Annotated in this window: 69 protein-coding genes and 2 pseudogenes (1 of these 71 only partly in view); 33 read left to right on the forward strand and 38 right to left on the reverse strand. The window is 58.4% G+C overall.

All coding sequences use genetic code 11. The annotated features are described in order from the left end of the window. The first annotated feature begins 412 nt into the window (after positions 1 to 412). The 3 genes from CIB54_RS17095 (at position 413) to CIB54_RS17105 (ending at position 2213) form a co-directional block, all read left to right on the forward strand. Entirely contained in the window at positions 413 to 931 is a 519-nt protein-coding gene (locus CIB54_RS17095) for a sigma-70 family RNA polymerase sigma factor (RefSeq protein ID WP_065950880.1), read from the forward strand. After that, the gene (locus CIB54_RS17100; RefSeq protein ID WP_101220387.1) at positions 928 to 1836 is read left to right on the forward strand and encodes a FecR domain-containing protein; all 909 of its coding nucleotides are present in this window, start codon (positions 928 to 930) and stop codon (positions 1834 to 1836) included. Before CIB54_RS17095 ends, CIB54_RS17100 begins: the two co-directional genes overlap by 4 nt. Positions 1837 to 1997: 161 nt before the next feature. Then, positions 1998 to 2213 carry a TOBE domain-containing protein gene (locus CIB54_RS17105; protein ID WP_057725249.1) on the forward strand — a complete coding sequence of 72 codons (216 nt, stop codon included), beginning with the start codon at positions 1998 to 2000 and terminating at the stop codon, positions 2211 to 2213. A gap of 20 nt (positions 2214 to 2233) precedes the next feature. On the opposite strand, the gene CIB54_RS17110 is transcribed toward CIB54_RS17105, so the two are convergent. Together CIB54_RS17110 and CIB54_RS17115 are read right to left on the reverse strand one after the other, a co-directional pair. Beyond that, positions 2234 to 2881 carry a hypothetical protein gene (locus CIB54_RS17110; protein WP_101220388.1) on the reverse strand — a complete coding sequence of 216 codons (648 nt, stop codon included), beginning with the start codon at positions 2879 to 2881 and terminating at the stop codon, positions 2234 to 2236. Positions 2882 to 3004: 123 nt separating this feature from the next. Next, positions 3005 to 4150: a MalY/PatB family protein gene (locus CIB54_RS17115; RefSeq protein WP_101220389.1), complete on the reverse strand. Its 1146-nt coding sequence runs from the start codon at positions 4148 to 4150 to the stop codon at positions 3005 to 3007. Between the two features lie 190 nt (positions 4151 to 4340). Here CIB54_RS17115 and ggt point away from each other — a divergent pair, with 190 nt between their 5' ends. Continuing rightward, on the forward strand, positions 4341 to 6065 hold the full coding sequence (ggt, locus tag CIB54_RS17120) for a gamma-glutamyltransferase (protein WP_101220390.1): 1725 nt from the start codon (positions 4341 to 4343) through the stop codon (positions 6063 to 6065). A 75-nt stretch (positions 6066 to 6140) separates the two neighbouring features. Continuing rightward, positions 6141 to 6935 carry an exodeoxyribonuclease III gene (gene xth, locus CIB54_RS17125; protein WP_065950875.1) on the forward strand — a complete coding sequence of 265 codons (795 nt, stop codon included), beginning with the start codon at positions 6141 to 6143 and terminating at the stop codon, positions 6933 to 6935. Here the strand turns inward: xth and CIB54_RS17130 are convergent. From CIB54_RS17130 to CIB54_RS17140, 3 genes are all read right to left on the reverse strand, one after another. Then, positions 6932 to 7468 carry an AAA family ATPase gene (locus CIB54_RS17130; RefSeq protein WP_101220391.1) on the reverse strand — a complete coding sequence of 179 codons (537 nt, stop codon included), beginning with the start codon at positions 7466 to 7468 and terminating at the stop codon, positions 6932 to 6934. The genes xth and CIB54_RS17130 overlap by 4 nt on opposite strands. Continuing rightward, positions 7465 to 8028, reverse strand: coding sequence for a nicotinamide riboside transporter PnuC (pnuC, locus tag CIB54_RS17135; protein WP_101220392.1), 564 nt, complete (start codon positions 8026 to 8028; stop codon positions 7465 to 7467). Before pnuC ends, CIB54_RS17130 begins: the two co-directional genes overlap by 4 nt. A gap of 241 nt (positions 8029 to 8269) precedes the next feature. Further along, entirely contained in the window at positions 8270 to 9904 is a 1635-nt protein-coding gene (locus tag CIB54_RS17140; RefSeq protein ID WP_101220393.1) for a methyl-accepting chemotaxis protein, read from the reverse strand. Between the two features lie 228 nt (positions 9905 to 10132). Here CIB54_RS17140 and CIB54_RS17145 point away from each other — a divergent pair, with 228 nt between their 5' ends. After that, on the forward strand, positions 10133 to 10963 hold the full coding sequence (locus CIB54_RS17145) for an undecaprenyl-diphosphate phosphatase (RefSeq protein WP_101220394.1): 831 nt from the start codon (positions 10133 to 10135) through the stop codon (positions 10961 to 10963). After that, entirely contained in the window at positions 10960 to 11343 is a 384-nt protein-coding gene (locus CIB54_RS17150) for a DUF1294 domain-containing protein (protein WP_101220395.1), read from the forward strand. Before CIB54_RS17145 ends, CIB54_RS17150 begins: the two co-directional genes overlap by 4 nt. Here CIB54_RS17150 and CIB54_RS17155 read toward each other — a convergent pair. Both CIB54_RS17155 and CIB54_RS17160 read right to left on the reverse strand, forming a co-directional pair. Next, positions 11326 to 11688, reverse strand: coding sequence for an MmcQ/YjbR family DNA-binding protein (locus CIB54_RS17155; RefSeq protein ID WP_065950869.1), 363 nt, complete (start codon positions 11686 to 11688; stop codon positions 11326 to 11328). The two genes, CIB54_RS17150 and CIB54_RS17155, sit on opposite strands and share 18 nt — an antisense overlap. Next, positions 11685 to 12593 (reverse strand): LysR substrate-binding domain-containing protein, encoded by a 909-nt coding sequence (locus CIB54_RS17160; RefSeq protein WP_065950868.1) that lies wholly within the window; start codon positions 12591 to 12593, stop codon positions 11685 to 11687. The genes CIB54_RS17155 and CIB54_RS17160 overlap by 4 nt, the downstream gene beginning before the upstream one ends. A 125-nt stretch (positions 12594 to 12718) precedes the next feature. On the opposite strand from CIB54_RS17160, the gene CIB54_RS17165 reads away from it, so the two are divergent. Both CIB54_RS17165 and CIB54_RS17170 read left to right on the forward strand, forming a co-directional pair. Next, entirely contained in the window at positions 12719 to 13330 is a 612-nt protein-coding gene (locus CIB54_RS17165) for an FMN-dependent NADH-azoreductase (RefSeq protein WP_101220396.1), read from the forward strand. A 190-nt stretch (positions 13331 to 13520) separates the two neighbouring features. After that, positions 13521 to 14561 carry an alpha/beta hydrolase family protein gene (locus tag CIB54_RS17170; protein WP_101220397.1) on the forward strand — a complete coding sequence of 347 codons (1041 nt, stop codon included), beginning with the start codon at positions 13521 to 13523 and terminating at the stop codon, positions 14559 to 14561. On the opposite strand, the gene CIB54_RS17175 is transcribed toward CIB54_RS17170, so the two are convergent. From CIB54_RS17175 to CIB54_RS17220, 13 genes are all read right to left on the reverse strand, one after another. After that, positions 14555 to 15727, reverse strand: a complete 1173-nt coding sequence (locus tag CIB54_RS17175) for an MFS transporter (RefSeq protein WP_101220398.1) — start codon at positions 15725 to 15727, stop codon at positions 14555 to 14557. The genes CIB54_RS17170 and CIB54_RS17175 overlap by 7 nt on opposite strands. A gap of 225 nt (positions 15728 to 15952) precedes the next feature. Beyond that, a complete protein-coding gene (locus CIB54_RS17180) occupies positions 15953 to 17539 on the reverse strand; it encodes an ABC-F family ATPase (RefSeq protein WP_082632055.1) in 1587 nt (528 codons plus the stop codon). A gap of 20 nt (positions 17540 to 17559) precedes the next feature. Further along, positions 17560 to 18684, reverse strand: coding sequence for a tyrosine-type recombinase/integrase (locus tag CIB54_RS17185; protein WP_232790569.1), 1125 nt, complete (start codon positions 18682 to 18684; stop codon positions 17560 to 17562). Continuing rightward, the gene (locus tag CIB54_RS27670) at positions 18594 to 18938 is read right to left on the reverse strand and encodes a hypothetical protein (RefSeq protein ID WP_232790566.1); all 345 of its coding nucleotides are present in this window, start codon (positions 18936 to 18938) and stop codon (positions 18594 to 18596) included. The genes CIB54_RS17185 and CIB54_RS27670 overlap by 91 nt, the downstream gene beginning before the upstream one ends. 2 nt (positions 18939 to 18940) lie before the next feature. Further along, entirely contained in the window at positions 18941 to 19162 is a 222-nt protein-coding gene (locus CIB54_RS17190) for a hypothetical protein (protein ID WP_101220400.1), read from the reverse strand. Positions 19163 to 19204: 42 nt separating this feature from the next. Further along, the gene (locus CIB54_RS17195; protein ID WP_101220401.1) at positions 19205 to 20059 is read right to left on the reverse strand and encodes a DNA adenine methylase; all 855 of its coding nucleotides are present in this window, start codon (positions 20057 to 20059) and stop codon (positions 19205 to 19207) included. A 57-nt stretch (positions 20060 to 20116) separates the two neighbouring features. After that, complete coding sequence (locus tag CIB54_RS17200; RefSeq protein WP_083377798.1) at positions 20117 to 20296, reverse strand: hypothetical protein; 180 nt, start codon at positions 20294 to 20296, stop codon at positions 20117 to 20119. Beyond that, on the reverse strand, positions 20293 to 20463 hold the full coding sequence (locus CIB54_RS27335; RefSeq protein WP_198557197.1) for a hypothetical protein: 171 nt from the start codon (positions 20461 to 20463) through the stop codon (positions 20293 to 20295). The genes CIB54_RS17200 and CIB54_RS27335 overlap by 4 nt, the downstream gene beginning before the upstream one ends. Before the next feature lie 23 nt (positions 20464 to 20486). Next, positions 20487 to 20804 (reverse strand): phiTE_015 family protein, encoded by a 318-nt coding sequence (locus CIB54_RS17205; protein WP_157829735.1) that lies wholly within the window; start codon positions 20802 to 20804, stop codon positions 20487 to 20489. Positions 20805 to 20853: 49 nt separating this feature from the next. Continuing rightward, positions 20854 to 21102, reverse strand: a complete 249-nt coding sequence (locus tag CIB54_RS17210) for a hypothetical protein (protein ID WP_101220403.1) — start codon at positions 21100 to 21102, stop codon at positions 20854 to 20856. 217 nt (positions 21103 to 21319) lie between these two features. After that, on the reverse strand, positions 21320 to 21997 hold the full coding sequence (locus CIB54_RS17215) for an ASCH domain-containing protein (RefSeq protein ID WP_101220404.1): 678 nt from the start codon (positions 21995 to 21997) through the stop codon (positions 21320 to 21322). Positions 21998 to 22176: 179 nt separating this feature from the next. After that, positions 22177 to 22974, reverse strand: coding sequence for a hypothetical protein (locus CIB54_RS27340; protein ID WP_157829736.1), 798 nt, complete (start codon positions 22972 to 22974; stop codon positions 22177 to 22179). Between the two features lie 156 nt (positions 22975 to 23130). Next, the gene (locus CIB54_RS17220; RefSeq protein ID WP_101220405.1) at positions 23131 to 25176 is read right to left on the reverse strand and encodes a DNA cytosine methyltransferase; all 2046 of its coding nucleotides are present in this window, start codon (positions 25174 to 25176) and stop codon (positions 23131 to 23133) included. 55 nt (positions 25177 to 25231) lie between these two features. On the opposite strand from CIB54_RS17220, the gene CIB54_RS17225 reads away from it, so the two are divergent. Together CIB54_RS17225 and CIB54_RS17230 are read left to right on the forward strand one after the other, a co-directional pair. Continuing rightward, entirely contained in the window at positions 25232 to 25843 is a 612-nt protein-coding gene (locus CIB54_RS17225; RefSeq protein WP_101220406.1) for a hypothetical protein, read from the forward strand. Positions 25844 to 26136: 293 nt separating this feature from the next. Beyond that, positions 26137 to 26352, forward strand: coding sequence for a hypothetical protein (locus CIB54_RS17230; RefSeq protein ID WP_101220407.1), 216 nt, complete (start codon positions 26137 to 26139; stop codon positions 26350 to 26352). A gap of 18 nt (positions 26353 to 26370) precedes the next feature. Here CIB54_RS17230 and yejK read toward each other — a convergent pair whose 3' ends face one another. After that, positions 26371 to 27378: a nucleoid-associated protein YejK gene (yejK, locus tag CIB54_RS17235; protein ID WP_101220408.1), complete on the reverse strand. Its 1008-nt coding sequence runs from the start codon at positions 27376 to 27378 to the stop codon at positions 26371 to 26373. A gap of 106 nt (positions 27379 to 27484) precedes the next feature. Between yejK and CIB54_RS17240 the strand changes: the two genes are divergently transcribed. Beyond that, complete coding sequence (locus CIB54_RS17240) at positions 27485 to 27727, forward strand: hypothetical protein (RefSeq protein WP_101220409.1); 243 nt, start codon at positions 27485 to 27487, stop codon at positions 27725 to 27727. Here CIB54_RS17240 and CIB54_RS17245 read toward each other — a convergent pair whose 3' ends face one another. The 9 genes from CIB54_RS17245 to CIB54_RS17285 all read right to left on the reverse strand — a co-directional run bounded on the left by CIB54_RS17245 (position 27728) and on the right by CIB54_RS17285 (position 32204). Beyond that, positions 27728 to 28051, reverse strand: a complete 324-nt coding sequence (locus tag CIB54_RS17245) for a hypothetical protein (RefSeq protein WP_101220410.1) — start codon at positions 28049 to 28051, stop codon at positions 27728 to 27730. Positions 28052 to 28120: 69 nt separating this feature from the next. Next, complete coding sequence (locus tag CIB54_RS17250; RefSeq protein ID WP_101220411.1) at positions 28121 to 28591, reverse strand: hypothetical protein; 471 nt, start codon at positions 28589 to 28591, stop codon at positions 28121 to 28123. Then, a complete protein-coding gene (locus CIB54_RS17255; RefSeq protein WP_101220412.1) occupies positions 28588 to 28830 on the reverse strand; it encodes a hypothetical protein in 243 nt (80 codons plus the stop codon). Before CIB54_RS17255 ends, CIB54_RS17250 begins: the two co-directional genes overlap by 4 nt. A gap of 7 nt (positions 28831 to 28837) precedes the next feature. Further along, positions 28838 to 29401 (reverse strand): siphovirus Gp157 family protein, encoded by a 564-nt coding sequence (locus CIB54_RS17260; RefSeq protein WP_101220413.1) that lies wholly within the window; start codon positions 29399 to 29401, stop codon positions 28838 to 28840. After that, complete coding sequence (locus CIB54_RS17265) at positions 29398 to 30135, reverse strand: hypothetical protein (protein WP_101220414.1); 738 nt, start codon at positions 30133 to 30135, stop codon at positions 29398 to 29400. The genes CIB54_RS17260 and CIB54_RS17265 overlap by 4 nt, the downstream gene beginning before the upstream one ends. Then, positions 30135 to 31229: a hypothetical protein gene (locus CIB54_RS17270; protein WP_101220415.1), complete on the reverse strand. Its 1095-nt coding sequence runs from the start codon at positions 31227 to 31229 to the stop codon at positions 30135 to 30137. Before CIB54_RS17270 ends, CIB54_RS17265 begins: the two co-directional genes overlap by 1 nt. Before the next feature lie 158 nt (positions 31230 to 31387). Then, a complete protein-coding gene (locus CIB54_RS17275) occupies positions 31388 to 31582 on the reverse strand; it encodes a hypothetical protein (protein WP_101220416.1) in 195 nt (64 codons plus the stop codon). Continuing rightward, entirely contained in the window at positions 31579 to 31770 is a 192-nt protein-coding gene (locus CIB54_RS17280) for a hypothetical protein (protein WP_101220417.1), read from the reverse strand. Before CIB54_RS17280 ends, CIB54_RS17275 begins: the two co-directional genes overlap by 4 nt. Next, positions 31767 to 32204 (reverse strand): hypothetical protein, encoded by a 438-nt coding sequence (locus CIB54_RS17285; RefSeq protein WP_101220418.1) that lies wholly within the window; start codon positions 32202 to 32204, stop codon positions 31767 to 31769. Before CIB54_RS17285 ends, CIB54_RS17280 begins: the two co-directional genes overlap by 4 nt. A 214-nt stretch (positions 32205 to 32418) precedes the next feature. On the opposite strand from CIB54_RS17285, the gene CIB54_RS17290 reads away from it, so the two are divergent. Beyond that, positions 32419 to 32703, forward strand: coding sequence for a hypothetical protein (locus CIB54_RS17290; RefSeq protein WP_101220419.1), 285 nt, complete (start codon positions 32419 to 32421; stop codon positions 32701 to 32703). Positions 32704 to 32837: 134 nt separating this feature from the next. Here CIB54_RS17290 and CIB54_RS17295 read toward each other — a convergent pair whose 3' ends face one another. Then, positions 32838 to 33104: a hypothetical protein gene (locus CIB54_RS17295; protein ID WP_101220420.1), complete on the reverse strand. Its 267-nt coding sequence runs from the start codon at positions 33102 to 33104 to the stop codon at positions 32838 to 32840. A gap of 491 nt (positions 33105 to 33595) precedes the next feature. Between CIB54_RS17295 and CIB54_RS17300 the strand changes: the two genes are divergently transcribed. After that, on the forward strand, positions 33596 to 33907 hold the full coding sequence (locus CIB54_RS17300; protein WP_101220421.1) for a DUF1654 domain-containing protein: 312 nt from the start codon (positions 33596 to 33598) through the stop codon (positions 33905 to 33907). 51 nt (positions 33908 to 33958) lie between these two features. Here CIB54_RS17300 and CIB54_RS17305 read toward each other — a convergent pair whose 3' ends face one another. The 4 genes from CIB54_RS17305 to CIB54_RS17320 all read right to left on the reverse strand — a co-directional run bounded on the left by CIB54_RS17305 (position 33959) and on the right by CIB54_RS17320 (position 37486). After that, positions 33959 to 34843 carry a zinc ribbon domain-containing protein gene (locus CIB54_RS17305; protein ID WP_232790567.1) on the reverse strand — a complete coding sequence of 295 codons (885 nt, stop codon included), beginning with the start codon at positions 34841 to 34843 and terminating at the stop codon, positions 33959 to 33961. A gap of 411 nt (positions 34844 to 35254) precedes the next feature. Next, positions 35255 to 36253: a P63C domain-containing protein gene (locus CIB54_RS17310; protein ID WP_101220422.1), complete on the reverse strand. Its 999-nt coding sequence runs from the start codon at positions 36251 to 36253 to the stop codon at positions 35255 to 35257. A 161-nt stretch (positions 36254 to 36414) separates the two neighbouring features. After that, entirely contained in the window at positions 36415 to 36648 is a 234-nt protein-coding gene (locus CIB54_RS17315) for a hypothetical protein (protein WP_101220423.1), read from the reverse strand. 4 nt (positions 36649 to 36652) lie between these two features. Further along, a complete protein-coding gene (locus CIB54_RS17320; RefSeq protein ID WP_101220424.1) occupies positions 36653 to 37486 on the reverse strand; it encodes an XRE family transcriptional regulator in 834 nt (277 codons plus the stop codon). 106 nt (positions 37487 to 37592) lie between these two features. On the opposite strand from CIB54_RS17320, the gene CIB54_RS17325 reads away from it, so the two are divergent. The 12 genes and pseudogenes from CIB54_RS17325 (at position 37593) to CIB54_RS17380 (ending at position 45399) form a co-directional block, all read left to right on the forward strand. Beyond that, the gene (locus tag CIB54_RS17325) at positions 37593 to 37820 is read left to right on the forward strand and encodes a helix-turn-helix transcriptional regulator (RefSeq protein ID WP_101220425.1); all 228 of its coding nucleotides are present in this window, start codon (positions 37593 to 37595) and stop codon (positions 37818 to 37820) included. 80 nt (positions 37821 to 37900) lie between these two features. Beyond that, entirely contained in the window at positions 37901 to 38326 is a 426-nt protein-coding gene (locus CIB54_RS17330) for a phage regulatory CII family protein (protein WP_101220426.1), read from the forward strand. Between the two features lie 181 nt (positions 38327 to 38507). Next, a pseudogene (locus CIB54_RS27675) lies at positions 38508 to 38805 on the forward strand (phage replication protein); the annotation flags it as partial. A 2-nt stretch (positions 38806 to 38807) separates the two neighbouring features. After that, positions 38808 to 39095, forward strand: a complete 288-nt coding sequence (locus CIB54_RS27845; RefSeq protein ID WP_269801688.1) for an HNH endonuclease — start codon at positions 38808 to 38810, stop codon at positions 39093 to 39095. Beyond that, positions 39092 to 40003 carry a helix-turn-helix domain-containing protein gene (locus CIB54_RS17345; RefSeq protein ID WP_101220427.1) on the forward strand — a complete coding sequence of 304 codons (912 nt, stop codon included), beginning with the start codon at positions 39092 to 39094 and terminating at the stop codon, positions 40001 to 40003. The genes CIB54_RS27845 and CIB54_RS17345 overlap by 4 nt, the downstream gene beginning before the upstream one ends. Before the next feature lies 1 nt (position 40004). Next, positions 40005 to 40787, forward strand: a complete 783-nt coding sequence (locus CIB54_RS17350) for a hypothetical protein (protein ID WP_232790568.1) — start codon at positions 40005 to 40007, stop codon at positions 40785 to 40787. Further along, positions 40784 to 41254 (forward strand): hypothetical protein, encoded by a 471-nt coding sequence (locus tag CIB54_RS17355; RefSeq protein ID WP_101220429.1) that lies wholly within the window; start codon positions 40784 to 40786, stop codon positions 41252 to 41254. Before CIB54_RS17350 ends, CIB54_RS17355 begins: the two co-directional genes overlap by 4 nt. Continuing rightward, on the forward strand, positions 41251 to 41850 hold the full coding sequence (locus tag CIB54_RS17360; protein WP_101220430.1) for a recombination protein NinG: 600 nt from the start codon (positions 41251 to 41253) through the stop codon (positions 41848 to 41850). Before CIB54_RS17355 ends, CIB54_RS17360 begins: the two co-directional genes overlap by 4 nt. Beyond that, the gene (locus CIB54_RS17365) at positions 41847 to 42524 is read left to right on the forward strand and encodes a hypothetical protein (RefSeq protein ID WP_101220431.1); all 678 of its coding nucleotides are present in this window, start codon (positions 41847 to 41849) and stop codon (positions 42522 to 42524) included. The genes CIB54_RS17360 and CIB54_RS17365 overlap by 4 nt, the downstream gene beginning before the upstream one ends. 167 nt (positions 42525 to 42691) lie before the next feature. After that, positions 42692 to 44287, forward strand: coding sequence for a histidine kinase famiy protein (locus CIB54_RS17370; protein WP_101220432.1), 1596 nt, complete (start codon positions 42692 to 42694; stop codon positions 44285 to 44287). 432 nt (positions 44288 to 44719) lie between these two features. After that, on the forward strand, positions 44720 to 45058 hold the full coding sequence (locus CIB54_RS17375) for a hypothetical protein (RefSeq protein WP_003175039.1): 339 nt from the start codon (positions 44720 to 44722) through the stop codon (positions 45056 to 45058). After that, positions 45055 to 45399 carry a hypothetical protein gene (locus tag CIB54_RS17380; RefSeq protein WP_101220433.1) on the forward strand — a complete coding sequence of 115 codons (345 nt, stop codon included), beginning with the start codon at positions 45055 to 45057 and terminating at the stop codon, positions 45397 to 45399. Before CIB54_RS17375 ends, CIB54_RS17380 begins: the two co-directional genes overlap by 4 nt. A gap of 9 nt (positions 45400 to 45408) precedes the next feature. Here the strand turns inward: CIB54_RS17380 and CIB54_RS17385 are convergent, their stop codons facing one another. Both CIB54_RS17385 and CIB54_RS27350 read right to left on the reverse strand, forming a co-directional pair. Beyond that, complete coding sequence (locus CIB54_RS17385) at positions 45409 to 45774, reverse strand: hypothetical protein (protein ID WP_101220434.1); 366 nt, start codon at positions 45772 to 45774, stop codon at positions 45409 to 45411. A 108-nt stretch (positions 45775 to 45882) separates the two neighbouring features. Next, positions 45883 to 46329: an LptM family lipoprotein gene (locus CIB54_RS27350; protein WP_137200893.1), complete on the reverse strand. Its 447-nt coding sequence runs from the start codon at positions 46327 to 46329 to the stop codon at positions 45883 to 45885. 116 nt (positions 46330 to 46445) lie between these two features. On the opposite strand from CIB54_RS27350, the pseudogene CIB54_RS17390 reads away from it, so the two are divergent. Next, positions 46446 to 46699: pseudogene (locus CIB54_RS17390) on the forward strand (hypothetical protein). A 31-nt stretch (positions 46700 to 46730) separates the two neighbouring features. On the opposite strand, the gene CIB54_RS17395 reads toward CIB54_RS17390, so the two are convergent. Further along, a complete protein-coding gene (locus CIB54_RS17395; RefSeq protein ID WP_101220435.1) occupies positions 46731 to 46937 on the reverse strand; it encodes a hypothetical protein in 207 nt (68 codons plus the stop codon). 71 nt (positions 46938 to 47008) lie between these two features. On the opposite strand from CIB54_RS17395, the gene CIB54_RS17400 reads away from it, so the two are divergent. The 6 genes in view from CIB54_RS17400 to CIB54_RS17425 are tightly spaced (at most 50 nt apart) and all read left to right on the forward strand, a layout consistent with a single transcriptional unit that may run on beyond the window. Further along, entirely contained in the window at positions 47009 to 47608 is a 600-nt protein-coding gene (locus tag CIB54_RS17400; RefSeq protein ID WP_101220436.1) for a hypothetical protein, read from the forward strand. 1 nt (position 47609) lies between these two features. Further along, the gene (locus CIB54_RS17405; protein ID WP_101220437.1) at positions 47610 to 49100 is read left to right on the forward strand and encodes a terminase large subunit; all 1491 of its coding nucleotides are present in this window, start codon (positions 47610 to 47612) and stop codon (positions 49098 to 49100) included. Then, positions 49100 to 50560 (forward strand): DUF4055 domain-containing protein, encoded by a 1461-nt coding sequence (locus CIB54_RS17410; RefSeq protein WP_101220438.1) that lies wholly within the window; start codon positions 49100 to 49102, stop codon positions 50558 to 50560. Before CIB54_RS17405 ends, CIB54_RS17410 begins: the two co-directional genes overlap by 1 nt. After that, on the forward strand, positions 50496 to 51590 hold the full coding sequence (locus tag CIB54_RS17415) for a minor capsid protein (protein ID WP_178084439.1): 1095 nt from the start codon (positions 50496 to 50498) through the stop codon (positions 51588 to 51590). Before CIB54_RS17410 ends, CIB54_RS17415 begins: the two co-directional genes overlap by 65 nt. Before the next feature lie 8 nt (positions 51591 to 51598). Further along, positions 51599 to 52087 (forward strand): DnaT-like ssDNA-binding protein, encoded by a 489-nt coding sequence (locus tag CIB54_RS17420; protein ID WP_101220440.1) that lies wholly within the window; start codon positions 51599 to 51601, stop codon positions 52085 to 52087. Positions 52088 to 52137: 50 nt separating this feature from the next. Further along, a protein-coding gene (locus tag CIB54_RS17425) for a hypothetical protein (protein ID WP_101220441.1) crosses the window boundary here: on the forward strand, positions 52138 to 52194 show its 5' portion. The gene runs 714 nt beyond the window's last position; 57 of the gene's 771 nt are visible here — the first part of the coding sequence; it begins with the start codon at positions 52138 to 52140; its stop codon lies off the right edge, out of view.

Consider the following 52194-nt stretch of genomic DNA (forward strand, 5'->3'; position numbering starts at 1 on the left):
CGGCACCGTCGAGGCGGTCCATGTTGGCTTCGGTGGCGTGGCCGGCGTTGGCGCCTTTGACGACCGCTGCAACGCTGTCTTCGTTGTCGACTTCATCCCAACTCAGCATTGAAATACTCCTTCCTGATCTGTTCTGACGGTGTGCGGAACCGTCCAAAAAAATATGCGGTTTGCAGGCTTCAGGCATTGAAATACTGCGCATAGTGTGGTCGGAAAATACCGATACTGCACACTATGTAGTGGTCTGTTCTGTTTGTGGGCACACTATATGGTGTGTAACAGGGTAGGTCAACGCGCAAGAAGATCGTCTGGATGTTTAAATATCGCGTTGAAAATATCGTGGTATAGCGCCTCAACATTAAATAGAATGAATCTCATTTGAGACTCAGTCGCGCCGCGCAGGTCGCTTGCCATGAATGATGCTGTTGTACCGACCCACGCCCCCGAACTGACCGTGTCGAGCCTGTACCGCGACCATCACAGCTGGCTGGAAAGCTGGCTGCGCAGGCGTTTGGGCAATGCCTGGGATGCCGCGGACCTGAGCCAGGATACGTTCCTGCGCGTGCTCGCCAGCGCGCAGCCAATCGGGCAGATGCAGGAGCCGAGGGCGTATCTGGTGACGGTCGGCAAGCGCTTGCTGGTCAATTTCCATCAGCGACGCAGCCTCGAACAGGCTTATCTGAATGCCTTGGCAAGCCTGCCGCAGGCCTGTGTGCCTTCACCAGAGCAACGCTGGTTGTTGCTGGAAACCTTGCACGCCCTGGACGACCTGCTTGAGGGGCTACCGATGCAGGTGCGCCGCGCTTTTCTGTGGAGCCAGCTGGAAGGCCTGGGCTATCGGGAGATCGCCGCACGCCTCAACGTGTGCGAACGCACGGTAAAGCGCTACATGGCCCAGGCCTACGAACACTGCTTGCTGGTGAACCTGTGAACCGCGACGTTGCCCGCGCCGCCGCCCAATGGCTGGCGCTGCTGGAGTCAGGCGCAGCCACCGAGCGCGATCACGCCGCGTTGCAGCGCTGGCGCGACAGCCATCCCCAGCATGAACAGACCTGGCAAAGCGCACAGGCCCTGCGCCAGCGTTTCAGCGACTTGCCCCAGGCCCTGGCGATGGCCAGCCTCGATCGCCCGCAACCCGGACGGCGTGCTGTGCTCAAGCGCGCGCTGGGGGTTGCGGCTGTGTTGCCGACGGCCTGGCTGCTCAGCCGGCAATTGCCCATCCAGACCTGGCGCGCCGATCTGCACACGGCCACGGGAGAGCGCAAGCGCATGGCATTGGCTGACGGCGCCAGCATGCAACTCAATACCGCGACGGCGGTGGACGTCGACCCGGCGCAGCGGCGGATCACCCTGGTCGAGGGTGAGTTGGCGTTGAATGTACCTGCAGCGGCGGCGATAAGCGTACAGACGCGTTACGGCGAGCTGACAGTCAGCCAGGCTGAGGTATGTGTCCGGCAACTGGACACCGGCTGCCTGGTGTCGGTGCTCAAGGGGTCCGTCCGGGTACGCGGTCTGGATGGGCGAACGGCAACCTTGCAAGGAGGGCAGCAAGCGCCGTTGAAAAACAACGGGCTCGGCGCCTGGGTGGCGTTCGATGCGCTGCAACTGGGCTGGCGCGACGGTGTACTGACCGCGCAGAACCAGGCGCTGGGGGATTTCCTGCGGGAATTGACGCGTTATCGGCCGGGCGTGCTGCGCTGGGATCCTCGCCTGGAAACGCTGCGGGTCACCGGCAGTTTTCGTCTGGACGACACCGATCGCATCCTCGACTTGCTGGCTTCCAGCCTGGGGTTGCGCGTTCAGGCGCGGACCCGGTATTGGGTCACACTCTCTTGAAACGCTGACGTCGTAACTGCTGTTGACTGAACACTGCTGCTCATATATCCGTATCGAATAAATAAAGAGTTATATATTCCTTTTATTGTTCTTCTCGATGGCGCATTTTGAGGGCCTGCGCATTCGTGCGGATTGACCCAACAGCCAAAAGGAAAGCCGACATGACCATCAAAGCGATCAACGTGCGCAACCAGTTCAAGGGCACCATCAAGGAAATTCTGCTGGGTGAAGTGGTGTCGGAAATCGACGTGCAGACCGCGTCCGGCATCGTCACGTCGGTCATCACCACCCGTTCGGTGCGTGACCTGGAATTGAAAGTGGGCAGTGAAGTGATTGCCTTCGTGAAATCCACCGAAGTGTCCATCGCCAAGCTTTAAAAGGTGCTGGATGGGTACTGTCAGTCGACGCGATCAAACACTCTGGCGATATCTTCGCGACTCAGTACCCCTTTACCGGTTCCGTCCTGCAACTTGAATGTGCCATCGGCATTGATTGTGATGCCGGCGGAACCGGCCAGGGTCACTGCCGCGCCTGAGCGGCCGTTGAGCAGGTCGCGCAGCGGTTGCTCGCCGTGCAAGGTTTGTCCGATGGTCGTTGCCATGCCTTGCAGGGAGCTTGAGTTGGTTCCGCCCACCAGAATGACGTGGCTGTTCTTGTCCAACGATGCCTGCAATGTTCGCATCAACCTTTGAGTCGTGCTGCTGCCAGGGTTCAGGCCCAGCTCCAGGTTGCTGCCGGTCAGGTGCATCAGGGTGCGTTCCTGGTAAGCAGACCCGTTCCACCCGGTAAGCACCGCCAAAGCAGAGCAGTCTGACAGACCACGGGTCGTGAGCGCGTCCCGGCCTTTATGCAGGGTCACTGACTGGCCCATTTCAACCTGCACCGTCTGGGTGCCTGCGCGTGCGTCGGGCGGGTTCGCCAGTGGGTGTTTCAACCCCGCCAAGCGCATGGGCCGCTGCGAGGCGTGGGTGTCAGCGGCGTGTAAGGCCGAGGCGGCTGATGCTGCAGGCTCGCGCAATACCGGGTTCGGCTTGAATGATTCCATGATTGGCACAGGGCCGATAGCGGGAGGGCGTGTCGATAGCATAGCGCGCAATGCTCCGAAGGTTTCAGACGCACAAGGGACTCCCCTGAGTGCTGAAAAAGCCTTTTACGGTTCCCGCCCCATTCAGCGGTTTTTCAAACTGCGCTCCATACGCTGCAAGCCCTCTTCCAGCATGGTCCTCGGGCAGCCGAAGTTCAGGCGCACAAACTGCTGGCTGTCATCGCCAAACTCGATCCCGGCACTCAACCCAACCTTGGCCTGTTCAAGGAAAAACTGTTGCGGGTCCTCCAGGCCCAGGGCGCTGCAATCGAGCCAGGCCAGGAAAGTGCCTTCTGGCGCATGCATCACCACGCCGGGCAGGCGGGTTTGCACGGCGTTGAGCAGATAGTCCCGGTTACCTTGCAGGTAGTGCACCAGTGCCTGGAGCCAGTCGCCGCATGCGCTGTAGGCGGCGCGGGTGGCTTCCAGGCCCAGGGGGCTGACGCTGTCGACCATGCCGCAACGAGCCTGGTTGAAACGCTCGCGCATCCCGGCATTCTGGACCACCGCGAAACAGGTCTTCAGGCCGGCCACGTTATAAGCCTTGCTGGCCGACATCAGCGTAATGGTGCGTTGCGCAATTTCGGGGCTGAGGCTGGCGGTGGGAATATGGCGGCGGCCGTCAAAGCACAGCTCGGCGTGGATTTCATCGGAGATGATCAGCGCGCCGTTTTCCATGCACGCCTGCGCGATCGCCAGCAGCTCCTGGCGGGGGAAGACCTTGCCGAGCGGGTTGTGCGGGTTGCTCAGCAACAGCGCGCCGGCACCGGTCAAGGCATCGCGCATGGCCGCCAGCGGCGTGCGGTATTGGCCGTCAATCAGCTCGAAAGGCACTTCGATACGTGGCAGGTTCCAGTGGCCGGGCGCCAGGCGAATCGGGCGATAGTTAGGGGTTTGCAGCACCACCGGCTGGCCCGGCTGCACGAACGCGTGCAGCGCCATATTGAACCCCGGCTCGACGCCGGGCAGGAACAACAGCTCATCCGGCTCAACACGCCAAGCGTACTTGGCCCACAGGTCGGCGATGATCGCCTCGCGCACATCCGGGCCGGCGACACTGTAGCCGAGCACCTGCCGGTCGAGGCGCGCATGCAGGGCCTCTAGCACGGCGGGCGGGGCGGCGATGTCCATGTCGGCGATCCACATCGGCAACACGTCTTGCGGGTAGCGGTTCCACTTGGTGCTGCCGGTGCCCAGGCGTGGGTGGATCGTGTCGAAATCAAAGCTCATGGGGGGCTCGTATCAGGGGGCGGATAAAGAGTGGCGCTGATTCTAGCGCCATTCGTTTCATAGGCCAGCGCTGAATATTGCGCAGCACCGTTCCATCACCGACAAGCTCTGTCATAAAAACGCCACTGCGCTGGGGATCGAATCAGGGAAGGGCTATTTTGGTGCATCTCAATCACTCGAGTAGTCACGGATGAAATACCAAGCCTTCAACCGCACCTTGATTGCCACTGCCCTGGTGTTGACGGTCAGTGGCGTGCACGCCGCTTCCCAGGCCCCGGTGGCCGGGGAAAATGGCATGGTGGTCACCGCCCAGCATTTGGCAACGCAGGTGGGCGTGGATGTGCTCAAGGCCGGCGGCAATGCGGTGGATGCGGCCGTTGCGGTCGGTTACGCACTGGCAGTGGTGTACCCGGCGGCCGGCAACCTGGGCGGCGGCGGTTTCATGACCGTGCAACTGGCGGACGGGCGCAAGACGTTCCTCGATTTCCGCGAAAAAGCCCCGCTGGCGGCCACTGCCAATATGTACCTGGATAAAGACGGCAACGTCATCGAGGGCTTGAGCACCAAGGGTCACCTGGCCGTCGCGGTGCCCGGCACTGTTTCCGGCATGGAGTTGGCCCTGAACACATACGGCACCCTCAAGCGCGCCCAGGTCATCGCCCCGGCGATCAAGTTGGCAGAACGCGGCTTTGTCCTGGAGCAGGGCGATATCGACCTGTTGCACACCGCCACCGGTGAGTTTGAAAAAGATCAGGACATGCGCGCAATCTTCCTGCACAACGGGCAACCGCTGGAGGTCGGCCAGACGCTGATACAGAAGGACCTGGCCAGGACCCTCAGGGAAGTGTCCGCCAAGGGCAGCGATGGCTTCTATAAAGGTTGGGTGGCCAAGGCCCTGGTGGATTCCAGCCAGGCCGGCAAGGGCCTGATCACCCAGGCGGACCTGGACAAGTACAAACCCCGCGAATTGGCGCCCATCGAATGCGATTACCGTGGCTATCATGTGGTTTCGGCGCCGCCGCCAAGCTCCGGTGGCGTGGTGATCTGCCAGATCATGAATATCCTCGAAGGCTACCCGATGGCGGACCTGGGCTATCACTCGGCCCAGGGCTTGCACTACCAGATCGAAGCAATGCGCCACGCGTATGTGGACCGCAACAGCTACCTCGGCGACCCGGATTTCGTGAAGAATCCGATAGCGCATCTGCTGGATAAAAACTACGCGGCGAAACTGCGCGACGCGATCGAGCCGCACAAAGCCGGGGATTCCCAGGCGATCAAGCCGGGGGTATCGCCCCATGAAGGCAATAACACCACCCACTATTCCATCGTCGACACCTGGGGCAACGCGGTTTCCGTCACCTACACCCTCAACGACTGGTTTGGCGCGGGCGTGATGGCAAGCAAGACCGGGGTGATCCTCAACGATGAAATGGACGACTTTACCGCCAAGGTCGGCGTGCCGAACATGTACGGGCTGGTCCAGGGTGAAGCCAATGCCATCGCGCCGGGCAAGACGCCGTTGTCGTCGATGAGCCCGACCATCGTGACCAGGGATGGCAAGGTGGTCATGGTGGCAGGCACGCCGGGCGGCAGCCGCATTATCACCGCGACCTTGCTGACCCTCCTGAATGTCATCGACTACAAGATGAACATCCAGGAGGCCGTGGACGCGCCGCGCTTCCACCAGCAGTGGATGCCGCAAGCCACCAACCTTGAAACCTTTGCGGTCAGCCCGGATACCCGCAAGATCCTCGAAAGCTGGGGCCATACGTTCGCCGGTCCCCAGGATGCCAACCACGTGGCGGCCATCCTGGTGGGCGCTCCGGCCCTGGATGCCAAGCCGGTGGGCAACAACCGCTTCTATGGCGCGAATGACCCGCGTCGCAATACCGGGCTGTCGTTGGGGTACTGACACCGACCCGTTCGCGCATGGAACATCTGCGGCCTTTCCGGGCTCTACCCCAAGAGCCCCGAAAGGACCCCAGCCATGAAAGCGCTGAAAATCGCCACCTTCAACATCAACGGCATTCGTGCCCGGCTGCCGAACCTTCTGCACTGGCTGGCGCGCGAGCAGCCGGACATCGTTTGCCTGCAGGAACTCAAGGCGCCGGAGAGGCTGTTTCCCTATGCCGATTTCGAGGCGGCCGGCTACGGCGCGATCTGCCTGGGCCAGGCCTCGTGGAACGGGGTGGCGATTCTGGCCAGGGACGCGCAACCGCTGGAAAGCCGGCGCGGTCTGCCCGGCGACGACAGCGACGAGCAAAGCCGCTATATCGAAGCGGCCGTGCATGGCGTGTTGGTCGGTTGCCTGTATCTGCCTAACGGCAACCCGCAACCCGGGCCAAAATTCGATTACAAACTGGCCTGGTTCGAACGCCTGATCGACTATGCCCAGGCGTTGCAAGCCAGTGATCATCCGGTGCTGCTGGCCGGGGATTTCAATGTGGTGCCCACCGACCTGGACATCTATAACCCGCGCTCCTGGCTCAAGGACGCGTTGTTGCAACCCGAGAGCCGGGCCTGCTATCAGCGCCTGCTGGAACAGGGTTGGACCGACGCGGTGCGGCATTTGTACCCTGAAGAGCGGGTGTATACGTTCTGGGATTATTTCCGCCAGCACTGGCAGAAGAATTCAGGGCTGCGCATCGACCATCTGTTGCTCAACCCCGCGCTCAAGCCCTATCTGAAGAATGCCGGCGTCGATGCCTGGGTGCGCAACGAGGCGCATGCCAGCGACCATGCACCCACCTGGATTGAGCTCGGCACGCGCAAGAAGCGTTAATCGGTCGTTGCAGACGCGAGCAGGCGCTCGACGGCGGCAAACGCCGCCTCCCGGCGCGCGTGCCAATCACCCCTGATCACCGCCACCGGCTGGTGCTGCGCGTGCATCCAGTCCAGGCTGGCCTGGAAGAACGCCCGGCGGTCTGCCAGTTGCGGTTGGCAGCGCTGGCCGTCGGCGCTCCATTCCACGTCTTCCGGGGACAGCAGCAGATGCAGGTCGTAGTGACGGGCCAGCAGTTCGCTGTCGAGCCAGCCTGGGTAATCGCCAAACAGCGTCTGGCTCCAGAGCCGGTTGGTCAGCAGGTGGGTGTCGAGGATCAGCAGCGCCGGGCACTTGGCGCGCGCCGCATCCTCCCAGGCCAACTGGCCTCGGGCGATCGCCGGGATATCCGCCAGGCAGGTATCGCGTTGATGTGCGTCGATGAAAGTGCGCACGTATTCCCCCACCATGAGCCCGCCGAAGTGCGCATGAAGCTGCGCCGCCAGCCAGCTTTTACCGCTCGATTCCGGGCCTGCCAGCACCACCACCTTCATGCGTGCAACGCCGGGTCAGTGCGCCATTCACGCCAGCCTTGCACGGCAATCATGGTAAACAGCGCATACAGCGCGGCGGTGAGGTAGAGGCCTTTGTAGAGGAACAGCCCGACGAAAATCACATCCACCGCGATCCACAATGGCCAGCACTGCACGCGCTTTTGTGCCATCCACAGCTGCGCCACCAGGCTGAAGCCGGTGAGGGCCGCGTCGAGCCAGGGCTGGGCGGCGTCGGTCCAGTGAGCCATGGCGGCGCCGAGCAGCAGGCTGCCGACAGCGCCCACCAACAGGCTGACCATGACCGCAGGCATTCCCAGGCGGCTAACCTGGCGTCCCTGCCTGACCGCGCCGGCGCGGGTCCATTGCCACCAGCCATAGAGTTGCAAGGCGGCATACACCACTTGCAGCAACATGTCGGAGTAGAGTTTTACGTCGTAGAACACCCAGGTGTAGAGCAATACCATCACCAGGCCGATGGGCCAGCACCATGGGTTCTGCTTGACCGTCAGCCATACGGCAATCACCCCCAGTGCGGCGGCGAACAGTTCAAGCCCGGACATGGCGGTTCCTTGGGGGAGTGGGAGAGGGCGGTGATTGTACCCAGAGGTGGCCAATCCTCAAAACACAGGCGGGCAAATGTGGGACGGGGCTTGCCCTGGCTTTTTGCAGGAGCGAGCTTGCTCGCGAAAAACTCACAGGCATCGCGTTCATTCAGGAAGCACGCGTTATCGTTGACGTTTTTCGCGAGCAAGCTCGCTCCTACAGGTTAGGGCTTGCCCCGTCCCACAATTTAACTCAGGGCTAGATGCGGAACTGACGCAACAACCCGTCAAGCTGCTCGCTCAAACCCCGCAACTGCGCGCTGGCCACGCTCGACTGCTCAGCCGCCAGCGCGGTGCTGTGGGACAGCCCGGCCGCCTGAGTGACGTTCTGGTTGATGTCTTCCACCACATGGGCCTGTTGCAGGGTGGCACTGGCAATCGAGGCATTCAGGCCGTTGAGATTATGCAGTGCCTGGCCGATGGCATTGAGGCTCGCACCGGCCAGGCCGGCTTGCTCGATGGTCAATTGCGAGGCGCTGTGACTGTCGCTGATCACCTTGACCGCCGCTTCCGAATGCCCTTGCAGGCGCTCGATCATCGCCTGGATTTCAGCCGTGGATTTTTGCGTGCGCTGGGCCAGCAGGCGTACTTCATCGGCCACTACTGCAAACCCACGGCCCTGCTCGCCGGCGCGCGCGGCTTCGATAGCGGCGTTGAGGGCGAGCAGATTGGTCTGGTCGGCAATCGAGCGAATCACTTCGAGCACGCCGCCGATCTGGGTGCTTTCGCTGGACAGGGTGCGGATCACCTCCACGGCCTGGCTGATGGTGCCCGAGAGCTGGTCGATCTGCTGCAGGCTGCTGTCGATGTTGACCTGGCCTTGCTGCGCCTGGGCCTGGGCATCGCGCATTTCGCTGGCAGCGTGCTCGGCATTCTTGGCCACGTCCTGCACGCCGTAGGTGACTTCATTGATGGCGGTGGCCACCAGTTCCATCTGTTGCGACTGCTGCTGGCTGCGGTCATGGGCCTGGCTGGCGTTGTGGCCCAACTCGGTCGACGACTCGCCCAGGGCGTTGGCGCACACCTGCAAATGGCCGACCACCTGGCGTAATTTGGCGGTGAAGGTATTGAAGTGCTCGGACAGTTGGGTGACCTCGTCGCGCCCATGAGTGTCGAGGCTGCGGGTCAGGTCGCTTTCGCCGCTGGCAATGTTGCCCATGGCATTTACCGCAGCCTGCAACGGCTGCACGATACTGCGCGCGATCAACAGCACCAGCAGGGTCATGACCAGCGCAATGGCCAGGCCGATAGCGGAGGCTTTCCACACCTGGCCGGTGAACTCGGCCTGCACGTCGTCCACATAGACGCCCGAGCCGATGATCCAGCCCCAGGGTTCGAACAGTTGGATGTAAGAGGTTTTCTGCACCGGCGCATCGGCCCCCGGCTTTGGCCAGCGATAATTGACGATGCCGGCGCCCTTGGCCTTGGCCAGGCTCACGAATTCATTGAACACGGCAAACCCGTCCGGATCGCGGATCGCCGAGAGGTTCTGGCCGTCCAGCTTGGGGTTGGCCGCATGCATGATCATCACGGGGGTGAGGTCGTTGATCCAGAAGTAGTCGTCGTGGTCATACCGCAGGCCGCGCACCGCGCTCAGGGCTTGTTGCTGCGCCGCCTCACGGGTGAGCACCCCGGTCTTTTCCAGGGTCTGGTAGTAGCCGAGTACGCCGCTGGCGGTTTGCACCACGTGCTGGGTCTGTTGGCGCTTGGCCTGGTAGAGGTCGTCATGGATCTGTTTGAGCATCAAGGCGCCCAAGGTCAGCAGCATCAGCACGGCGACTATCAGGATCAGCCAGAGGCGCCGGCTGATCGACATATTGCGCAAACTGTTCATCGTCCTGTCACTCCGAGCCTTTTATAATTGTGGGTGTTGCATCGACTTTTGCGGCTTGTCTGATAGGCTTTCGGCCCGGAATCGAAAAACCTGAGTACTGCCTGATTTTTCACGGAATTTTTGCAGTCCGGCATTGAGAATCAACGCCGGGCGCTGCAGTGTGCTCGTTGTCAGTGAACTTTAAAAAACACTAAGAGGCACGCCAGGCGCGTGACCTTTGGAGAAAGCATGGATTTTTGGACCGCCATACAGGCACTGATTCTTGGCGTAGTCGAGGGGCTGACGGAGTTTCTGCCGATCTCCAGCACCGGCCACCAGATCATCGTCGCCGACCTGATCAACTTCGGCGGCGAGCGTTTCGAGGCATTCAATATCATTATCCAGTTGGGCGCGATCCTCGCCGTGGTCTGGGAATTCCGGCGCAAGATCCTCGACGTGGTCATCGGCTTGCCCACCCAGCGCAACGCCCAGCGCTTCACCGTGAACCTGATCATCGCGGTGTTGCCGGCGGTGGTGCTGGGGGTGATTTTCGCTGACCTGATCAAGCATTACCTGTTCAACCCGATCACCGTGGCCACGGCCCTGGTGGTGGGCGGTGTGGTCATGTTGTGGGCGGAACGTCGCCAACATGCGGTGCATGCGCAAACCGTCGACGAGATCACCTGGAAGGACGCGCTCAAGGTCGGCATGGCCCAGTGCCTGGCCATGATCCCGGGCACTTCACGCTCCGGCGCGACGATCATCGGCGGCCTGTTGTTCGGCTTGTCGCGCAAGACCGCCACCGAGTTTTCGTTCTTCCTGGCCATGCCGACCATGGTCGGTGCAGCGCTGTACTCGGGCTATAAATACCGCGACCTGTTTCAGCCGGCGGACCTGCCGGTGTTCGCCATTGGCTTTGTCACCTCGTTCATCTTCGCGATGATCGCGGTCAAGGGCCTGCTCAAATTCATCGCCAACCACAGCTACGCGGCCTTTGCCTGGTACCGCATTGCGTTCGGCCTGCTGATCCTGGCGACCTGGCAATTCGGCTGGATCGACTGGACCGCCGTCAAGCCATGAACATTCAGCACCCACGCTTGAAGACGTTGCTCTTCGTGCTGCTGTGCGCGGCGCCGTTGCTGGGTTCGGCGCTGCTGTGGCATCGCGGCGAGACCGTGATCCCGCTGGCAGCCTACGGGGTGGTCAGCGTGGTGGCGTTCTTTCTGTACTGGAGCGACAAGCGCAAGGCGCAGACAGAGGGCCGGCGCATCCCGGAAAATATCCTGCACGCCGTCGAGCTGGCGGGCGGTTGGCCGGGGGCATTGATCGCGCAGCAAGTGTTCCGGCACAAGACGCGCAAGGTGTCCTACCAGGTGCTGTTCTGGGTGATTGTGCTGTTGCACCAGGTGTTCTGGCTGGACCAACTGTTTCTCGGCGGCACGCTACTGTCGATCCTCTAGCCACAACCCGACCTGTGTGCGCTTGGGCAGTTTGCCCACCACCAACTGGTGCGAGCGCTGCAACAAGCCACGCAGTTCGTCGGACCCAAGCGGGTAGGGCGTGTTCATGATGATCCACTGCGCACGTGCCAGGTACGGCGCCGGGTGGATGCCCGGCCGGTCGACGTGGCCGAGGAACAGTGCCTTGTCGACCTTGAACGCCAGCGACTCACCGCGCAAGTTCTGCAGGGCGAACATCTTGTTGCCGGCAATCGAGAACACGCGTACACCGCCCCATTTGTAGTCCTCGCGCGCTCCTGGCAGGCCCAGGCAGAATGCCGCGACTTGTGCTTCGCTCATGCTCATAACGTACGGTCTCCACAGCCTTTGAAGCCTTCTTCCAGGTAGTCGATCCAGGCCCGGATGGCCGGCAGCACGCCGCGCCGGTGCGGGTACACGGCCTGCAGCCAGCCGCCGGGTAGCGACCATTGCGGCAACAGTTGCACCAGCCGGCCGCTGGCCAGTTCCTCTTCGCAATACATCATCGGCAGCACCGTGAAGCCCACGCCCATGAGGGCGCTGGTCTTGCGTACGATAAAGTCCTCGATGCCCAGGCGGGCCTCCATGACCAGCTCATGGGCGTTGCCCTGGGGGTCGATGATGCGCTGGTGCACCATGCGGTCCGCCTCGAGTGCGCCCATGATCGGCAATTGCCTGAGGTCTTCCAGGGTCTCTACCCGACGGTCACGCAGGAGTGCCGGGCTGGCCACCAGCACGGTCTGGGCCTGGCGCAAGCGTTTGGTGACCAGCAACGGGTCTTCGTCGCCCAGTTCGCGTACGCGCAACGCCACGTCGATGCCTTCGGCCACCAGGTCGACGCGACGGTTGACCAGGGTCATGTCCAGTTGCACCAGCGGGTGCGCGGCGAGAAACCCGGCCACCAGTTCCGGCAGGATCTGCTGGGCCAGCCCGACCGGGCACGTGACGCGCAGGCGCCCTCGGGGCTCGGTGGACATGCTGGCCACGGCCTCGTCGGCCATCTCGGCCTCCAACAGCATGGCCTGACAGTGGCGTAAGTAACGCTCGCCGACGGCGGTCAGGGTCAGTTGCCGCGTGGTGCGTTGCAACAGGCGCGCGCCCAGGCGCTCCTCCAGCTCGGCAATGCGCCGCGACAGCCGCGACTTGGGAATCCCCAATAGACGCCCGGCGGCGGCGAAACCGCCGGCTTCGACGACTTTGGCAAAGTAATAGAGGTCATTGAGGTCTTGCATGCTCGGCCTATTGTCCTGTCAGTGGGACAAACTATCGCATTTAAGCTGGCTTATCGACTATTGGTTTCATGCGTAGCATCACCACCATCTGATCGCCCCTGTCGATCCCACCTCGGAGATCCACCATGAAACTACTGCATATCGATTCCAGCATCCTCGGCGACAACTCGGCGTCCCGTCAGCTCAGCGCTGGCGTGGTCAAGGCATGGCAAGCCGCCGAGCCGGGTGTGGAAGTGACGTACCGTGACCTGGCCAGCGAAGGGATCAACCACTTCTCCGGCGCGACCCTGGGCGCGTTGGGCACCGCCGCCGAACTGCGCGACGCGGCGCAAAAGCATGAAGCCGAATTGAGTGCATCGTCGCTGGCCGAATTCCTCGCCGCCGATGCCGTGGTGGTGGGCGCGCCGATGTACAACTTCACCATCCCGACCCAGCTCAAAGCCTGGATCGACCGCATCGCCGTCGCCGGCCAGACCTTCCGCTACACCGAAGCCGGTCCTGAAGGCCTGTGCGGCAACAAGAAATTCATCATCGTCTCCACCGCTGGCGGCCTGCATGCCGGCCAGGCATCCGGTGCGGCCCATGAAGGCTACTTGAAGCTGCTGTTTGGCTTCCTCGGCATCACCGATATCGAAATCGTACGCGCCGAAGGCCTGGCCTATGGCGACGAAGTGCGCAGCAAAGCGTTGAGCGACGCCAATGTGCTGATCAGCGAGCAATTGTTCGCTGCCGCGTAAGGCTTGTGTAAATGTTCGCTTTGCCCGGTTTCAATCTGAAGCCGTGCGCCTAAACTCTGTATTCTGATCGCCTGAGCGCGTGCGGAGTACGGAGTTTTCCCGTTATGGCCCAGGTTATGCAGACGTGGGTTCAATACCCGGGAATTTTTAGACGGCCTGCCGGTTCTCATGCAGCAAAGGTGGACATCCCATGATGCGTCTCTGTGCTGTTTTGGTTCTTTCCCTGTGCAGCGGCCTGCTTTCAGTGCACGCCGCGCCTGCGCCGCACCCGCATTGGAGTGTGGGCTTTCATCGCATGAGCATTCTCGACCCGCTGGATTCTCAGCCGATGAAGGCCATTGCGTTTTACCCGTCCACCGACGCCGAGCACACCACCACATTGGGCGGCGCCTACCATGTGGCTGCGGGCGAAGACGCCAAGGTTGCCATCGGCCGTTTCCCGATGCTGATGTTGTCTCACGGCAACACCGGCACGCCGCTGGCCCTGCATGACCTGGCCACCTCGCTGGCGCGCAAGGGCTTTGTGGTGGTGGCGGTGCTGCACCCCGGTGACAACTACAAGGACCACAGCCGCCTGGGCACCGTGAGCAATTTGTATGGTCGGCCGATCCAGATTTCCCAGGCGATCACAGCGGCGTTGAACGACCCGATGCTGTCGCCCTTCGTTGATATCGACCAGGTGGGCGTGATCGGCTATTCGGCCGGCGGCGAAACCGCGTTGATCCTGGCAGGTGCCAAACCGGATTTCGAGCGCTTGCGCCGCTATTGCCAGCAGCGCCCGGAGGACCGTGACGCCTGCACCACCAAAGGCGAGTTGGTGGTCGACCGCGACGACTTGCAGCCCCAGGCCGATCCGCGCATCCATGCGCTGATGCTGATGGCGCCGCTGAGCCTGATGTTCGGTCGTCATACCCTGGCCGACGTGCACGTGCCGGTGCTGCTCTACAGCGGCGATGGTGACCAATTGGTGGCCGTGGACAAGAACGCCGCCGCCCTGGCGCGTAAACTGCCGGAGCCGCCGGACTTCAAACTGCTGGCCGGGGCAGGGCACTTCGTGTTCATGGCGCCGTGTGACAGCGATCAATTGGCGACGATGCCGGCCATCTGTACCGATGCCGATGGCGTCGACCGTGAGGGCATCCACCGCGACCTGGTCTCCGAAGCCGGGCGCTTTTTCAGTCACACACTCGGCGAGGCGACGCGCGCCGGGCTACAGACCGCTGATCAGTAAGCGCGACGCTTGAGCTGCACGGTCAGTGCCAGCGCGGTCACTGACAGCAGCGCCGCGCAGAAGAAGATCCAGCCGTAGCCGAGGTTCAGTGCCACGGCGCCCATCAACGGCCCGGCAATCGCCAGGGCCAGGTCGAAAAACACCGCATACGCACTGAGCCCCGCGCCCCGGCTGCTGTCCGGCACACGCTTGATGGCTTCCACGCCAAGCGCCGGGTAGACCAGTGACAGACCGACGCCGGTCAACCCCGCGCCAATCAACGCCACGCCGGTCGACGGCGCCAACCACAGCAGCGTGAGGCCCAGGGTTTCGATGAGCATGCAGGCGATGGCGGCGGTAAAACCACCCACGCGGGTGATGGCGGAAATAAACACCAGGCGCGACAGAATGAAACATGCGCCGAACACCGTCAGGCAGTACGCCGCGCCGGTCCAGCCGCGATTCAGGTAATACAGGGTGATAAAGGTGGTCAGCGTGCCATAGCCAATCGAGGCCAGGCACAGGCTGGCGCCAAACGGTGCGATACGGCCGAACACCGCCCAGAACGGCAGGCGCTCGCCGCGCACCACCGGTACCGAAGGCTTATTGCGGATCAGCACCAGGCCCAACGCGGCCAATCCTGCCAGTGCCAGGCCCAGGCTGGCGAAGCCGTAATCAGCCACCATCACCACCCCCAGCGGCGCGCCAATGGCGATAGCGCCGTAGGAGGCGATGCCGTTCCAGGAGATCGAGCGGGCCGTATGCTCGGTGCCGACCGCGCCCATGCACCAGCTGATGGTGCCTACGCCAATCAGGCCCTGGGCCACGCCCAGCAACAGCCGACCGACGATCAGGATAGCCAGGCTCAGCGCCGGCACGTGCTCAAGCAGTACGGCGATAAACGTCAGTACCCCACTGATCAGAATACCGGCCAGGCCCAGCACAATCGCACGCTTGGTGCCGACGTTGTCCGACATGCGCCCGGCCATTGGCCGACTGAGCAAGGTGGCCAGGTACTGCGAACCGATGGTGACGCCGGCAACGACCGCACTGTAGCCCAGATGCTCGTGCACATAGCCTGGAATCACCGCAATCGGCAGGCCGATGCAGATAAACGCGATAAAGGTGTAGAAGACGATGGAGACGATCTGCAGCGTGATCGACAGGGAGGAGGGGGCGGCAGGCATGAATAGTCAATCGCTGGCGGGCGGTAGAAGCATCATGGCATATCCCGCATGACTGTAGGAGCGAGCTTGCTCGCGAAGAACGTCAACGATAACGCGGGTTGCCCGATTCTGCGCGGTGCTCTGAGGTTTTTCGCGAGCAGTAGTGTGCATGCAAAAAAGCCCTGTCACAGGGACAGGGCTTTTTCTTGCAGCTTGCAGCTTGCAGCTTGCAGCTGAGTGCTGCTCTTAGAACACCACACCCTGGCTGCGCAGGTAGTCGTCATAGGTGCCGCTGAAGTCGATCACGCCGCTGGCGCTCAGCTCGATGATGCGGGTGGCCAGGGACGATACGAACTCACGGTCGTGGCTGACGAAGATCAGCGTGCCCGGGTAGTTCTCCAGCGCCAGGTTCAGCGCTTCGATGGATTCCATGTCCAAGTGGTTGGTCGGTTCGTCCATGATCAGCACGTTCGGCTTTTGCAGGATCAGCTTGCCAAACAGCATGCGGCCTTGTTCACCACCGGAGATGACTTTTACCGACTTCTGGATTTCGTCGTTGGAGAACAGCATGCGGCCCAATGTGCCACGAATCATCTGCTCGCCCTGGGTCCACTGGCCCATCCAGTCGAACAGGGTGACGTCGTCTTCGAAGTCATGGGCATGGTCCTGGGCGTAGTAACCCAGTTCCGCAGCGTCGGTCCACTTGATGCTGCCGGCGTCCGGGGTCAGTTCGTTGACCAGGGTGCGCAGCAGGGTGGTCTTGCCGATACCGTTCGGGCCGATGATCGCCACGCGCTCGCCGGCTTCAACCTGGAAGCTGAAGTCTTTGAACAACGGCTTGCCGTCAAAACCTTTGGCCATCTTCTCGACCATGACCGCCTGACGGTGCAGCTTTTTGTTCTGTTCGAAACGGATGAACGGGCTCACGCGGCTCGACGGCTTGACCTCGGCCAGTTGAATCTTGTCGATCGCCTTGGCACGGGAAGTGGCCTGCTTGGCTTTCGAGGCGTTGGCCGAAAAGCGGCTGACGAAGGATTGCAGCTCGGAGATCTGCGCCTTTTTCTTGGCGTTGTCCGACAGCAGTTGCTCGCGGGACTGGGTCGCCACGGTCATGTACTCGTCGTAGTTGCCCGGGAACAGGCGCAGCTCGCCGTAGTCCAGGTCAGCCATGTGGGTGCACACGCTGTTCAGGAAGTGACGGTCGTGAGAGATGATGATCATCAGGCTGGAGCGCTGGGTGAGGATGTTTTCCAGCCAGCGAATGGTGTTGATGTCCAGGTGGTTGGTCGGTTCGTCGAGCAACAGCACTTCCGGATCGGAGAACAGCGCCTGGGCCAGCAATACGCGCAGCTTCCAGCCGGGTGACACTTCGCTCATCGGGCCGAAATGCTGTTCCAGCGGAATACCCAGGCCCAGCAGCAGCTCACCGGCGCGGGATTCGGCGGTGTAACCGTCCATCTCGGCGAACTCGGTTTCCAGCTCGGCCACGGCCATGCCGTCTTCTTCACTCATTTCCGGCAGCGAGTAGATGCGGTCACGCTCGGCCTTGACCCTCCACAGCTCCTCGTGGCCCATGATCACGGTGTCGAGCACGGTGAATTGTTCGTAGGCGAACTGGTCCTGGCGCAGCTTGCCCAGGCGCACGTTCGGCTCCAGCATGACCTGGCCGCCGGACGGCTCGAGGTCGCCGCCGAGGATTTTCATGAAGGTCGACTTGCCGCAACCGTTGGCACCGATCAAACCATAGCGGTTGCCGGCGCCGAACTTGACCGAGACGTTCTCGAAGAGCGGCTTGGCGCCGAACTGCATAGTGATGTTAGCTGTGGAGATCAATTACTTTACCTATCAATAGCTTAGGGTGCGCTTATTTGAGCTGGGACCAATTTGGGACCAATCTGGAGCTTTTCCATTTCGCTCCAGTCCGAGCTTGAGTTGATCCAACGCGCATAAGTCGAGAGCAGCATCTGCACACTATGGCCGAGCTGCTGGGAAATGAAGGCGGGGTTCATGCCAGACATAATGCATATTGTCGCATAGGTGTGACGACAGTTGTATGGCGGCCGACGACGGATATTCAGCGCTTTTAGCGTCGGAACCCACTGTTTGTGTAGGTCAGATGTCTGTTTCACGTACTCCGCGTTCTTTGAGGGCGGAAAAATGAAAGGCGTTTCCAGCACCTTGCCTTTGCCTTTTTTCCGACGTTCTGCGTACTCCCTGGCAAATTGCAGAGCGTGCATGGCGCGGTCATTCAACAAAACGAAGCGATCTCCGCCAGTTTTGGTACGTTCCACCACTTCCCCCAAGGCGATCCCACGACACACGTGGGCCGTCCTCTTCTCTTCGTCTACCGCATCCCAGCGCATAGCCAGGGCTTCGGACAGACGCATTCCTGTAAAAAACACAAACTCAAAAAACGCCGCATAGATCGTGCTGGGCCAGTGATTGTGCTGATACATCTTCGCGATGATCTGGTTTGCTTCTTCCAGCGTGAAGGGATCAATTTCCTTTTTGCTGCGCTTAGGCAGCTCAAGGATTGCCGCTGGGTTCTTCGGGATCAGTTCTTCAGATACGGCTGAATTCAGGATGGTTGACAGCTTCGAGATGGCATTGCGCTTAACGCCCGGCGACTTCCACTCGCTGGCGGCCATTATCCGGCGGAGCAGGGTGGTAGTGATCAGGTCGATCCGCACCAGGGCCAGCCCCGGCATCCAGTACCTGTTCAGTGCTCCCTTGTAGTTCGCCTTCGTGCCGACCACCACCTCACGGCTGTCCAGCCAGAGCTGCGCGTATTCGCCGAAGTTGATCTTCCCGCCGGCGAGGTTGCTGGAACTCGGGAAAAGCTCGGCGTATTTGTCGTCGTCGAGCAGCCCCAGCTTTATCAAGCCTCTTACTTGATCAACAACCTGTGCGGCAGACTTGATTCCTTTCTGTGTCGGGGGATAGGGGAGCGTTTCACTCCGCCGGCAGCCGTTCCACATAAAGCGGATGCGGATCGATCCGTGGTGGAGGTCCATTCCTGCGGGCAAACCCATTGGCTTTCGAGCCATTCGTAATATCTCCTGATGCTGTAGATGATCCTGCCGCAATGAGTGTTCCAGACACCTTCAGGTATCTGCTTTCTGGCACGCTTGGAGCGCAGGGCGGCGAGGGTGGTGCCCAGGATCTCGGCCATTTGTGCCTCGGGCACCTTGTCGCCAGTGATGCCGTCGTTTAGCTGTTCTGCTGCTGCCATACCTACCTCCCGCCGCCCACAGTGGGCCGCGCTGTCTTGATGATGTGGATTGCCAGGCCAAAGGTAATCAGCAGCCAGGCGCAAATGCCGGAGAAGGCGTAGAGCAGTGCCTCGGTGGAGCCGGTGTCGAGCAGGTAAGGCCCGGCCCAAAAGAACCAGCCGAAGGTTCCTACCAGGTACAGCAAAGCGCCCAGCAGTATCAGGGTGAGTTTCATAGCGAACATGGGGTGTCCTTGCCGCGCTGGGCGGCAGAAGGTGGGTTAGGGTTAAGCTCTTTCGCAGAGATCCAGGCCAATCTGACTTACGCGATCGACACAGGCCGGGTTCAACCAGATGCATTCCGTTCGGCTGGCGGTACCGCGCCCGGCGCTGATGCGGGCGGATGTGCTGTATTTGGCCCAGCCGGGCAGCAAGTCGGAGTACAAGTCGCTGGGATAGCCGGAAAGCACAACCATTCCTTCTAGCTCGAGCAGAACACCGAGCAGCTCACGGTGCGCGGTGTCGTCCATCTCGTGCTTGTAGTAGCGACCGCTGGAAGCGCCTTTGTACCTGGTGTCATGCAAGTAGGGAGGGTCGACGTATTGCAGGGTTTGCGGCCCGTCGTGCGCCTTGATGACCTCGACCGCTGGCCTGTTCTCGATCAGCACTCCGCTCAGCCTCTGGCCAACCTCAGCGAGCTGCTCGGGGTAGGTTGCCCAAAGCGATTGTGCGGTGCCGTACTGACGCTTGGTGTCGATACGAAAACCGGTGACACCCTTAGTGGCGCCGGCGGAGCCGAACCCCATTTGCGCCCTGATGATGGTCCTTCTTGCGCGCTCGATCGGCTCGGCGCTCGGCTCCCAGGACAGTTCGAACTCTTCGCGGGAGTAGGGTGTGAACACAAGACGCTCGACAAGGCCCGATCGCGAATCCTGATCCTGCAGCACCCGGAAAAGGTTCACGATGTCGCCGTCGAGGTCGTTGTATACCTCGGCATACGATCGAGGCTTTTGCATCAGTACGCCTGCGGCGCCGCCGAACGACTCGACGTAGCAGGTGTGTGGTGGGAAGTGTTGCAGTACCCACGGCGCAAGCCGGAACTTGGCGCCGTGGTACCGGATGACCGGGGCGGTGATGGTCATAATTATTTTCCAGGCGTGCGCCCGCCGCTCACCGGCAGGCATGTAGGGGGATTGGGGTTAGGGGTAGTTCTTGCTGATGCGCTGGGCGATGGCTTCGAGCTTTTCGGCCATGCTCCACATGTCGTTGTTGTCGCGGCGGGATACCACTGCTGCGCGCTGGACGTTGCGGTCTATCAGGATCTTGGCTGCCAGCAGGATCAGCCAAGCCTCGGCTTTACGCCGGAAGAACCGCTTCACGACTTCACCGCTGCGTGCCACTTTGCTTTGTACTCAGCGATGAAGTCCGCCGGGAACTGCGACACCCAGTTGCAATTAGGGCACTTGAACTGTTCGCCCGTCCAATTGGTGCGCGGCATGCTGCAATGACCGTTGCCGCAGTACGGCGTGTAGCCGGGACGGGTCATCAAGTTTTCCCGAACTATGCTCATTAATTCGACTCCCCCGCGATTGTGATACCGGCAGCTTTAATGGCCATGAAGCAGCCATTGCGCATGCGGATCTTGGCGTGATGTGCGTCAAGGAAGCTGTCGTCGATGGCGTCTTCTGGCGGTTCCGGCGAAGGGCCAACCGTTGGCAGGTCCACCACCAGGGTTTCGCGCGAGCGTTTGAACCAGTACCAGGCACGGGCAACTCGCGGCACGCTGTAGCTATCGCCCAGGCGCTGCAGCTTGATGAACGATACCGGCAGCTTGCCATTGTCATCGCTGAACGCCTGCTCAAACTGTTCCTGCATTGGCTGCGTCATGGCCTTGGCCCCTTGTAGATGAAGTCGTAGGCGAACCAGAGGGTGGCGATCATGGTGTCACCCCATCAGGGTTGTATTTGGTGAGCCGCCACTTGGTATTGTTGCTCTGGCTGTGGTCCGACTCGACCAGGCCTTCGCGCTTCATCAGCTCCAGTTCCCGGCGGATCTGCTTGGTGGTGAACGGCTCAATGTGGAAGCGGAACCACCAGGTGCAGAACCAGTTGTCGCGGGAGCTGCCGGCGCCGCTCATGTACGCAGTGATGCGCTGGCGCAGGCTTGATTCACTTTCCTCAGGCATGACTTCGTCCTTAGCCGTTTTGATGGCCGATTTATGCTTAAATGAGCGGATATGAAATGGGTCATCTTTCAGGGAGGAGCGCATATGTTTGCTGTCGGTGTGTCACTGCTTGCAGTGGGCTTGGGGACATCTAACGCTGGCTTTTGGATACCCGGTATCGCCTTGATGGCCGTCGGTCTCTCCCAACGAGCAAAGCGCTGATCTTCCTCAATTTGCGCTACACCCGCTTGAAGTCGACCACCCAGACCCACGGGTTGGTTTCCCAGTCGCCGCCAGTGGACTCCCACAACTCCCGCCATGCCGCCGGGTACCAGTCGCGGTAATTCGGTGATACGTCATCGCTTGCGAGTTCCGGCGGACACAGCAGGCCTTCCGCCCTGATATCGGCGCGGCTGATGTCCTGCAACCGCTCGACGCGCACTTCGGTGATCTCCAGCAGGATGCGGCTGACCCAGCGAGGCATATGAATTGAAGGTCGAATTTTCCCTGGCTTGATCATCGCGCAACCGGTTTGCCGGAAGTCCCAATCTGCCGGGTACCGGATAGGTTCGCCATTGCTCAGCTCTCGCGGAGCGATAGAATCCACCTGAGAGTCAGCTTGCCAAGCTTCGCGCACCCACAACAGCTCGCCACGTCGGCCGTAGGGGCAAGGTGCGAACTCTTCCAGCTCTTTGGCGCACTCCGCTTCGGTCGCTCCGAACACGCCGAAACCGTATCGCGGGTCGCGCTGAGCAATTGCCATCCAGCGATGACGCTCGCCGGCAGCAACGGAGGAGTCTTCGACCGGGATCTGGAAGCCTTTGACCGGCCGACGCGTGACCGTCTTCCGGCCTTCCAGGATGGCGCGCACCATCGGCGCCGAGAACAGGATCGGCCGTTCCTTTAGTTGAGACATGAGTCGTCCTTGCCGCTATAGCGGGTGACTTTGAAGGGGGAGGGGGGTTACAGTTTTTGCGGGAGGAGTACGGATGTACTCCATGATGGGCTAAGCTTTTGTTTAAGCAGTTCGCGATTTAGACTGACTAGTGGATAAACAGCCTGTTATGGTTTTGTATAACTTATACTGATGAGCTCTTACTGTAGTAAATATCTTTGTAGCTTTTTTGAATCGATAATTAAACTTTTTACTATAGGGGTTACAATATGGCCATCTACAGAAAATGTAAAGTGAAAACGAAATTCCTTCTCTTTTTCAAATGGAATAGGAGGCTTGGTGAATGAACTCTCAAATATACGTCCAACTAATTCGTCGATTAAAAATTCGTTAGCGCTGTCAATATGGATTGTTCTTTCCATATATTTTACCTTCCCGGTTTGAATTCTGAGTTGAAGTTTATTTAATGGAGTTGTGCTAGGCAATACGTATCGACCGTTAGTATGCTCATGAATTATTTTCTCAAATAATATTTCACCCATTAATTTCGCAAAGTCTGGCGCGCTAGCTGCATTTATGTACCAATAGTCGTCGTATTGAGGGAAAATATCCAAACATTCCCTCCGATGCTTTACTTCGGACATGCAATAAATAAAGCAGCTTGGAGCTTCCCTCTGAATTAGTATTGATGAGTCGGTTAGAATTGCAAATTCGTTATCGTGGCTCTCAAGGTGCACGCGCTCAAAGCGTACTTTGGTTCTGCCAGGAAAACTCAACGGCAGTTCAGGCCCTAACTGCATCCCACCGCCGCAAAAAGTGTTATACCACTTAACTGGGACTTTGACTCGGCCTTCAAGTAATAGCCTGTGCGTTAATAATCCTTCTTCTTTGTCTGCAATTTGCTGTATTTCTGTCTCTCTGTACTCATTTAGAGTTCCAAGTCTCAAGGTGCCATTTGCAAGGTTGTAAGGTTTATTACAGCTTTTAGCTAATAACATAATATTCATCTCGACATTTGATCAAAGTAGCTTAGACGAGAATCTACCGTGAGTGCAGCAATAAATTCCTTACATCGGTTCTATTTGAACGCGAGCTTGTTGCAAAGAGACAGCGGTTCTGTCTCGACCGGTGACAAAGCGGCTGTAGCTACGTTGTCATGCGGCGCGAACTTCGCGTTGCTCGGTGCGCCATGGATCGTTGGCTCTTGCCAGCGCTGCCATCGGCGGCGGGCTGACGCTGTTGCCGCACATGTGCACCTGCTGGGTCTTAGTGAACGGCTTGCCGTCGGCGCCGTGGCTGATGATGTAATCGGCCGGGAAGCCTTGGGCTTTGTACAGCTCGGACGGCTTCAGCATCCGTAGGCAGATGTCGACGATCACGTAGGGTGTGCCCTTCACCATCACGGTGACCATGGCCAGGCGGTCCTTGGTGGTGATCGTCGGCGCAGGCGAGTCGCAAGCGCTGATGTTCTCGGTACCGTAGTAGCTGATCAGGAATGCCGCTACACGAAGGGCGCCGGCCTCATGCTCAGGCGAGAGCGTAAGTGAAACCAGCGAGCTCTTGCCACCGCCGCCCGCCGTGATCGTCGGCGCCGGATCATCCAGGCCCTGGCCCACGCTCGCGCCGAATGCCCGCTCCATGAATGCGCTGACCAACCCGTGGTGCTGGCCGCCGGCGCTGACGGTGTGCAGTGGGTCATTCACGTCCCGGGCATCGCAGTTGCCGCGCAAGTGCACCAGGTTCGCCGCCACCAACTGTTGCTGGCTGCCGGTGTTGGTCACCGTGGTCATCGGGTCTTCGATGCTCTTGGCGTCGGTGGCGTTGAAGCCGCCATTCATCTGGGCCATGAACACCGTGGATATGCCCATGGCGTGCGCGGCCCCGGCCGGGCGCTGATAGTTGCCGCCGCTGGTGATTGTCGGCAGTGGTTCATCCAGCGCCTTGCCCGCGTCATTGAAGCGGAACTTCACCAGGTGTGCCGCTGCGATCGCGCGGTGGTTCTGGGTCGTGACCGTACCGGTCGGCTGGTCGACGCTCACCGGCTTACCGGAATACTCGGGGCCGCCGGCCCCAATCATCAACGGGCTGATCAGCGTCAGCTCGCCGCGGTTTGCGCAGGTCACCGTCGGCAACGGATCGAGCGGGTCGTTGATTCGGTCGCTGCCCTGGTGCGTGGCCGGCGCGATAATTGGGCTGACCACCGAGAAGGCACCGCCCTTCGGGTAGGAGGTGATGGTGCGCAGCGGCTCATCTGCCGACTGCACTGTTTGCCCTGACCAGTTCGCTATCGGCACGATGAACGGCGCCGGGTTATCGATGACGAATTTCTTCATGCCTTTAGCAACGCGGCGCAGGGTAGCGTCGGCCAAGTCCTTCTTGCGGCCGAAAATGCTTTTGCCCAGGTCGCTGAGGTCGATGCAGTCAGCGGCCGTTTTCCACTTCTGCTGGCCTTTGACCGGGTTCTTTGCGTGGGTTGGCTCAGGCCAAACCACCGGACGCCCATCGCACCGGGCGATCATAAATAGTCGCTCCCGGCTGGTTGGCGCGCCGAAGTCGCACGCCCTGATGACCTTCCACTCAACGACATAGCCCATGCCTTCCAACAGGGCCACGAAGCGGCGCCAGGTGCGGCCGCGCTGCTTCGGGTCAGGAATCAGGAATTGCTGGCCCACCGGCACAACCTCACCAGGTGCTGCAATCTCCCCGCCGAGTTTCACTACCCGGCCAGTGGCCTTATCGCGCTTGGCGATCAATCTGCCCCACTGCAAAATTTGCTTCACGTTCTCCAGGCTGATCACCCGGGGCCGTTTCATGCCTGCCCACTTGAGGCCGACCCACGACAAGTTTCGAATCTCACGTTTGCGCGGCTGCCCGCCGGCGGCCTGGCTGTGATGCGTGCAGTCCGGGGACATATGGAACCAGCCGACCGCGCGGCCGCCGCATTCGGTGTCCGGGTCACCTTCGAAAACGTCGGTCGTGAAGTGCTTGGCGCCTGGATGATTGACGGTGTGCATGCTGATCGCTTGCGGGCTATGGTTTTTCGCCACGTCCACCGTACGGCCCAAGCCCATTTCCAGCCCGGTACCGGCCCCGCCACCACCACAGAACCAGTCGACAACGATCTCATTGTCCTGAGGGTTGAAGCCGAGTCCGTATTGGGTTTTGAAATCGAAGGGGTGTTTCTTCTGTTGTGCGGACATAGGGGATCCTCACCGGGTATATTTGCCGGATACATATCAAGGTTGGAGTCAGGGGATGTTGAATGATTGCGGGAAGGAACTGCTGAAGCCTTGGATGTCTGTTCAAAATGTGGTCTTGATCGGGTCATTTATCTTCATGATTGCCTTATTCAAGCCAACTAGTTCTGAGGTTGCCAGCTGGGTGCAAGCAGTGGGCTCAGTAGCGGCAATTTGGGGGGCTCTATCTATAGGGCGAAAGCAAATTGCGAATCAGATAGAGATGAGCCATAAGGAAAGGGTTGAAAGAACTAAGTCATTCTATGCTGTAGTGGAAGGGGCAGTAGATGCTCTTACAAAAATTGGAAATGTGTCGAGTAAAAAGCCTTCGCTAGAGGCTTACGATATATTTATAAATAATTATTTTGGCGAGCGTTTCAAAGTAAGTTTACATATGCTAAAGGGGGTGCCTGCTCACGATTTGGGTTCTTACGAACTTGTGATGGCCTATAGTAAGATTCTAAGTTCTATGACATATGTTTCGTTGTTGCTGGCTGAGCTGTCTGAGGCAATAGGTACGGGCTTAGGTCGAAAGCCAGCTGGCTGGATGTCTAATACCTATGGTTTGATCGAATTGCACAGTAGCATGGCTCAAAGGGCTTGGGCGGAGTTTCAAGAGGTTAGTGATTAATTAAAGTGTTTATCGCGACGAATTAAATTTATGGTATAGGAAGATTTCAATAGCGCTGTTTTGGTCTACAAAAAAGGCGGCAATGGCTATCAACAGGTTTGAAGCCTTCCGCAAGTGGTTTACTCCCCGTAAGAAGCTATGGGCAGGAATAGGCCTGTTTTGAGTTGCTATCGTCCTGCCAATTCTCAGTCCAATAACAACCATCAAGTGGTTTACGGGGCGCTGGCGGCTGGCGCTGTCTAGTGTTATGGGGTATTACGGGTGACCGGCATGGAGCCGGATCAGGAGTGAAAATGGCATTCGATAAACGAACCCAACGATTTATCAATGTTCTCGATTCAGCAAAGTCACAAGCTGCTGCCGATGGCATAGAGCTGACTTCAGACGAAGCTGCGAAGGCTGCGATGAAAAAAGCTCTAGGTGCCAAGAAAGGGAAAACTCGAAAGAAAAAGAAGGGCCGCGGTGGATCCCCGTTTCTGCCAGGTAGCTTCGAAAGTTCTTCCAGGTAAGCGCCGCGGCGATCGATATCAGGCTGATGCGCGCTTGAGCTGCTCGGTGAGTTGAGTAGGCAGGCCCCGGAGCGTAAGCGTGCCTCCTTCTTCGTCAAACTTGATCTTGTCGCCGAGCAGGTGCGCCTCGAAGCTGATCGACATACCCTCAGCGCGCCCGGTGAAGCGCCGGAATTTGTTGAGCGTCTTCTTGTCCGGTGGCAGAGTCTCGGAAAGTCCGTAGTCCTTCGCCTTGATGAAGTCGTAGAAGTTCTTCGGGCGGTCTTCGTCGATCAGGCCCGACACCTCGTTCAGGGTGATCGGTTCGCCCAGCTTAGCCTGAGCCATGGAGTAGCTGACCAGGGTGTGCGTTTTCTCGCGGGCCGCATCTTCGACCATGTCCTCGCTTTCAACGAAGTCGCTGAACGCCTTGAGCAGCGTGCGGGTTTCGCCCGGTGCGTCGATCCCTTCCTGGCAGCCGATGAAATCGCGGAAATAGTCGTTGAGTTTGCGGCCCTGCTTACCCTTTAGGTACGAGATGTACTGCTTCGACTGCTTGTTGTTCTGCCATTCGCTGATGTTTATGCGCGCGGCCAGGCGGATGTGGTCCAGATCCAGGCGCTTAACTGTCATCAGGGCCAGCTCCTCGGTCATGGTTACCGCTTCGGTTTCCTGCACCAGGGCGACCATCAGGTAATCGGTCATGCCTTGCTGGTAGTGGCAGAAGAGGGCGTGCCCACCGGTGGTGAGGTTCGACTCTTCCATCAGCCTGGTCAGGTGCTCGACGGAGGTGGTGGTGAAGTCCAGGAAGTCGGTAACGCCGGCCAGGTACTTGCCGAGCCAGCCGCTGAATGGGTGAGCGCCTGAATCCTGGTGGAAGAACCCCCAGCCCTTGCCGGCTGTGGCGTTGTAGCTTTCGTTGAGCTGGCTCATCAAATCGTCGCGGGCTTGGCTTTCGACCTGCTCAGATGTGCCCAGGAACAGAACGGCCGGGCTGCCGTCGGGCTTCTTGTCGATCTTGTGGATGACAATGTGGCGAATGGGCATTGCTTTTACCTCAGGTAGGCGCCGTCCTCCGTGGCCGGTGGTGGCAATTTGGGTTGGGTTGGGGTATTACGGGTGACCGGCATTGGGCTGGATATAGGAGCTGGATATGGGACACGGACACGAAGGTGAAGCAGGTAACTCTGCCGTCGCAAAGGCTCTGGGAATCTCTGAAGAAGATGTCGATAACTATGTGACTATCGATACCAACGAAAGCGACGACGGGCTCATATATAACTACATCGCTGTTTTCAACGAGGCTACTCCACCGGAGGTTTTGGCCGCAGCCGGCGTTGGCGAAGACGATCTCTCTGTTGAGCTTTCGGTAAATGTCTTCGATGAAGAAGAGTAATTAACTTGGCTCGATGATCTCGTCGCCCGGATCTTTCTGGATGGCGAGTAGGCTTTTATTTCGGAATTCCCGCGCCACGTTTTCGGTTATCTCGAATTCGTGGCGCGGCGGTTCAAGTATCGCTTTGGACTTTGAGCCCAGTTCGTGCAAGCGATGAATCATCAGCGTCATCGCCTCGCCCTGCTCAGTAATGCCTGACCACTCCATCAGGTCGGTGAGGGCCTGACGGGTGCCGGTGCGAACCCGGAGCCTCAATTCCTCTTCGGCAAGTGTCACGCGCTTCCTGGCAGTTTTTGCCGATCGCTCCTGCACTGACTTGGCCATAGCCTTCCTCTTCTATTCCGCTGGCCAACAGTGCGAGCCAGGTTTGTCGTTTGCGTTGCTGGGTGCGGGTTATGCGGCGCATGAGTCGACCTTCACTTGGTGCCAGGCGTCGACGGCGTCGAAGATGCGCGCGGCGTGTTCCTCGTCCAGCGACAGGGTGTCGGGGATAGCGATCCAACCTGAAGCCACCATCTGGCTTTGATTGGCCTCGTCGCGCAGCTTCTTGTAGCAATGCTCGATCACGTCTTCTAGGTGGTCCGAGAGGTAGTTGCCATCGGGCGCCACCTCCACGGATTTGCTGTAGCGGTCGCCGCGGGCGTCGATGCAAAGCGCGCTGAGGTATATCGTCCACCGGTGGGGAATACCGCAAACAGCCTGGCCAATCTTCCCCGGTGCGATGCGCTTGAGCGATTTGTAGTTGATCATGCCCTGGCGGCCGCTGGGGTCTATGTTGACCACCGCGACGTGATTGGATGCCAGCAGCGAGCGGCACGACCGGGCGAGGCGGACCTGCAGGTTATGTGGCTTGCGCTTGCTCATAATGCCTCCGCGAGTTTGCGCAGCGCGCTACGCTCGACCCTTGTAATTGGCGGCTTGCGGCGCTTGAGGATGGTTTCTGGATCGATCTTGGTGGAGCGCTTAGGCGGTGGCGGGTTGATCGACGGGCTATTGCCTTGGTAGATCGTCCCGCCGGCGGCCAGGAACTGCGCGGTGCGCTCCGATATAGAATCGGCGTGCTGGCGTTGCTGCTCGACCAGGGTGAGATGATTGCTGATCATGGCTGCCTCACTTAATTCTGATTGAACTGTCGCCGCGTTCCAGGTGCGCCCATTTCGGCTCTTCGAGCAGCTCGTGTTCGGCATCTTCGCCGGCGGCCATGCGCTTACGGACCGTCTCGTTATGTTCGCGGATCTCCTTGAGCTTGGCGGCAATGGCCTTTTTGTCCGGGGAAATACTCGACTTCACAGTGGTTAACTCGTCCGGCACCGCGTCTTCATTGTCGACAATCACGCGTTCACTACCCATCGCTAGAGTGATGGTGAAGAGCGGACGCTTGATCGACTTGATGTTTGCTGCTTCCATGTTGCGGCGCAGGTAGTCGCTGATCTGCGACACGCTGTTGGACTTGATTCGCTTGAGCTCGGCCAAGCGCTCGATTTCGTTTTCGATGGCTGTCACGTCGCTTTCGATATTGCGGCGCAACATGACGATGTTGTCAGCCTTGATGTTGAAATCGCCTTGCACCTCGTCCATGGCGTGCTGCAAAGCCTCTTTCAGGCCTTCATCATCGGTGTCGGCCATGGCCTGAAGTTCGGCGAGTTTTCCGGTGAGTGCGTAGAGCTGGGTCATGCTGCTGCCTCCGTGCCTTTCTCAAGGCTTGCTTTGCGCTCTTCGAATGCGCGAGTGATGCGGGCAATGAACGCGGGCTCATTGCGGCGAGTGGCTTCGCGGATGTATTTCACATTCAAAGTTTTCAGTTCGTACGTACTGACGGCCTTGCCGATGGTTTCAACCGCTGAGGCGAGCCAGTCCACGCGCTCCTGCTTCTGCCGAAGGATTTCAGCGTCCTTGTCGTCGGCGTTTGCGATCGCTTCCTCTTCTTTGAGTTGAGTAACGTACGCTTCGTCATCGAACAGCCCGAGGAACACGTCGGCGCTGAACCCGAGCATCGAAAGCGATTTCTTGATGGCGTCGGTAAGCGATTTTTTTGGCGCTTCGCCGTCAGTTGTCATGCCGTAGGTAGTTTTGTACTGGTACCGAGTGCAGCCGTATTGCTCGATCTCGCCGCGCTGGCCGTCCTGCATGAACCAGAGGGCAATTTTGACTGTGTGACCAATCTCGCGACCTATGCATGCGCGCTTGTCGCCTTCTCCGATGAAGATTTCATGACCCTCATCGAAGCGCTCTTCGACAATCCTCCAGCCCCAACCGATGCCGACCGGACCAAACAACTCGGTGGCCTTCATGGCCATCGCGGTACCGCTCAAGCTGGTTATGTCCTGGCCGTTGACCTTGGCTTTCTTGGTGAACCTGGTGTCGGTCTTATCGACCTTGTTCCAGATATGCATGTTTTGTTCGGACATCACTTGTTCCTCCAGCAATCAGCGCGCTTTACCAGCTCTTTGAAGGAAGTTGCCGGCAGCCTGCTCATGTATTTTTTGTTGTCGCGATACCATTCTTCCAAGGCCGCTTTGGGCGTCTGGATGGCGACGACGTGGGAGATCTGCTGCTTGTATGAGGTCGAGTTGGCGACTTGCGAGTAATAAGCGCCGCGCACGACCACGGTATTGGTCATGCCCTGTTTGACCAGGCTGTTCAGCTCTTCCTGGGATTGAACAGCAATGGCGCCTGGGTGCTTCTGCTGGAACAACCTGTAGCAGGCCTCCCGTACAAGCTCGGTACTGCCGTACTCGACGTATTCAACGTCCGGGATGCCCGCCTCGATCTTCTCCGCCACTTCATCCAGGCGCCCGGTGTCGATCCAGGCGTTTTTAGATACCTGTTTCAAGTCCCAACCGCTGACCGTCTGGCGATCACGCTCAAGCTGCAGGTGTTCAGGGAGGATGTCGTAGCCGTAGGTCAGGTCTGTGTCGCAAACAAATAGCGTGCCGACATAGAGCTTTCCGGGCCTGGAGGGCAGGATGTGGCCGTATTTGGTGCCGATCACGTCGCTCATTGGTGGCTGCATGCGCAGACACATGCTGCGGATTTCCGCCTCGTGGTCATCGGTGAGGCCGGAGACGACGAATTCAACACCCTGATTCTGCCGGTGCGCCGGTGTCTCATTGATGCACAACACTTCGGCGTCGAACTGGTCGCTGTGCCGGAACTCAGGCACCCACTGCTTGTTGCCGTTCCAAACCTTCACGTCGTAACCGTTCCGGGTCAGCACCAGCAGGGCGATTTTGTACCCCTCGCCGAAGCTGCCGATGGCATCAGTGCGGTCAGACTTGGACGTGCTGCCCAGCACCAGGGTGCTGGCCTCCAGCCTTGCAAAGCGGCTGGTGATGAACAGCTGGCCGTCAGCGAAGGCGTATTCGAAAGGCGACTCACTATCCAGGGCGTTCTGTACCAGCTCCCGGATGGCCTCTTTCAGGCCCCAGTGGCGGACGTAATCGCGGGACAGGGGAAGTTCGTAGGACTTGGAACGGATGCGATCTGCAATTGCTGCGAGCATGGCGATACTCCCGCGCCATCCTTGCGGGGCGCTGTGAGGTGTTGTTTATTGAGTGATTCGATCAGCGAGGGCGCTGAGCAGCATCAGGAACGTAAAGAGGGCGATGACAGGGAAGGCGCCGCGCCAGATGAGCATGCGCCTGGTCCGCTGGCGGGAATTCAAGGTCGAATCCTCACCGCAATCCGACCACCTTTCATGGTTGGCGCTAGGCGCTGCGGCAGATCCCGCACCAGGTCCTCACGCTTGCGACCTATCAGCTCGTTGAAGGGAAGGCCGAAGCCCAAAATGGCGATGCGGCGCTCAACTTCATCGAGCTGCTCGTCGATCAGTGATTTAACCGGTGCAGTGCTCATGCAGCCTCCTTGCGGTGCCTGGTGATTTTCAGCAGGCGCTGGCAGTAGTGGTTGAATTCGTCGACGGTGATTGCATCGCCGGTGAGCATGTTGGTGATCATCCGCACCACGACGGCTTGGGCGCCGGGTTCGCTGCTGGGATGCTCCAGTGCCTCCAGCGCTTCATCGATCAGGATGTGCGGGCTCATAGATCGGCATCCACATCGTCTTCGCGCTCTTCCCGTTCCGCTGCCACAGCGTCTTCGGCGTAGGGCCTCAACAGCGCCACGGCAATCTTCTCGACCGACTCAATAGGCCGTTGCTGACCCAGCAGGTCGGCTGCGTGAGCCCTGGCATCGCTCTGGCTGCCGAGCATTGCCGATAGCAGCAGGCGGGCAAACGAATCGCGCTGGTCCAGGCCGTCGAACTGGCGCTGGTTCAGATGGCCTTGCAGGACAGTGCAGAACCGGTCGAACGTCACCACCTGCAGCTGGCCGTAGCGGCGCTTCCACTTGATGTCGACGCCGCACACCAGGCGCTCCGCCGAATGCTCGAGCCAGTCCGTCACCTCGTCGCTCTCGCTGACCTCTGGAGGCAACTGAGCGTCGTAACGCTTCTGGCAAATATTCAATGCTGCGTTCATGGTCGCCTCCAAGGTGGCGGGTTGTTCACCTGTATTCGTCAACACTCATGCCTCCCGCTGGTTGCCGATGGGCGCGGGGGAGGAGTGCTGACGGGTAAAGGCGCGGAAGGGGAATGCCTGTTTTGGAAGGGGCAGGCTCCCTGTTTCCTCACTTTCCAAATTCGAGGGAAACTCATAAGCTTCCACTTCCACGATCGAGATAAGGAATATCGTTATGGCGTTGTATTTGGTGCGTGTTGAACTGTTTAACGCGAATGGAGATGACTACACCGAACTGCACGATCAGTTGGAAGCGCGGGGCCTATATAGGAAAATTCGCGCTGATGGTGGAGGTGTATACGACATGCCATCGGGAACCTATTTCGGTGAAAGTGAGCTCAGCACCATTAGGCTTCAAGAGTGGGTGAGTGGCGTTGCTGATCCGCACTCTCATCCTAAAGCTGCATCTGTTTTCGTTGCTCAAGTAGGGGATTGGCAGTCCTTTCTACATAGGAGCTGAGATAAGCTGTTGCAGGATTTCTTCCTATGGATGGGAAATCTTTCGGCGCTAACTTCATTCAGTGCAGTTCTGAGCGGAGTCGCGGGGAGTGTGACAACTCGTAGACATGATGCCGTGTCGCTGGGTTTTTAATCTTATTCGGCAGCTTCGATCATCTCTGCTATTTCGGCTGCGGCCGGCTTCTTCCAATTCGTGATCTGGCCTGTCTCCAGGTCGATATTCAGGATCAGGTAGTCGCCGTAATGCTGACCGGGGAAGAAGTCCGGCACGTAGCCTTCATAGCTGCCGACTTCCTCGCCCTGGGCGTCTTTCAGGCCAGCGGCAAACCCGTCGCGGACTTTGATGTAGAGGTGCAGTTCAGTCACGTCGACCTGCACCGTTTTCTGCTGATTGATTTGCATACTGCTGTGCCTTCGGTTGTTTTCCCAATGCACCCGACCGAACTGCAGTTGGGTGCATCAGTGAAAACTTCCGCCGTGACCCGCTACTGGCGTCGGTCACCGGCTTGAATCAATTGTTCTTCCAGCCGCGGGCCTTTCGGCTTGTTCTCCCGCTGGATAACTGTTTTTGGCGCTTTACGCTGCACGCCCGGGTCAGTTGCCAACCCTCTGAACCGTTTAGGCCGGTTCATCGCTGCCTTTGAATCTGGGCCGGTGGTGATCCGGCAAGGGTGAAGCTGTGCGACTAAAGAGCAGCGGGCTGGGAGTCCCTTCGCAGGGGCTGTGTGTCGCTGCGATGGGTGAACTATCACGCATCGTGTTTATTTCGTCAACACGTAATGTGATTTATTTTGCGAATTAACACGCCAGTTCTCGGTTACGTTTTCGGGAGGCGTGAGATATGATTCTGCCTATCCTGTACGGATATACAGTAATTGCCGGGAGGGGATTTCATGGCGAAGAAGCAGGCGGCACCGGCAGCACGGCAAGAAATGAGCGGCATGGACCGACTGGGGCTGCGCGTCTCATCGATGATCAACCACCCGGTGGCGCAGGCGCAGCGCTGGGTGACGATCCATCGCCTGGACACGGATGGGGATCGTGAGTGGGAAGAGGTGCTGAGTGTGATCGCCGATACGGACGAGCTTGAGTTGACTCTCAATGACGACGGCAGCGTGAAGGTGCGTTGGGAGAAGCAGGAAGTGGAGACGGCGGGGAAGGGGGAGCCGGAGTTTGAGCGGGAAGAAGAGGCGGCGCCGTTCTGATGGGCAAGAAAAAGCCCGCTCAGTGGCGGGCTTGATGGGTACTGTTTTCGGTTAGGTCTGGCGGGGCACCCAATACATTTGGCAATGAATCTCATAATTGTCGTAAAGCTCAACCGCAACAGTTTTAGCGGATTGTTCGCTTTCGAAGGGACCGGTGATGACTGTGTTCCCATCTACCGCCAGAACGGATACTGCCAGGTCTCCAAGCACGCCTTCAACCCGGCTTAAGTCCCCCGGATGGGCTTTTATGCGAACCGTCCAGCCTTGAAAAGCGGACTTTAGAGCCTGATCAGTAAAGTGCGGATATTTGCCACTCACCGAATCCCTGTATACGATCTCGCTGGAAACCTTGGGGCCGTCGCGCATCGTGATGAGGGCTTGGTTGGCTTCTTCCTTTGTTTCAAATGGGCCGGCACCCACGGCTAAGCCAATCATAGGAACAACCGGGAGCCCGGTGCTGGCGATGGCTTCGATTGTTCGTCGCTGTTCTTCTTCGTCACGGCAGGCGGTTGCTGCAACCCATCCGGTTTTCAGTCTTGGGGCACGCGCTGGCTCAATGTCTCTCCCGCAATGCTTGCACTTTACGGCAGACTTTTTGATGGTCTCGGCGCAGAACGGGCAGTTGCGGAGGTCGCTAGTCTGCGCGCCAGCGGAATCCCCTGACGCTTCAACCCAGCCCTTACGAAGATATGAGTTCGTCAGAATTCCGTTGATGCAAATCGCATATCCGAGACTGACCACGGGGGAAACGACGAGCAGCCCAGGGCCGCCAGTCAGAACCGTGACGCCTCCAACCAACAACAGCCAGATAAAAAAGTGGCCCCACAGCTCTTTATAGGCAAGGTAGAAAGCCCCGAAAAAAATAACCGCGAGCCACGACATCCCGCCAACACTTTCAGTGTGACCGTTTGCCGGATTCCTGAATTTTCGTTCCATTGGATCCCTCCAGTATTGAACCCGCACTTTACCATTCGTGGCGTACAGCCACCCTTGGTCTAAAGCCAGCCTTGATGCTCGTCAGCGAGACTATGCTGAAGTCACCCCATTATTGTGATAGAGGCTCCCATGAAAGAGGCGCAACGGAGACTGAATCTGACAGCCTGGCGTGAGCTTTCTGTACTGGCTGGAGGTCGAATGGACGCAGAGGTGAAGTATTTCGAATTGCTGAGGCGAGCTGACGCCATGGAGCGATCCGACATGATCACGAGTGATGAGTGGAGAATGCTTGTGAAGCATGCCGGAGCATTGCTTTGCAGTACTGCGCAATGTATGGGTGGACCGGGGTAGGACAGATACAAGAAGCCCGGAGCTGGGCCGGGCGGCTGGATTAGATGCGCCACAAACGCTTTAGAGGTCGACATCTTCCAGATCAAGAGGAAGAGTTTCGTCGTAACGTGGTGCAAGTTTATTTAGCTTCACCATGAAATCAGGCCAGTCATCCGAAAGCCTCATAGCAGCATCAACAGTACCGAGGTGTTTCATCAGTCCCTGCCTGCCTATCCCGGCAGTCAAATGCTGATGCAGCTTTCCCTTCTTTAAGGCCTTAGCGCTCTCCTGCTTTAGCGCAGTAAGCACCCCAGGAGCCAGCCGTCGATATACGACGTCATTAGTAAGCTTCCCGAAGTACTGAGGTCTAAAGTTAGGATTTTCTGGCGGGTAAGGCAGACCTCTTAATCTGAACATCTGTTCATAATATTCAGCATCAAAAGTTCGAACCCAAGGCTGTAGCTCTTTAGCTACGTATGCCTCAAGAATTTTCGCGAGCGCGTCTTTTGCTCTGTCCTTCTGATATCCCGTAGCTTCGTCAACAAGTGCGATGATGCCAATCCTGGCCAGTCCGCGGACTAGCACTTCGCACTGATGGGCAATGTGAGCTTGCTGGTGAAGAAGCATCCCGCTTTTTCTCGCCTCGAGAATCGCATCGCACAGATCCGGGAGAATTGTCGCTTCATATCCCGATGCAGCAGCCCCACCAGTAGGAGCCTGGAAGCGCACCGGCGACTTCATTCTGTCCAATAGCTCTGAGGAGATAAAGGGTGAGATTGCCTTGCCTGTCGCGAAATTGTAAAGACGGTCGCCATCGCCTTTACCAGCACTGCCTATAGACATCCCCAGTGCCTTTACCATGCCGCCAAGAGATAGCACTCGTCTGCCATCATCCAGAACGTAGCAAGGTATCTCTAGCGAACCTAATTTCAGCGGATGATCAGAAGATCCATGGGTTGCCTTTGGGAGCTTTGCTAGTTCTGATCGAGCTAGCGCGCCCTTTCTTGCGATGTCGCTTCGTTGTTCGGGGGTCAGAGATTTTGCCCGCGCTTTCCCGCCTTCAGCTTTTCCAGTCGACATGATCAAAAACCGCCTGCTTAGTTATTTAAGCAAGCATAGTGCTTGCATTGCAGGGTGTGCAAGCACTATTCGGTGGTGAATGGCGCCTTTTGAACATGATGGAGGCGGGGTTAAAGTCCGAAATAAGTAATTTTTTGAAGCTTTCGCCGCGCCGCCTAGCCTTAGTTCCCCCGCAAAATCCTTCCCGCCTTCACCTGATCCGCATATCCCACCAGCTTGTCCTCGCCAGCATGGAAAATGGTGCACATCCTCAGCGCGCCCTGGGCGTCTGCCTCATTGCCTGCAAGGCTCAGCCGCTCCGCAATTCTCATCAGCTCTACGGCTGACCACTTGAGGTCGGATGCGACGCCTTGTAGGTCGCGCTTAAGATCTTGGTTTGGCTTAGTCAGTGACATAGGGTCACACCGGTTGTCCGTTCCATACATAAAGCACCCGGGCCAGGATGTGGGTGTCATCCACTCGGATATCCTCGGCGTCATGGTGCTTGTTGTCCGAGATCATCTTGAAGCGGTCCTTGCCTTTCTTCTGCAACCGCTTCACGTAAAGCATGTCGTCGTGGGAGAAGAGGTAGATCCCGTCGCCCGTGAACTCCCGGATCGTTATGTCGACGAGCAGCGGGTCGCGGTCTTTGATCGTTGGCGACATCGACTGGCCCCACCCAGTGATCATCTTCAGATGGAAGTGTTCTTTGAAGGTGAGGCCTAGGTCGCGCAGATGCTTGGGGCTGACCCTGATGTCCTGGAGCATTTCAGGGTATTCGTGCGGGATCTGTCCGCCGCCCATCGCTGCGCGCACGTCGTAGTGGGCAATCCATACTTCGTCACCAACCTGGCCTGGGCGGGAGAAGTCGACGGTTATGACGTTGCTCGAGCCAAGCTCCCGCGCGGTCTCGTTGACGGCGTCCGCGATCATCCTGCGTGCGTCATCAGTAAGATTTTTGCCGTGCTTTGCCAGCATCAGACTCACGATTTCAGCAGTGGAAGGGCGAGCAGCCTGATCAGCTGAATGATCTGGTGCGCCTGGCGGCTCATTTTTCGTATCTAACAGAAGCTCGGACTTCTCGACGCGTAGCGCCTTAGCCATCAGTTCTATATCTGCAAAAGACGGCTCTCGCGTCCCGGCCTCGTAGTTTCCCACTCGGGATTGCGACCAGCCGCAAGCCTCAGCCAGTTGAGCCTGTGATTTTCCAGCATTTTTACGTGCGCGTTTAATGCGCTCAGCTAATTCGGTCATGCGCGGGATTCAATCACGTATTGAAATACCCGGCTTTCACTTATTGTGTTTGCCATTAACACGATGCGTGTTTATCCTTGAGCCAAGAGCTATAGGAGCGATTTCCATGAACCACGTCCGAAACATTCGAGAGAAAGCCGGGATTACCCAGGCTGCCCTTCGGCGGTCGCTTGGGTGGAATCAATCACGCCTTGCTAATTACGAGTCCGGCCTTCGCTGTCCGGGACTCAGCGAGGCGCGACTGATCGTGTCTGCATTGAACGCCTTGGGTGCCAGGTGCGTTCTTGATGAGGCATTTCCGCCTGCGGGAGTTTCATCCAAGTCAGCCGCCTGACCTCCCTGTCCACCGTTCCATTGAGCAAATGATCGCCTCTGCACCTGCAGGGCGCCACGTAAAGAATTTCGAGGTGTTACATGCAGGACTTGATGAAGGCGATCTATGACGTGGTTGACGACCACGGGGCAGGGCGGATTGCGGACGGCGCCAGCTTCTCTTCGAAGACGCTGCTTTCTCAAAAAGCGAACCCGGACTACGACAGCCACAAGCTGAACGTCCAGGAGCTGCACCGGATTATGAAGTTCACCCAGGACTTCCGCCCGCTGAAGGCTTGGGCCGAGGCTTTCGGCTTCGACCTGGTGCCGAAGGACAAGCCCGAGGGTATCAACCTCAACTCCGCATTACTGCGCTTGCACGCCGATCTGGCCGACGTGACACGCCTTGCGTTCGACGCCCAGACCGATGGCCGGGTTTGCACTCGCGAGAAATCCGAACTGCTCAAGGAGGCCGAGGAAGTGATCGTCAGCCTGGAAGTGTTCAAGCAGTCGGTGAAAGCAGCCTGAATTTAAGACACAAAAAAGCCACCGGACGAGGGTGGCTTTTTCTACAGCGGTAAACAACTGGAGCGAATCATGCACCAAGCCAACCAATCGATCAATAGCCCCAACAATCTCGCGCCACGTTTTTCGCAATCTGAAAACGTGGCGCGCAATAGCTCGCATACAGTTTACCTGGCGGCCTGACATGCAATACACCGTCACGATTAACCAGGTGAAGGCGCTGGAGTGGGGACTGAATTCTCAGCAGGCCCTGCTGTTCGCCTTCGTCTACGGCTGCCCGAGCTGGACCAAGCCAATCAAGACCGATGACGGGATCTTCTTCGCGCTGAGCAAGGCCAAGATCATCGAGGAGCTGCCGCTGCTCACTGACAAGCCGGACACTGCTTATCGCATGCTGAAGGCCCTGGAAGAGGCGGGTTTGATTGAGCTTCGCTTTGAAGCATTACGACTCACCGAAAAAGGCTGTGAGTGGAACCCGGACCGTATGGGCCACGTCACAGCTCACCAACCGCCGGTCCTTCCACCCCGACGCAGGACGAATAAGAAACCAATCCCGTTTGGCCTTCGTGCTCAAGTATTCGCCCGTGACGGTCAGGCTTGTCTGCGCTGCGGCTGCTCGGTGCTGATGCGTTTGAGGGCTGATCATGTGGTTCCTGAAAGCCAGGGCGGAGAGGCCTCTTTGGGCAATCTTCAAACCCTTTGCATGTCCTGCAATAGCTGGAAAGGCGTGCAGACGATTGATTTTCGCACCTTAGCGGGAGGTGCGGCATGAGCATGACTCTCATGGTGGCCGCGATGAAACTTCGCGTCGGTAACCCATTGCGGAAGTTGGTGCTGATCAAGCTGGCCGATAACGCCAGCGACGTTGGCGAGTGCTGGCCTTCCTATCAGCACATCGCCGATCAATGTGAAATCAGCAAGCGTTCTGTCATGAACCACATCACTGCTTTGTGTGACGCAGGACTGTTGCGTAAAGAAATTCGAAAGGGTGGGCCGAAGGGGAATTCGTCGAACGTGTACTTTCTCACTCTCGATGGTGGTGCACCTCCTGCACCAGGGGTAGTGCAGCAGATTCACCAGGGTGGTGCAGCAGGTTCACCCCCTAGTGAATCTCCTGCACCAGGGGGTAGTGCAGCAGCTGCACCCAGAATCAGTAACTCTCTTGAACCAGTCATAGAACCGATCATTGAACCAATTACGCCCCAGGCTACCGCCAAGGTCGTGACGGGGCAGGTCGTGCCATTTGTTCCGCAGCAACCACGAGTTGAGATCCCCGCCGACATGCCAGGGCCGAAGGATCAGACCTGCAAGACTTTCAAAGTCTGGGCCAACTACGCCATGGCCTACCGCAAACGCTACAACGCCTGGCCGGTTTGGAACGCCAAGTCTGGCAAGCAGATGGCATTGCTCGTCGACCGCCTCGGCGCCGATGTTGCCCACCACGTCGCGGCGCACTTCCTGAAAACCAGCGATGCCGCCGTCTTGCGCAAGTGCCACAGCCTCAACGAACTGCTGGCCAACGCCGAGAGCTACCACACCCAGTGGGTGACCGGGCAGCGCATCAACGGCACGACAGCCCGCCAGATGGAACGGACTGAGGCAAACCACTCCGCAGCGGAGCAGGCCGCCCATATGGTTTTGGCCAAACGCCAATCAGGTGAACGCAATGAATACCTCTGAAATGAACGATCAGCAAGTTGCGGGGCTGGCCGCCGCCATCTGCGCAACCGCCGAGGCCATGGGTCAGGAAATGAACCCAGGCACTGCCGCGATGATGGCCGAAGACCTCTGCGCCTACCAGGTACCCGTTGTCAAAGCCGCATTGAAGTCCTGCCGCTTCGAAGTGAAGGGCAAGCTGGCTATGGCCGACATCCTGCAGCGTGTCCAGACCTCCGACGGCCGCCCTGGGAAGGACGAGGCCTGGGCAATTGCAATGACCACCAATGACGAATATGAAACCGTGGTGCTGACCGACGAGATCCAACTGGCACTGGCTGCCGCGAAACCCATCCTGGATGGCGGCGACAAAATTGGCGCGCGCATGGCGTTCATCGACGCCTACCAGCGTTTCGTGAGCCAGGCCCGCGAGGATGCGAAGGCCGTCAACTGGCACGTTTCGGTCGGCTTTGACGCCAACCGCCGAATCCAGGCTGTCACCAAGGCCATGGAGCTGAAGCGCATTCCTCGCGAGCACGCCCAGAAGCACCTGGCGGACCTGAGTATCGAGCCCGTCACGGAAGATGGCCGCGCGATTGCGGGTTTGCTTACTGGCACCGTTACTCGGCCAGCGCCGGCGCTTCGCCAGAAGCTTGAGTTGGTGAAGTCATCGATGCTGAAGATGCGCACCGCCAGCGCCGAGAAAAAAGACGAGATGCGCATTGAAGCGGCCAATGAGCTGGCAGATCGCCGGGCGTTCCTTATCAAGCAGGCCCGAGAGTTGGAAGAGAAGAGGGCGGCGCAATGACCGACAAGATCAGCGTCAACTGCCAGGCCAAGCTCACTGAGGCCATCACATGCCTGACCACCATGTACCGGGACAAGAAGTTTGTAGTGGTCTCCCTGCGCCCAGGCAAGGACCGTACGCTCGACCAGAACCGGCTGTGGTTCGGCATGTACAAGCGCATCGCCGAGATGAGCCAGATCGGCGATGCGGCCGACGCCCGCCGTTACTGCAAGCTGCACTTCGGCGTGCAGATCCTGCTGAACGAGGACGCTGGGTTCCAGGCCGAGTGGTACCGGGTCATGCGTCATCTGCCATACGAAACGAAGCTGGCCATGATGGGCGAGTGCCATTTGTTTGGCCCTGATGGCTTCCCGGTGACCAGCCTGTTCAACCGCGCCCAGGGCGTCGCTTACACCGATCGCATCGCCTCCTATTTCACAGGCCAGGGTGTGGTTTTCAATGATCTGCTCAGCAAGGAGGCTGCATGATCGCCAAGCAACCCAAACCGAAGAAGTGCAAGAACCCCGCATGCGGCATCAGCTTCCCGCCGCAGCGCCTGGGCCAAGCCGTATGCAGCCCGAAATGCGGCTTGGCCATCAAGGACGTGAATCAGGCGAAGGCGCGCAAGTCGCTGGCCCAGGTTAACCGCCGCGAGATCAAAGTCCGTAAGGAGAAGCTGAAGAGTAGGGCGGATCACCTGCGTGAGGCCCAGGCCGCAGTGAATGCGTACGTGCGCCTTCGCGACGCGTACTTGCCGTGCATCAGTTGCGACTCGGCGCCCAACGACAACGACCTCATGACCGGCAGCCGCTGGGACGCCGGACATTACCGTTCCGTCGGCGCCTGCCCGGAGCTGCGCTTCGAGCCGCTGAACATCCACCGGCAGTGCGTGAAGTGCAACCGCAACCTGTCCGGCAACGCCGTGGAGTACCGCATTCGCCTGGTGGTTCGCATCGGCGCCGAGAAGGTGGCCTGGCTGGAAGGGCAGCATGCGCCCTGCAAGTACACCGTGGAAGAGATCAAGGCCATCAAGGCCAAGTATCGAGCAATGACCAGAGAACTGAAAAAAGGGGAAGCCGCATGAAGCTGATCAATGCAAGACAGGTGTGGACCGAAGCACAACATGAATCGAACGCGTCGATCAGCGCTGTGGCAATCGACAAAGCGCAATCCGCACCGATCAAGAAAGGCCAGCGCATGCGCCGCGCCGAGGCAGTCTTTGCTGCGCTTGGAGATGACAAGGAAGAGCGCATCCAGGTTGTGCGGCAGAAGATCAGCATCAGCGAGACGCGCGGGACACCGGTTGGTCGCTCCACCGCCCGCGCCGCTCACCTGGCGACCATAGGTAAGGTTTTGCGCGCCATAGACACTCTGCCGTTCCAGGTGCAGCAGTTCGGGCACTATCTCTATCACCCAGCGATGAACATGCGGCACCTGCTGAATGCGGTGCTGCTGATCACCGCAAAGGCTGCGCTGCCAGACCTGACATCCGCCAAGCGCGTGAAGGCGCAGTACCTGGTTACCCTGGCCCTGCAATCGTACAAGGGGGAGGTGGCCGGATCTGCCGAGTGGGGGCCGGCGCGGGTCGCTGCCGAGATGAACACCTTCTTCGGCGTTACCATTGACCCAAAGAACTGGACGCGCGACTGGCTTGACCTGTGGGAATCCCTGAAAGAAGTGATCAAGGAAGTGGATATTCAGGCACAACAGCCAGTGTGGCAGGTGATTCACGCGGAAAAAGATCAAGAGGCGGCATAATGATGTTGACATGACGGGGTTTTGAGAGTACTTTTCCCATAGTGCACAAGTAACGCGAAACGCACACGAAACTCTGAACCCGGCCACTCGCCGGGTTTTTTTCCAGCCGAAAGAAATTTGAGTAGAATCAGTAACTCATACGACTTCTATTTTGGCTGGAGGCATGTGTGCCGCATAAAGACCTTCGGGTAGACGATAATGTCTCTGCCGATATATCTGACCACCCTAAAGATATTTTTTTCGCTGCTGTTGAAACGACTCGCATGCCGATGATCGTCACGGACCCCAATTCGCCAAACAACCCGATAATTTTCGCCAATCAAGCTTTTTTGGAGATGACGGGTTACGAGCACGACGAGATTTTTGGCAAAAATTGTCGTTTTCTCCAAGGGGTGGATACCGATAGGGACGTCGTAACCTCGATCAGGAACGCCATAAAAGCGAAGCAAGAGTTCTCCACTGAGATTCTGAATTACAGAAAAGATGGCAGCAGCTTTTGGAACGCGTTGTTCATATCTCCTATTTATAACGAAAAGGGCGATTTGATTTATTTCTTTGCCTCGCAGTTGGACGTGAGCCGACGACGCGATGCAGAGGAAGGGCTGAGACAAGCTCAGAAAATGGAAGCGCTTGGCCAGCTCACCGGCGGGATCGCGCATGACTTCAACAATCTCCTCCAGGTCATAGGCGGCTATGTCGATCTAATTGGTAGTGCTGTCGAAAAGCCTGAAGCAAACCTAGAGCGGATCAAAAAGAGCGCTTTCCACGCAAAATCTGCAGTCGAGAAGGCCAGTACACTGACGAAGCAGCTATTGGCTTTTTCGCGAAAGCAAAAGCTGCAAGGTCGGGTTTTGAATTTAAACACCCTGGTTGGACTCGTCGAGCCGCTGATTGAGCGGACATTTGGTAGTGGCGTCAGGATTGAACTTGATCTAGACGATTCGTTACAAAATTGCCGAATCGATCCTACTCAAGCGGAAATGGCGCTCCTGAATATCTTTATCAATGCGCGCGATGCATTGATAGGTCGTAATAATCCGAAAGTATTCGTTGAAACAAGAAACGTCAGTATTCGAGACTTGGCCACATCCTACGAAGGACTTTTCCCAGGCTCTTATGTAAGCATATCGGTAACGGACAACGGCATTGGTATGCCTTCAACGATTCGCGATAGGGTGATGGATCCATTTTTTACCACCAAAGATGAGGGCAAAGGATCTGGATTGGGATTGTCTATGGTTTATGGTTTTGCCAAGCAGTCCGGTGGGGTAGCTCGGATCTATTCAGAAGAAGGTATTGGCACAACCCTTCGCTTGTACTTCCCTGTTGATACGGCTTCCGTTACGCCCGAGGAGAATAGGCAGAAGTCTGACTATGAGGATGGTACTGAAAAGGTCCTGATCGTAGAAGATCGTCCAGACGTTGCTGAGCTAGTTAAGATGGTGCTTGAGGATTACGGGTACACTACTGAAATATCGCTGAATGCGCGTGAGGCGTTAAAGCGATACGAAGCCGGCGAAAAGTACGATCTTCTTTTCACAGATTTAATCATGCCTGGTGGTATGAATGGGGTAATGCTGGCGAGAGAGGTCAGGAGACGCATGCCGAAGACCAAGGTATTGCTTACTACCGGTTATGCAGAAAACTCCATCGAGCGCACGGATGCAGGTGGATCGGAATTTGAAGTGATATCGAAGCCGTATCTGCCTCACGACCTCGCTCGTAAAGTCAGGCAGATCCTGGATTCTCCAGGTGGCATTTAATTCTTGTTATCTATGCATCAATAACCATGCGGCTTTTTAGCTGCTGAATGAAACGAGTCCTTTGAAGCCCGACTATCATGTCGGGTTTTTTTGTGGGGGAAGGATCAAGCTCCGTCGTTCCCGAGGCTTCCTTCTGTTAGGCCTGGACGCTGATGAGCCAGTAGTGCGGCGCTGGGGGAAAAACCGGCAGCCCGTGCATCCTGATCTCACTGTGCTTCCGAGGTGGCGCGAGACCAGATTAGCGAGATCGATGCATTTGGGCGTGGACGCTGGAATGGTCTTTGGATGACTGCGGGAAAGACCGCGCACCTATTCAGGGCCTCGACATGATCGGGGCCTTTTCGTTTTCGGCTCCACCACACCCATTGCTCCGAGCTAGGAGTGCTGTGTGAGCCGATTCAATTCCCAAACATGCCCCACGGAGTCGAGCGCATGGAGTATCTACAGCGCCTGCTCGACAAGATCGACAGGTTCGAATTGTTGATTGCGGGTCTCATTGGGGCTGTCGTTGCGAGCTGGTGGCATAAGGACGACTTGTCCGACTGGCGCGCTTGGATGGTGTTCTTGGTCACTGGGGTGGCCTGCTCTCTGTACCTGACGAGCATGGTCAGCGCCTACCTGAATGTCACCGAGCCCAAGATCGTCGCCGGCATCGGTTTCTTGCTGGGCACGTTCGGCGGCTCGCTCCTGGCAGCAATCAACCGAGCCATCAAAGCCGCTGACCTCTGGGCGCTTATCCGCCAGCGGTTCGGGGGAGGCAATCCACCATGAATCTTGAACTGATCAACTCCATCGCCTGCGGCCTCATCGCGCTGTGGGCCACCTGGTGCGTACTGAGCGGTAAGGTGAGGGACGGCATTCTTGGCAAGCTGATCTACACCACGATCGCCATCACCGGTTTCGTTGTGTCGGTGCGCAGCCAGAACATCTTCTTTGGACCGACGACTGCTGGCCTGACGCTGCATGTCGCCCTGGCCCTAGCCGGTGCACGTCACATCTTCATGGTCACGTACTGGCAGCGGGTGAAGGTCTGGCTTTGCCGGACGCTGAACTGCGAGCACTGTCTGCACTGTGATAAGGCGCCGGGCGGCATCGAGCGCCGGAGCAAGTAATGGCAGGGCCTACCAGCCCCCTGGAAACCACTGTCTGGCAAGGTTCACCGTCACACGCAGTGCATGTTGGCTTTGCTCGCACTCCTGCTGCTGATCTTCGGGAGTTGCTGGTTTGCGCCACCGAATATTAGCCGTCGAGCCTTTGGCGTAAGTTTGCTCAAATTCGGGGCTGGCTTCTTTGGTAAGGCGCATCGCTTTCGCATAGTCAGCTTCAAGGTCATCAGGCAGCGATTCACAAGCCAGTTTGGCCTGCTGATACCTAACGGCATACATGTAGCCGTCAGTTGGGGCTTCGTCGTAGCTGTAGCGGGATGGCTCCGCAGCAACTGCTGTGCCAGCGAGAAGTAAGGCGGAGAGATACAAGCGTCCGTGCATGGGATCGACGTCTCGAAAAAAATCAAAGTCGGCGGATTATATCCGGCTGATCCGCGCCACGTTTTCGAATGCGCCAAATCGTGGCGCGAGGTTGGGTGTCATGCTTGGCTACGGAAATGTGATATCAGCCCTAATCAAAGGAAGATTGCTTGCATCGTAGGAGCAATGATAAGAACGCCCATCATCGGTGTCTTTTTTCGTGATTTCTTCGCACTTGAATGACGCAGTGACGCCGTATTTTGTAGCTCTGAACCCTTTGACCGCTTCCTCAGGGGTAAGCACCGTAACGAGCTCACGATTGAAACTCAGGGTGATATCTGGACCGCCGAAGACTTCATATTTCTGCGATCGGATACATAGGCTGGCTCCAATCAATTTGCCATTCAGAGTATTTGTGCCACTCGTACACGCTTTCGGTGAAATGAAGTTGCCAACGCTCATTTTTGCAGTCGGTACTTCAGTTTTTGGCTCCGGCGGGGCGTATGGCCCACTCTGACAGGCTGCCATAAGAGTCGTCGCAGATATTAGCGCTGCAGCGGTGAGCATTGACTTCATTAGGTCAGTATCCTTTGACTGGTGTAGTGCCAGGCAGTCTGGTCACGTTTTACGGATCGGAACGTTAGATCATGCTGGCGCGCAGCTTGTAGATCAACAAATTCATGGTGGCCTGAATGACCGTTAAATTGCTGGAGTTCAAGTGGGAGGACTGGCGCGACGCCGCCAAGACCTGCGCAAGATCGCCGATGACCTGGATGCAGGTGAGCATCCAGAGTGCACTGCAGGCGCCTCGACCCTAATCGGCGCCAAGGGAGAGGTGACGGTGTTCGGCCTCGGCCCTAAGTGCGACGACCTGCAATGCCTCGGTGCGATGCGCCTGGGCGAGCAGAAGCTGATTGATGTGCTGCTGGATGGAGGGGAAGGTTAGGCGTGCCGCAGGTTAATACGGCACTGGTGCATCACTTAACTTTCAGCGCTTCCTGAATCTGATCGGCGTAGTCGCTGAGATTGTTCATTTCGTCCGTCAAAATATTACAGTCGGCAGGGGTGTTAGAGGCCTTTGCGTGGATGACTGATAGGGCAGCTGCTACCGCCATAGCTCGTCTATCTTCAGCGCTTTTGACACGATTGTTGTAAGTGTTCAGATCGATAAAAGTTTGAGTCACAGTGGCTCTCCTTTGGTTGATCCTCATCAATACCGGCAACGCGCCACTATTTCAAGCATCAGAGAGACGATATGACAACCAAGCAACCCGACTGGGAGGCGATCGAGCGCGCCTACCGGGCTGGTTCGCTTTCCATCAGGACTATCGCTGAGCGCCAAGGCGTGAGCGACACGGCAATCCGGAAGAAAGCCAAGGTTCAAGGATGGGCGAGAGACCTTTCTGACCAGGTGCGTAAAGAGGTTCGCAGCAAGCTGGTTCGCGGAGAGGTTCGCAACGACCAAGGCGCGAACTGCGAACTTGATGCTGAGATCATCGAAGAGGCCGCCGAGGAAGGAGCCCGGGTGGTTCGCAGCCACAGGCGAGACATTCGCAAGGCCACAAACCTTGCGAACCTGTTGATGGATGATCTGCTGTCGACCATCCGGCGCCGCGAAGAGATCGAAGAGGACATCGAGGCCGAGACCTCCGAAGACAACAATGGTATGCGCCGCGCCTCAATGCTCGCCGCCGTCTCTCTGCCCAGCAATTCCAAAACACTGTTCCAGCTTTCCTCTGCAATGAAGAACCTGCAGGTTCTGGAGCGTCAGGCATACAGCCTGGACGAGAAGGAGAAGACGGACGAAGCCGACGAACTCTCGAAGATGATGGACGAACTATCGAAGGACGCCTGACATGAAGCCCGAGCACATGAAGCTGCTCCGGGATAAGCGTTGGCGGTTGAACAATCTCTACTTCATCACCGACAAGCAGGGCAAGAAAGTCCGCTTCCGGATGACGGACGAGCAGATTGAATACTTCGATGGGATGCACACCCGCAACATCATCCTGAAAGCCCGGCAGCTCGGCTTCACGACCGAGTGCTGCATCATCCAACTGGACGCCGCTCTGTTCGAGTCGGCCAAGTGCGCCCTGATCGCTCACACCCTGAACGACGCGAAGCGCCTGTTCCGGGAGAAGGTCAAATATGCCTACGACAACTTGCCTGCTGAAATACGCGCTGCCAACCCTGCTTCTAACGATGCTGCTGGTGAGCTTGTGTTCAGCAAGGGCGGATCGCTCTACGTGTCCACGTCCTTCCGGGGCGGGACTCTACGGTATCTGCACGTATCCGAGTTCGGGAAGATCTGCGCCAAGTTCCCGCACAAGGCGCGGGAGATCGTCACCGGTGCTTTCGAGGCTGTCGCTGCTGAGTGTTTTGTCACCATCGAGTCGACGGCAGAGGGCAGGGCCGGGTATTTCTTTGATTACAGTCAGTCAGCAGAGCGCCAGCAACTGGCTGGTGTGCCACTGGGCCTGCTCGACTGGAAGTTCTTTTTCTTCAGCTGGTGGAACAACAAGGCCTACAGCCTTGATTCGACCGACGTAGTACTGCCCCAGCGCCTGACCGACTACTTCAACGAACTGCACGCCAAGCACGGGATCGTCACCAACGACGGCCAACGCGCCTGGTATGCGGCCAAGGAGAAGACGCTCGGCGACGACATGAAGCGGGAATACCCGTCGATCCCCGCCGAAGCCTTTCAGCAGTCGGTCGAAGGCGCCTATTACGCCAAGCAGTTCACCAAGCTGTATGGCGCGCAGAGGATCGGCCCGCTACCAGACAACAGTCATCTGCCGGTGCATACGATATGGGATATCGGTGTCGGCGACTCCACGGCCATCTGGTTCGTCCGGATCGTCGGCGAGGAATACCACGTCATCGACTTCTATGAGAACAGCGGCGAAGGCCTGCGGCACTACATGAAGATGCTCAAGGATCGCAAATACACGTATGGCGATCACTGGGGGCCCCACGACATCGATAACCGTGAATTTGGCAGCGACGGCAAGACCCGGCGCGAGCTGGCCAGGGAGGGCTACGAGATCGACGGGCAAAAATACAGCCTCAAGTTCAGCGTTGTTCCAAAGCTCGGCATCGACGAGGGCATTGAGCAGGTGCGGGAGATCCTTCCGGCCTGTGCCTTCGATGAGTCCAAGTGCGAACTGGGTATTTCCTGCCTGGAGAACTACCGAAAGGAGTGGGACGACAAGCGCGGCTGCTGGAAAGACAAACCACTTCACGACTGGTCATCGCACGGCGCGGACGCCTTCCGCTACTTCGCCGTCTCGATGGGCAGGCGCAAACGCACAGGCGGAACACGCCGAATTGGAGGCTTGGCCTGATGCCAGTGCAATCGACAAACCCCGACTACGACGCGCATATCGCCGAGTGGGAGATGATGGACGACGCGCTCGAGGGTGAGTGTGCCGTCAAGCGCAATGAGCGCAACCTGCCCAAGCCAAGCGGCATGGTTGAGGCTGAAAAGCTCGACGGTGCGGGCAACAAGTACCTCTACGAGAACTACACGAACCGTGCCCAGTACGAACACTGGGTGCGCGACTCGCTGCGGTCGATGATGGGCCTGGTTTCCCGGCTGATCCCTGAGATCGAACTACCGTTTGGCTTGAAAGGGCTGGAGGACAACGCCACTGCCGACGGCTTCGGCCTGAAACAGCTGTTCTTCCGCATGGTGCGCCAGGCTATCTCCCACGGCCGGGTACCGCTGGTGGTGAACATCGACGAGAGCGGCGAGCCGTACTTCTCTACGTATGCCACTCGCAACGCGATCAACTGGGACACTGCTGATCAAGGCGGTCGGCAGGACCTGGTACTTTCGGTGTTTCGCGAGTTCCGCAGGAAGGGCGGTGATCGTTATAGCCATGACTGCGACACGGTATTTCGTGAGTTCTTCATGGACGGCGACGTTTGCTACACCGCGGTGCGGAATGAAGGCGGGGAGCTGGTCGAGGACGAGAAGCCGCTGGGCACCACCGGTACCGACAACCGTTTGGTCAAAGGCCTGCCATACCTGCCGGTGATCTACTGCGGTTCGACCGACAACTCACCGGAAGTCGACGAGGTGCCGCTGTTAACAATGGCGCGCGCGGCGCTGAAGTCCTATCAGCTAAGTGCTGACTATTTCACTTCGCTGCACCAGACCAGTCACCCGCAGCCGTGGGTCTCAGGGCTGGATGAGGCGGTAGAGTTGAGCGTCACCGGCCCATCTGCTGCGTGGGACTTAGGCCCGAATGGCGAATGTGGCTACTTGGAATTCCAGGGCGCGGGCATTGAAGCTGTGCGCAAGGCCATGGATGACCAGAAGAACGCCGCGCTCGAAGCCGGTGCCAAGGTCATGGACGTGGCCGGTACCGAGTCAGGAGAGGCACGCAAAACACGCCAGAACGATCAGCACGCCACGCTACACAGCATTGTCATCACCGTGGCCGAGGCAGTGGAGCAAGGCTTGCGGTACGCCGCCGAGTGGAAGGGCTACGACCCCAAGCAGGTCACGTTCAAGGTGAATCCTGAGTTCGTGACCCCAGTGGTCGACGCCCAGGTTCTCGCCGAGCTGCTCAAGGGCGTGATGGCCGGCACGATCAGCGCCGACACCTACTGGCAGTACCTCACCACCGGCAAGCTGCCGGAGCGCCCATACGAAGAAGAAGCCGAACTGATCAGCGATGAGCGCGAGTCGGCCGGCATCAACTTGGACAAAGACGATGCCAACGACAAACCTGATGCAGGCGGACAGCCAGCTGCTAGAGCAGACGACGCGCCACTCGGTAATGCTGGAGCGGCTTAAGGCTGGCGAGGTCAAGAAGTTCGAAAAGTACTTGCGCCAGATCGACACGTTGGTACGGGAGCAGTTGACCCGCAAGGAACTGACCACCTATAGCCGGGACCGCCTTGAGCAGTTCCTGGCCCGCGTGGACGGCAAACTGCTGGGCATATACAAGGCCTACGGCGACCTAGTGCAGGCCGATCTGGTCGATATCGCGCTGTATGAGTCGACCTTTGAGGCGAACAGCCTGAGCAATGCGCTCTCCATCGACGCAGTGGTGCCTACCAACACAGTGATCCGCGCGGCGGTATTCTCCTATCCGCTGCAGGTGAAGGGCATCGACGGTGGCAAGCTGCTGAAGAGCTTCGTCAGCGGCTGGACTCGCACCGAGACGATGCGCGTCACAAACACCATACGGCTCGGCTTCGGCCAGGGCCAGACCAACGCCCAGATCATTCAGGCGATTCGCGGCACCGCGGCGCAGAACTTCACGGACGGCGTCCTGGCGGTGAGCAACCGCAACGCTGCCGCTGCGGTGCAGACAGCAATCCAGCATGTGGCCACCACGGCACGAATGGAAACGCTGAAGGCCAACAGCGATGTGGTGCTGGGCTATCGCTGGGTGTCGACGCTCGACCGCAAGACCTCGCAGCAGTGCAAGGGCCTGGATGGCATGCGATTCGACCTGGGCAAAGGCCCGCTACCGCCGGCGCACATCAACTGCCGGTCAACCACGGTGCCCACCACCAGGCTTTCGGAGATGTTCGCCAAGGACGCCACACGCGCCTCGGTGGGAGATAACGGCGGGGCCCAGGTCGACGCAGGCCTGAATTATTACCAGTGGCTGGCAACGCAGCCGGCTAGCTTCCAGGATCATGCCCTCGGGCCGGTCCGGGGCAAGTTGTTCCGCGATGGAGGGCTGACGCCGGAGAAGTTTGCCAAGCTGCAGCTCGACAAATCGTTCAAGCCGCTGACCTTGGCGCAGCTGAAGGACGCAGAGCCTGACATGTTCACCCGAGCCGGCGTTACACTTGGCGCTCCACCAGGTTGAGATAGTCGATGCAGATCATCGTTGAGGACGGGAAGGGCAGGCCAGACGCGAATAGCTTCGTGCCACTGGAGAAGCTGACCTTTTACCGCGACTACTACGGGTTCCGGATACCTGACGCTGAGGCTGGCCAGCTCGAGCTGTTGCTGCGGGCCGCCGCTGATATCAATGGCCGCCAGTGGAAGGGACGAAAGGCCAATCCAGATCAGGCAATGGCCTGGCCCCGGCGTGACTGCAAGATCGAATACCAGACGCTGTCGGAGACATTCGTGCCCTTTGAGCTTGAGTGGGGGCAGGTAAGGCTGGCGGTCGAGCTATACGCTTCCGAGCAGGGCCTCCAGATCGAAGAGCCGACTCACTGTACCGAGCCGAACGGGCGGCGGACTCGATTGAATCGAGATACGCCAGGCCTGCGTATGCGACCGCCGCCATACGCGCCGAGCAGGACGCAGTTTGCCGATTATTTGGTAATGAGAGGACTGCAATTGATAATTTCATAGCTTGAAAAGGTGGCCATTTGGTATAAGTGGCTTTTCGGAATGGAGGCCTTATGGAAATCAAATGGGTAGCGATAGCAGTTGCAGGGATTTTGTTAGGGATAGTTTGC

Origin of the sequence: Pseudomonas fluorescens (assembly GCF_002837185.1) — a bacterium.
Taxonomy (GTDB): domain Bacteria; phylum Pseudomonadota; class Gammaproteobacteria; order Pseudomonadales; family Pseudomonadaceae; genus Aquipseudomonas; species Aquipseudomonas fluorescens_AM.

What these genes read in the sequence shown, in the direction of transcription:
- CIB54_RS17095 (WP_065950880.1), top strand. Translation starts at nt 413, where the DNA reads ATGAATGATGCTGTTGTACCGACCCACGCCCCCGAACTGACCGTGTCG.
- CIB54_RS17105 (WP_057725249.1), top strand. Translation starts at nt 1,998, where the DNA reads ATGACCATCAAAGCGATCAACGTGCGCAACCAGTTCAAGGGCACCATC.
- CIB54_RS17110 (WP_101220388.1), bottom strand. Translation starts at nt 2,881, where the DNA reads ATGGAATCATTCAAGCCGAACCCGGTATTGCGCGAGCCTGCAGCATCA.
- CIB54_RS17115 (WP_101220389.1), bottom strand. Translation starts at nt 4,150, where the DNA reads ATGAGCTTTGATTTCGACACGATCCACCCACGCCTGGGCACCGGCAGC.
- ggt (WP_101220390.1), top strand. Translation starts at nt 4,341, where the DNA reads ATGAAATACCAAGCCTTCAACCGCACCTTGATTGCCACTGCCCTGGTG.
- xth (WP_065950875.1), top strand. Translation starts at nt 6,141, where the DNA reads ATGAAAGCGCTGAAAATCGCCACCTTCAACATCAACGGCATTCGTGCC.
- CIB54_RS17130 (WP_101220391.1), bottom strand. Translation starts at nt 7,468, where the DNA reads ATGAAGGTGGTGGTGCTGGCAGGCCCGGAATCGAGCGGTAAAAGCTGG.
- pnuC (WP_101220392.1), bottom strand. Translation starts at nt 8,028, where the DNA reads ATGTCCGGGCTTGAACTGTTCGCCGCCGCACTGGGGGTGATTGCCGTA.
- CIB54_RS17140 (WP_101220393.1), bottom strand. Translation starts at nt 9,904, where the DNA reads ATGAACAGTTTGCGCAATATGTCGATCAGCCGGCGCCTCTGGCTGATC.
- CIB54_RS17145 (WP_101220394.1), top strand. Translation starts at nt 10,133, where the DNA reads ATGGATTTTTGGACCGCCATACAGGCACTGATTCTTGGCGTAGTCGAG.
- CIB54_RS17150 (WP_101220395.1), top strand. Translation starts at nt 10,960, where the DNA reads ATGAACATTCAGCACCCACGCTTGAAGACGTTGCTCTTCGTGCTGCTG.
- CIB54_RS17155 (WP_065950869.1), bottom strand. Translation starts at nt 11,688, where the DNA reads ATGAGCATGAGCGAAGCACAAGTCGCGGCATTCTGCCTGGGCCTGCCA.
- CIB54_RS17160 (WP_065950868.1), bottom strand. Translation starts at nt 12,593, where the DNA reads ATGCAAGACCTCAATGACCTCTATTACTTTGCCAAAGTCGTCGAAGCC.
- CIB54_RS17165 (WP_101220396.1), top strand. Translation starts at nt 12,719, where the DNA reads ATGAAACTACTGCATATCGATTCCAGCATCCTCGGCGACAACTCGGCG.
- CIB54_RS17170 (WP_101220397.1), top strand. Translation starts at nt 13,521, where the DNA reads ATGATGCGTCTCTGTGCTGTTTTGGTTCTTTCCCTGTGCAGCGGCCTG.
- CIB54_RS17175 (WP_101220398.1), bottom strand. Translation starts at nt 15,727, where the DNA reads ATGCCTGCCGCCCCCTCCTCCCTGTCGATCACGCTGCAGATCGTCTCC.
- CIB54_RS17185 (WP_232790569.1), bottom strand. Translation starts at nt 18,684, where the DNA reads ATGTGGAACGGCTGCCGGCGGAGTGAAACGCTCCCCTATCCCCCGACA.
- CIB54_RS27670 (WP_232790566.1), bottom strand. Translation starts at nt 18,938, where the DNA reads ATGGCAGCAGCAGAACAGCTAAACGACGGCATCACTGGCGACAAGGTG.
- CIB54_RS17190 (WP_101220400.1), bottom strand. Translation starts at nt 19,162, where the DNA reads ATGTTCGCTATGAAACTCACCCTGATACTGCTGGGCGCTTTGCTGTAC.
- CIB54_RS17195 (WP_101220401.1), bottom strand. Translation starts at nt 20,059, where the DNA reads ATGACCATCACCGCCCCGGTCATCCGGTACCACGGCGCCAAGTTCCGG.
- CIB54_RS27335 (WP_198557197.1), bottom strand. Translation starts at nt 20,463, where the DNA reads ATGACCCGTCCCGGCTACACGCCGTACTGCGGCAACGGTCATTGCAGC.
- CIB54_RS17205 (WP_157829735.1), bottom strand. Translation starts at nt 20,804, where the DNA reads ATGACGCAGCCAATGCAGGAACAGTTTGAGCAGGCGTTCAGCGATGAC.
- CIB54_RS17210 (WP_101220403.1), bottom strand. Translation starts at nt 21,102, where the DNA reads ATGCCTGAGGAAAGTGAATCAAGCCTGCGCCAGCGCATCACTGCGTAC.
- CIB54_RS17215 (WP_101220404.1), bottom strand. Translation starts at nt 21,997, where the DNA reads ATGTCTCAACTAAAGGAACGGCCGATCCTGTTCTCGGCGCCGATGGTG.
- CIB54_RS27340 (WP_157829736.1), bottom strand. Translation starts at nt 22,974, where the DNA reads ATGTTATTAGCTAAAAGCTGTAATAAACCTTACAACCTTGCAAATGGC.
- CIB54_RS17220 (WP_101220405.1), bottom strand. Translation starts at nt 25,176, where the DNA reads ATGTCCGCACAACAGAAGAAACACCCCTTCGATTTCAAAACCCAATAC.
- CIB54_RS17225 (WP_101220406.1), top strand. Translation starts at nt 25,232, where the DNA reads ATGTTGAATGATTGCGGGAAGGAACTGCTGAAGCCTTGGATGTCTGTT.
- CIB54_RS17230 (WP_101220407.1), top strand. Translation starts at nt 26,137, where the DNA reads ATGGCATTCGATAAACGAACCCAACGATTTATCAATGTTCTCGATTCA.
- yejK (WP_101220408.1), bottom strand. Translation starts at nt 27,378, where the DNA reads ATGCCCATTCGCCACATTGTCATCCACAAGATCGACAAGAAGCCCGAC.
- CIB54_RS17240 (WP_101220409.1), top strand. Translation starts at nt 27,485, where the DNA reads ATGGGACACGGACACGAAGGTGAAGCAGGTAACTCTGCCGTCGCAAAG.
- CIB54_RS17245 (WP_101220410.1), bottom strand. Translation starts at nt 28,051, where the DNA reads ATGGCCAAGTCAGTGCAGGAGCGATCGGCAAAAACTGCCAGGAAGCGC.
- CIB54_RS17250 (WP_101220411.1), bottom strand. Translation starts at nt 28,591, where the DNA reads ATGAGCAAGCGCAAGCCACATAACCTGCAGGTCCGCCTCGCCCGGTCG.
- CIB54_RS17255 (WP_101220412.1), bottom strand. Translation starts at nt 28,830, where the DNA reads ATGATCAGCAATCATCTCACCCTGGTCGAGCAGCAACGCCAGCACGCC.
- CIB54_RS17260 (WP_101220413.1), bottom strand. Translation starts at nt 29,401, where the DNA reads ATGACCCAGCTCTACGCACTCACCGGAAAACTCGCCGAACTTCAGGCC.
- CIB54_RS17265 (WP_101220414.1), bottom strand. Translation starts at nt 30,135, where the DNA reads ATGTCCGAACAAAACATGCATATCTGGAACAAGGTCGATAAGACCGAC.
- CIB54_RS17270 (WP_101220415.1), bottom strand. Translation starts at nt 31,229, where the DNA reads ATGCTCGCAGCAATTGCAGATCGCATCCGTTCCAAGTCCTACGAACTT.
- CIB54_RS17275 (WP_101220416.1), bottom strand. Translation starts at nt 31,582, where the DNA reads ATGAGCACTGCACCGGTTAAATCACTGATCGACGAGCAGCTCGATGAA.
- CIB54_RS17280 (WP_101220417.1), bottom strand. Translation starts at nt 31,770, where the DNA reads ATGAGCCCGCACATCCTGATCGATGAAGCGCTGGAGGCACTGGAGCAT.
- CIB54_RS17285 (WP_101220418.1), bottom strand. Translation starts at nt 32,204, where the DNA reads ATGAACGCAGCATTGAATATTTGCCAGAAGCGTTACGACGCTCAGTTG.
- CIB54_RS17290 (WP_101220419.1), top strand. Translation starts at nt 32,419, where the DNA reads ATGGCGTTGTATTTGGTGCGTGTTGAACTGTTTAACGCGAATGGAGAT.
- CIB54_RS17295 (WP_101220420.1), bottom strand. Translation starts at nt 33,104, where the DNA reads ATGCAAATCAATCAGCAGAAAACGGTGCAGGTCGACGTGACTGAACTG.
- CIB54_RS17300 (WP_101220421.1), top strand. Translation starts at nt 33,596, where the DNA reads ATGGCGAAGAAGCAGGCGGCACCGGCAGCACGGCAAGAAATGAGCGGC.
- CIB54_RS17305 (WP_232790567.1), bottom strand. Translation starts at nt 34,843, where the DNA reads ATGGAACGAAAATTCAGGAATCCGGCAAACGGTCACACTGAAAGTGTT.
- CIB54_RS17310 (WP_101220422.1), bottom strand. Translation starts at nt 36,253, where the DNA reads ATGTCGACTGGAAAAGCTGAAGGCGGGAAAGCGCGGGCAAAATCTCTG.
- CIB54_RS17315 (WP_101220423.1), bottom strand. Translation starts at nt 36,648, where the DNA reads ATGTCACTGACTAAGCCAAACCAAGATCTTAAGCGCGACCTACAAGGC.
- CIB54_RS17320 (WP_101220424.1), bottom strand. Translation starts at nt 37,486, where the DNA reads ATGACCGAATTAGCTGAGCGCATTAAACGCGCACGTAAAAATGCTGGA.
- CIB54_RS17325 (WP_101220425.1), top strand. Translation starts at nt 37,593, where the DNA reads ATGAACCACGTCCGAAACATTCGAGAGAAAGCCGGGATTACCCAGGCT.
- CIB54_RS17330 (WP_101220426.1), top strand. Translation starts at nt 37,901, where the DNA reads ATGCAGGACTTGATGAAGGCGATCTATGACGTGGTTGACGACCACGGG.
- CIB54_RS27845 (WP_269801688.1), top strand. Translation starts at nt 38,808, where the DNA reads ATGGGCCACGTCACAGCTCACCAACCGCCGGTCCTTCCACCCCGACGC.
- CIB54_RS17345 (WP_101220427.1), top strand. Translation starts at nt 39,092, where the DNA reads ATGAGCATGACTCTCATGGTGGCCGCGATGAAACTTCGCGTCGGTAAC.
- CIB54_RS17350 (WP_232790568.1), top strand. Translation starts at nt 40,005, where the DNA reads ATGAACGATCAGCAAGTTGCGGGGCTGGCCGCCGCCATCTGCGCAACC.
- CIB54_RS17355 (WP_101220429.1), top strand. Translation starts at nt 40,784, where the DNA reads ATGACCGACAAGATCAGCGTCAACTGCCAGGCCAAGCTCACTGAGGCC.
- CIB54_RS17360 (WP_101220430.1), top strand. Translation starts at nt 41,251, where the DNA reads ATGATCGCCAAGCAACCCAAACCGAAGAAGTGCAAGAACCCCGCATGC.
- CIB54_RS17365 (WP_101220431.1), top strand. Translation starts at nt 41,847, where the DNA reads ATGAAGCTGATCAATGCAAGACAGGTGTGGACCGAAGCACAACATGAA.
- CIB54_RS17375 (WP_003175039.1), top strand. Translation starts at nt 44,720, where the DNA reads ATGGAGTATCTACAGCGCCTGCTCGACAAGATCGACAGGTTCGAATTG.
- CIB54_RS17380 (WP_101220433.1), top strand. Translation starts at nt 45,055, where the DNA reads ATGAATCTTGAACTGATCAACTCCATCGCCTGCGGCCTCATCGCGCTG.
- CIB54_RS17385 (WP_101220434.1), bottom strand. Translation starts at nt 45,774, where the DNA reads ATGCACGGACGCTTGTATCTCTCCGCCTTACTTCTCGCTGGCACAGCA.
- CIB54_RS27350 (WP_137200893.1), bottom strand. Translation starts at nt 46,329, where the DNA reads ATGAAGTCAATGCTCACCGCTGCAGCGCTAATATCTGCGACGACTCTT.
- CIB54_RS17400 (WP_101220436.1), top strand. Translation starts at nt 47,009, where the DNA reads ATGACAACCAAGCAACCCGACTGGGAGGCGATCGAGCGCGCCTACCGG.
- CIB54_RS17405 (WP_101220437.1), top strand. Translation starts at nt 47,610, where the DNA reads ATGAAGCCCGAGCACATGAAGCTGCTCCGGGATAAGCGTTGGCGGTTG.
- CIB54_RS17410 (WP_101220438.1), top strand. Translation starts at nt 49,100, where the DNA reads ATGCCAGTGCAATCGACAAACCCCGACTACGACGCGCATATCGCCGAG.
- CIB54_RS17415 (WP_178084439.1), top strand. Translation starts at nt 50,496, where the DNA reads ATGCAGGCGGACAGCCAGCTGCTAGAGCAGACGACGCGCCACTCGGTA.
- CIB54_RS17420 (WP_101220440.1), top strand. Translation starts at nt 51,599, where the DNA reads ATGCAGATCATCGTTGAGGACGGGAAGGGCAGGCCAGACGCGAATAGC.